At 46.1% G+C, this 57,671-nt stretch carries 52 protein-coding genes and 1 CRISPR repeat array (1 of these 53 running past the window's edge); of the genes, 38 read left to right on the top strand and 14 right to left on the bottom strand.

What is annotated here, in order from left to right; genetic code table 11:
- Together cas2 and csn2 are read left to right on the top strand one after the other, a co-directional pair.
- A protein-coding gene (gene cas2, locus KGF65_RS04720) for a CRISPR-associated endonuclease Cas2 (RefSeq protein WP_003637377.1) crosses the window boundary here: on the top strand, window positions 1-118 show its 3' end. The gene continues 188 nt to the left of window position 1, outside the view; 118 of the gene's 306 nt are visible here — the last part of the coding sequence; the start codon falls outside the window, past its left edge; the stop codon is at window positions 116-118.
- Entirely contained in the window at window positions 115-792 is a 678-nt protein-coding gene (csn2, locus tag KGF65_RS04715) for a type II-A CRISPR-associated protein Csn2 (protein ID WP_216748159.1), read from the top strand. The genes cas2 and csn2 overlap by 4 nt, the downstream gene beginning before the upstream one ends.
- 24 nt (window positions 793-816) lie before the next feature.
- Window positions 817-1,441: a CRISPR direct-repeat array (repeat unit 36 nt; unit sequence GTCTTGAATAGTAGTCATATCAAACAGGTTTAGAAC).
- A gap of 111 nt (window positions 1,442-1,552) precedes the next feature.
- On the opposite strand, the gene KGF65_RS04710 is transcribed toward csn2, so the two are convergent.
- The 3 genes from KGF65_RS04710 to KGF65_RS04700 form a co-directional block, all read right to left on the bottom strand.
- Window positions 1,553-4,297, bottom strand: coding sequence for a cation-transporting P-type ATPase (locus KGF65_RS04710; RefSeq protein ID WP_216748158.1), 2,745 nt, complete (start codon window positions 4,295-4,297; stop codon window positions 1,553-1,555).
- 450 nt (window positions 4,298-4,747) lie between these two features.
- Window positions 4,748-4,942 carry a PspC domain-containing protein gene (locus KGF65_RS04705; protein ID WP_050337966.1) on the bottom strand — a complete coding sequence of 65 codons (195 nt, stop codon included), beginning with the start codon at window positions 4,940-4,942 and terminating at the stop codon, window positions 4,748-4,750.
- Window positions 4,943-5,006: 64 nt separating this feature from the next.
- Window positions 5,007-5,609 (bottom strand): NADPH-dependent FMN reductase, encoded by a 603-nt coding sequence (locus tag KGF65_RS04700; RefSeq protein WP_101872625.1) that lies wholly within the window; start codon window positions 5,607-5,609, stop codon window positions 5,007-5,009.
- 109 nt (window positions 5,610-5,718) lie between these two features.
- Here KGF65_RS04700 and KGF65_RS04695 point away from each other — a divergent pair, with 109 nt between their 5' ends.
- From KGF65_RS04695 to KGF65_RS04655, 9 genes are all read left to right on the top strand, one after another.
- Window positions 5,719-6,192: a MarR family winged helix-turn-helix transcriptional regulator gene (locus tag KGF65_RS04695; RefSeq protein WP_101874279.1), complete on the top strand. Its 474-nt coding sequence runs from the start codon at window positions 5,719-5,721 to the stop codon at window positions 6,190-6,192.
- Between the two features lie 144 nt (window positions 6,193-6,336).
- Window positions 6,337-6,759, top strand: coding sequence for an Hsp20/alpha crystallin family protein (locus tag KGF65_RS04690; protein ID WP_003637383.1), 423 nt, complete (start codon window positions 6,337-6,339; stop codon window positions 6,757-6,759).
- 328 nt (window positions 6,760-7,087) lie between these two features.
- Window positions 7,088-8,320 (top strand): MFS transporter, encoded by a 1,233-nt coding sequence (locus tag KGF65_RS04685; protein ID WP_065674438.1) that lies wholly within the window; start codon window positions 7,088-7,090, stop codon window positions 8,318-8,320.
- Window positions 8,321-8,557: 237 nt separating this feature from the next.
- On the top strand, window positions 8,558-8,857 hold the full coding sequence (locus tag KGF65_RS04680; RefSeq protein WP_101872626.1) for a helix-turn-helix transcriptional regulator: 300 nt from the start codon (window positions 8,558-8,560) through the stop codon (window positions 8,855-8,857).
- 60 nt (window positions 8,858-8,917) lie between these two features.
- Entirely contained in the window at window positions 8,918-10,108 is a 1,191-nt protein-coding gene (locus KGF65_RS04675) for an MFS transporter (RefSeq protein ID WP_105923368.1), read from the top strand.
- Between the two features lie 40 nt (window positions 10,109-10,148).
- The gene (locus KGF65_RS04670) at window positions 10,149-10,289 is read left to right on the top strand and encodes a hypothetical protein (RefSeq protein ID WP_181185298.1); all 141 of its coding nucleotides are present in this window, start codon (window positions 10,149-10,151) and stop codon (window positions 10,287-10,289) included.
- 155 nt (window positions 10,290-10,444) lie between these two features.
- Window positions 10,445-11,293, top strand: a complete 849-nt coding sequence (locus tag KGF65_RS04665; RefSeq protein WP_216748157.1) for an aldo/keto reductase — start codon at window positions 10,445-10,447, stop codon at window positions 11,291-11,293.
- An 84-nt stretch (window positions 11,294-11,377) separates the two neighbouring features.
- Window positions 11,378-12,250, top strand: coding sequence for an aldo/keto reductase (locus KGF65_RS04660; protein WP_050337959.1), 873 nt, complete (start codon window positions 11,378-11,380; stop codon window positions 12,248-12,250).
- Window positions 12,251-12,391: 141 nt separating this feature from the next.
- On the top strand, window positions 12,392-12,847 hold the full coding sequence (locus KGF65_RS04655; RefSeq protein WP_101872628.1) for a nucleoside 2-deoxyribosyltransferase: 456 nt from the start codon (window positions 12,392-12,394) through the stop codon (window positions 12,845-12,847).
- Between the two features lie 310 nt (window positions 12,848-13,157).
- Here the strand turns inward: KGF65_RS04655 and KGF65_RS04650 are convergent, their stop codons facing one another.
- Window positions 13,158-14,294, bottom strand: coding sequence for a glycerol dehydrogenase (locus KGF65_RS04650; RefSeq protein ID WP_003637390.1), 1,137 nt, complete (start codon window positions 14,292-14,294; stop codon window positions 13,158-13,160).
- A 542-nt stretch (window positions 14,295-14,836) separates the two neighbouring features.
- Here KGF65_RS04650 and KGF65_RS04645 point away from each other — a divergent pair.
- Window positions 14,837-16,531 carry an oleate hydratase gene (locus tag KGF65_RS04645; RefSeq protein ID WP_101872630.1) on the top strand — a complete coding sequence of 565 codons (1,695 nt, stop codon included), beginning with the start codon at window positions 14,837-14,839 and terminating at the stop codon, window positions 16,529-16,531.
- A gap of 179 nt (window positions 16,532-16,710) precedes the next feature.
- Here KGF65_RS04645 and KGF65_RS04640 read toward each other — a convergent pair whose 3' ends face one another.
- The gene (locus KGF65_RS04640) at window positions 16,711-17,604 is read right to left on the bottom strand and encodes a hypothetical protein (RefSeq protein ID WP_146127348.1); all 894 of its coding nucleotides are present in this window, start codon (window positions 17,602-17,604) and stop codon (window positions 16,711-16,713) included.
- Window positions 17,605-17,893: 289 nt separating this feature from the next.
- On the opposite strand from KGF65_RS04640, the gene KGF65_RS04635 reads away from it, so the two are divergent.
- A complete protein-coding gene (locus KGF65_RS04635; RefSeq protein ID WP_101872632.1) occupies window positions 17,894-19,411 on the top strand; it encodes a hypothetical protein in 1,518 nt (505 codons plus the stop codon).
- Between the two features lie 375 nt (window positions 19,412-19,786).
- Here the strand turns inward: KGF65_RS04635 and KGF65_RS04630 are convergent, their stop codons facing one another.
- From KGF65_RS04630 to KGF65_RS04615, 4 genes are all read right to left on the bottom strand, one after another.
- A complete protein-coding gene (locus KGF65_RS04630) occupies window positions 19,787-20,896 on the bottom strand; it encodes an NADH-dependent flavin oxidoreductase (RefSeq protein ID WP_101872634.1) in 1,110 nt (369 codons plus the stop codon).
- Between the two features lie 257 nt (window positions 20,897-21,153).
- The gene (locus KGF65_RS04625; protein ID WP_216748156.1) at window positions 21,154-21,963 is read right to left on the bottom strand and encodes an ImmA/IrrE family metallo-endopeptidase; all 810 of its coding nucleotides are present in this window, start codon (window positions 21,961-21,963) and stop codon (window positions 21,154-21,156) included.
- A complete protein-coding gene (locus KGF65_RS04620) occupies window positions 21,953-22,291 on the bottom strand; it encodes a helix-turn-helix domain-containing protein (protein WP_050337951.1) in 339 nt (112 codons plus the stop codon). The genes KGF65_RS04625 and KGF65_RS04620 overlap by 11 nt, the downstream gene beginning before the upstream one ends.
- A 224-nt stretch (window positions 22,292-22,515) precedes the next feature.
- Window positions 22,516-22,854 carry a helix-turn-helix domain-containing protein gene (locus KGF65_RS04615; protein WP_088770263.1) on the bottom strand — a complete coding sequence of 113 codons (339 nt, stop codon included), beginning with the start codon at window positions 22,852-22,854 and terminating at the stop codon, window positions 22,516-22,518.
- Window positions 22,855-23,106: 252 nt separating this feature from the next.
- On the opposite strand from KGF65_RS04615, the gene KGF65_RS04610 reads away from it, so the two are divergent.
- Window positions 23,107-24,255 carry an MFS transporter gene (locus KGF65_RS04610; protein ID WP_225083300.1) on the top strand — a complete coding sequence of 383 codons (1,149 nt, stop codon included), beginning with the start codon at window positions 23,107-23,109 and terminating at the stop codon, window positions 24,253-24,255.
- 141 nt (window positions 24,256-24,396) lie between these two features.
- Here the strand turns inward: KGF65_RS04610 and KGF65_RS04605 are convergent, their stop codons facing one another.
- Genes KGF65_RS04605 through KGF65_RS04595 form a run of 3 tightly spaced genes read right to left on the bottom strand, consistent with a single transcriptional unit; the run spans window position 24,397 to window position 27,503 of the window.
- On the bottom strand, window positions 24,397-25,236 hold the full coding sequence (locus KGF65_RS04605) for an energy-coupling factor transporter transmembrane protein EcfT (RefSeq protein WP_003637395.1): 840 nt from the start codon (window positions 25,234-25,236) through the stop codon (window positions 24,397-24,399).
- Window position 25,237: 1 nt separating this feature from the next.
- Complete coding sequence (locus KGF65_RS04600) at window positions 25,238-26,938, bottom strand: ABC transporter ATP-binding protein (RefSeq protein WP_122217466.1); 1,701 nt, start codon at window positions 26,936-26,938, stop codon at window positions 25,238-25,240.
- 4 nt (window positions 26,939-26,942) lie between these two features.
- On the bottom strand, window positions 26,943-27,503 hold the full coding sequence (locus KGF65_RS04595) for an ECF-type riboflavin transporter substrate-binding protein (protein WP_003637397.1): 561 nt from the start codon (window positions 27,501-27,503) through the stop codon (window positions 26,943-26,945).
- Window positions 27,504-28,109: 606 nt separating this feature from the next.
- Between KGF65_RS04595 and KGF65_RS04590 the strand changes: the two genes are divergently transcribed.
- The 9 genes from KGF65_RS04590 to KGF65_RS04550 all read left to right on the top strand — a co-directional run bounded on the left by KGF65_RS04590 (window position 28,110) and on the right by KGF65_RS04550 (window position 37,538).
- Entirely contained in the window at window positions 28,110-28,826 is a 717-nt protein-coding gene (locus tag KGF65_RS04590) for a GntR family transcriptional regulator (protein ID WP_003637398.1), read from the top strand.
- Between the two features lie 144 nt (window positions 28,827-28,970).
- The gene (locus KGF65_RS04585) at window positions 28,971-29,300 is read left to right on the top strand and encodes a helix-turn-helix transcriptional regulator (protein ID WP_050338345.1); all 330 of its coding nucleotides are present in this window, start codon (window positions 28,971-28,973) and stop codon (window positions 29,298-29,300) included.
- 38 nt (window positions 29,301-29,338) lie between these two features.
- Window positions 29,339-30,127 (top strand): hypothetical protein, encoded by a 789-nt coding sequence (locus KGF65_RS04580; RefSeq protein ID WP_101872637.1) that lies wholly within the window; start codon window positions 29,339-29,341, stop codon window positions 30,125-30,127.
- A gap of 19 nt (window positions 30,128-30,146) precedes the next feature.
- The gene (locus tag KGF65_RS04575; RefSeq protein WP_216748155.1) at window positions 30,147-30,959 is read left to right on the top strand and encodes a hypothetical protein; all 813 of its coding nucleotides are present in this window, start codon (window positions 30,147-30,149) and stop codon (window positions 30,957-30,959) included.
- 473 nt (window positions 30,960-31,432) lie between these two features.
- Window positions 31,433-31,924, top strand: a complete 492-nt coding sequence (locus tag KGF65_RS04570; protein ID WP_003637401.1) for a hypothetical protein — start codon at window positions 31,433-31,435, stop codon at window positions 31,922-31,924.
- A gap of 525 nt (window positions 31,925-32,449) precedes the next feature.
- Window positions 32,450-33,367 carry an ABC transporter ATP-binding protein gene (locus KGF65_RS04565; RefSeq protein ID WP_101872639.1) on the top strand — a complete coding sequence of 306 codons (918 nt, stop codon included), beginning with the start codon at window positions 32,450-32,452 and terminating at the stop codon, window positions 33,365-33,367.
- A 5-nt stretch (window positions 33,368-33,372) separates the two neighbouring features.
- Window positions 33,373-34,989, top strand: coding sequence for an ABC transporter permease (locus KGF65_RS04560; protein WP_101872640.1), 1,617 nt, complete (start codon window positions 33,373-33,375; stop codon window positions 34,987-34,989).
- Between the two features lie 93 nt (window positions 34,990-35,082).
- Window positions 35,083-35,727 (top strand): TetR/AcrR family transcriptional regulator, encoded by a 645-nt coding sequence (locus KGF65_RS04555; protein ID WP_088770258.1) that lies wholly within the window; start codon window positions 35,083-35,085, stop codon window positions 35,725-35,727.
- Window positions 35,728-35,996: 269 nt separating this feature from the next.
- Window positions 35,997-37,538, top strand: coding sequence for an FAD-binding protein (locus tag KGF65_RS04550; RefSeq protein WP_101872641.1), 1,542 nt, complete (start codon window positions 35,997-35,999; stop codon window positions 37,536-37,538).
- A 245-nt stretch (window positions 37,539-37,783) separates the two neighbouring features.
- Here KGF65_RS04550 and KGF65_RS04545 read toward each other — a convergent pair whose 3' ends face one another.
- On the bottom strand, window positions 37,784-38,302 hold the full coding sequence (locus KGF65_RS04545) for a folate family ECF transporter S component (protein ID WP_050337944.1): 519 nt from the start codon (window positions 38,300-38,302) through the stop codon (window positions 37,784-37,786).
- A gap of 232 nt (window positions 38,303-38,534) precedes the next feature.
- On the opposite strand from KGF65_RS04545, the gene dhaS reads away from it, so the two are divergent.
- Window positions 38,535-39,053 (top strand): dihydroxyacetone kinase transcriptional activator DhaS, encoded by a 519-nt coding sequence (dhaS, locus tag KGF65_RS04540; RefSeq protein WP_003637407.1) that lies wholly within the window; start codon window positions 38,535-38,537, stop codon window positions 39,051-39,053.
- On the opposite strand, the gene dhaQ is transcribed toward dhaS, so the two are convergent.
- The gene (gene dhaQ, locus KGF65_RS04535) at window positions 39,050-40,039 is read right to left on the bottom strand and encodes a DhaKLM operon coactivator DhaQ (RefSeq protein WP_101872642.1); all 990 of its coding nucleotides are present in this window, start codon (window positions 40,037-40,039) and stop codon (window positions 39,050-39,052) included. The genes dhaS and dhaQ overlap by 4 nt on opposite strands.
- 158 nt (window positions 40,040-40,197) lie before the next feature.
- Here dhaQ and dhaK point away from each other — a divergent pair, with 158 nt between their 5' ends.
- The 14 genes from dhaK (at window position 40,198) to KGF65_RS04465 (ending at window position 57,505) form a co-directional block, all read left to right on the top strand.
- Window positions 40,198-41,196 carry a dihydroxyacetone kinase subunit DhaK gene (dhaK, locus tag KGF65_RS04530; RefSeq protein WP_050337942.1) on the top strand — a complete coding sequence of 333 codons (999 nt, stop codon included), beginning with the start codon at window positions 40,198-40,200 and terminating at the stop codon, window positions 41,194-41,196.
- A gap of 15 nt (window positions 41,197-41,211) precedes the next feature.
- Entirely contained in the window at window positions 41,212-41,793 is a 582-nt protein-coding gene (gene dhaL, locus KGF65_RS04525) for a dihydroxyacetone kinase subunit DhaL (protein ID WP_050337941.1), read from the top strand.
- On the top strand, window positions 41,790-42,158 hold the full coding sequence (gene dhaM / locus KGF65_RS04520; protein WP_050337940.1) for a dihydroxyacetone kinase phosphoryl donor subunit DhaM: 369 nt from the start codon (window positions 41,790-41,792) through the stop codon (window positions 42,156-42,158). The genes dhaL and dhaM overlap by 4 nt, the downstream gene beginning before the upstream one ends.
- 270 nt (window positions 42,159-42,428) lie before the next feature.
- On the top strand, window positions 42,429-44,666 hold the full coding sequence (locus tag KGF65_RS04515; RefSeq protein ID WP_213472138.1) for a glycoside hydrolase family 31 protein: 2,238 nt from the start codon (window positions 42,429-42,431) through the stop codon (window positions 44,664-44,666).
- Window positions 44,667-44,854: 188 nt separating this feature from the next.
- Window positions 44,855-45,868: a LacI family DNA-binding transcriptional regulator gene (locus tag KGF65_RS04510; protein ID WP_088770251.1), complete on the top strand. Its 1,014-nt coding sequence runs from the start codon at window positions 44,855-44,857 to the stop codon at window positions 45,866-45,868.
- Between the two features lie 33 nt (window positions 45,869-45,901).
- A complete protein-coding gene (locus KGF65_RS04505; RefSeq protein WP_101872643.1) occupies window positions 45,902-46,861 on the top strand; it encodes a LacI family DNA-binding transcriptional regulator in 960 nt (319 codons plus the stop codon).
- 158 nt (window positions 46,862-47,019) lie between these two features.
- Window positions 47,020-48,687: an alpha-glucosidase gene (locus KGF65_RS04500; protein ID WP_101872644.1), complete on the top strand. Its 1,668-nt coding sequence runs from the start codon at window positions 47,020-47,022 to the stop codon at window positions 48,685-48,687.
- A gap of 6 nt (window positions 48,688-48,693) precedes the next feature.
- Window positions 48,694-49,980: an alpha-amylase family glycosyl hydrolase gene (locus KGF65_RS04495; protein ID WP_101872645.1), complete on the top strand. Its 1,287-nt coding sequence runs from the start codon at window positions 48,694-48,696 to the stop codon at window positions 49,978-49,980.
- A gap of 305 nt (window positions 49,981-50,285) precedes the next feature.
- Window positions 50,286-51,581: an ABC transporter substrate-binding protein gene (locus KGF65_RS04490; RefSeq protein WP_216748154.1), complete on the top strand. Its 1,296-nt coding sequence runs from the start codon at window positions 50,286-50,288 to the stop codon at window positions 51,579-51,581.
- Between the two features lie 45 nt (window positions 51,582-51,626).
- Window positions 51,627-52,487, top strand: coding sequence for a carbohydrate ABC transporter permease (locus KGF65_RS04485; protein WP_216748153.1), 861 nt, complete (start codon window positions 51,627-51,629; stop codon window positions 52,485-52,487).
- Window positions 52,487-53,299, top strand: coding sequence for a carbohydrate ABC transporter permease (locus tag KGF65_RS04480; RefSeq protein ID WP_088770245.1), 813 nt, complete (start codon window positions 52,487-52,489; stop codon window positions 53,297-53,299). The genes KGF65_RS04485 and KGF65_RS04480 overlap by 1 nt, the downstream gene beginning before the upstream one ends.
- Window positions 53,300-53,336: 37 nt before the next feature.
- Window positions 53,337-54,002 (top strand): hypothetical protein, encoded by a 666-nt coding sequence (locus KGF65_RS04475; RefSeq protein WP_101872646.1) that lies wholly within the window; start codon window positions 53,337-53,339, stop codon window positions 54,000-54,002.
- Between the two features lie 35 nt (window positions 54,003-54,037).
- Window positions 54,038-55,141, top strand: a complete 1,104-nt coding sequence (locus tag KGF65_RS04470) for an ABC transporter ATP-binding protein (protein ID WP_088770243.1) — start codon at window positions 54,038-54,040, stop codon at window positions 55,139-55,141.
- 93 nt (window positions 55,142-55,234) lie between these two features.
- Entirely contained in the window at window positions 55,235-57,505 is a 2,271-nt protein-coding gene (locus tag KGF65_RS04465; protein ID WP_050337931.1) for a glycoside hydrolase family 65 protein, read from the top strand.
- Window positions 57,506-57,671: the final 166 nt, after the last annotated feature.

Below are 57,671 nucleotides of genomic sequence, written 5' to 3'. Positions count from 1 at the left end.
GGGTGGAAAAGTGCAGACAATGACGGTCACTGAGAAACAGTATCAAGCAATGCACTACATTCAAGGTGCACCTAGCACGGATGTTCTAAATTCGGCTGAAAGGACGATCGTCATATGAATCTAACATACTATCCGTTCCCGCCGTTTAAAATCAACACAGGCCAGGTCAATATTTTAGACATAGGGAACAGTCAAATGTACGCAGACATCTGTCAGGGATTTCGTGACCGGACGGATGACTTGCGTGTGAGCAACGATAATCTCGAATTGCAAACAATGAGCAGTCAATGTAGCTGGTACGGCGATTTGATGTTATCAGTCGATTTAAACCGCTTGTTTATGAAGAAGATACAGACCCAGATTATCAAGTTAATGGCCGATGAACAACAAGTGGCGGTCTTGGATCAAAGCCGAGCCATGATTGCCAAAGTAATGGAAGCCAGTTTTCTATTGGATCTGCCATTAGATGTAGAGGAAGCACCAGGATTGGATCAAGCTTTGAAGTTTGCTGGAATTCACTTTCCCACGGATTTAACGCATAATCCTAGTGCAGTTTTAGAGGCGCTTGTTCAAACTCATGTTGAGCTAGGACTCAAGCAATGCCCTGTAATGACCAATGTCAGCCACTATTTGAACCCGGAACAATGGGCCGTTTTTGAACAGCAAGTGGCAGATTTAGACATCACGGTTATTATCATTGAATACTCAGAAACGAATCGGATGGAAAAGTTCAAGAATTGCTGTTATTATTATGTTGACGAGAATTTAGCAGACTGGCGTGATATGAATTAATTAGTGGATTATGTGAGAATGCCGGTCTTGAATAGTAGTCATATCAAACAGGTTTAGAACGTGTATAACGTTTCAGATTAAGCTACCACTGTCTTGAATAGTAGTCATATCAAACAGGTTTAGAACGATCTAAGTCATGTCGCGGGGTGGTTTTTCGTCTTGAATAGTAGTCATATCAAACAGGTTTAGAACATTTACAATTGTAATCAGGGTACGCGCCGTGTCTTGAATAGTAGTCATATCAAACAGGTTTAGAACTGGCGCTGAAGCTGCGGAACTGGTTCACGGGTCTTGAATAGTAGTCATATCAAACAGGTTTAGAACTAATTATTTGCAAAGTGGCTGGTGTAGACCGTCTTGAATAGTAGTCATATCAAACAGGTTTAGAACTTTCCCGTTCAACATAGAAGTGTAAAGTTTGTCTTGAATAGTAGTCATATCAAACAGGTTTAGAACCCTTGCTGACGGTAAACAGCGCACCAGATAGTCTTGAATAGTAGTCATATCAAACAGGTTTAGAACTTTACCTGCCGTATACGCCTGATACTCCATGTCTTGAATAGTAGTCATATCAAGCAAGTTTAGAACAGGATCGTTTCGACCTGTCATCCGGGTCTCGGACAGTGGTCATTTTAAGCAGTTGTAGAATAACCCCCGTGTTACCGTACATCTTGAATAGTAGTCACTCCCCCTCAACCCCAGGCCCACCAAAAAAACCGCCCGACCCACCAGGTCGAGCGGTTTTTATTCGGCAACTAAACTAATCAAGCACGCGGTCTTTACCCATTCGCCGGAAACGGATGAACTTCCCGATTTCGGTCACAATCAGAACGACGATCCCGCAGACAATTGGGATGCCCCAACCATACCAGAAGTTGATGCTGGTCGTATGGAAGACGGATTGCATGAATGGCAAGTAAATGATGCCAAGCTGGAGGAGAATCAGAATACCGATAATGTAGAACGCCATCTTGTTTTGGAAGAAATACTTGGAAATGACGGGGTGGTCGTTTCGCAAGTTGAAGAGGTAGAAAATCTTACCAAAGATGATGATGTTCAGTGACATCGTACTACCGACCACGTTCGGTAAACCAAGTGCGGTCAAGTAGTCGTAGGCGAAGATTCCGAGTCCTGAAATCAGGAAGGAAACGTAGCCAATTTCGAAATAATCAAGCTTCGACAATAACCCGGACTTCACGTTTCGTGGTCCCCGTGCCATAATGCCGGCCTCGGGTGGCTCGAAGATGAAGGCGAACTGGATGGTCAACGCGGAAACCATGTTGATCCATAACAGCTGGGTCGGGTAGAGCGGTAATTCGTGGCCCATCAAGATACTAATGATGACCACGAGGCCTTCTGCAAAACTCGTTGGTAATAAGAAACGAATCGTCTTACGAATGTTATCGAAGACGTGGCGATCTTCACGAACGGCGGCGACGATATCGGCGAAGTCGTCATCAGCCAGCACCATGTCAGCCGATTCCTTCGCAACTTCAGTCCCCTTGATCCCCATTGCAACCCCAATATCGGCTTGCTTAAGGGCGGGCGCGTCGTTGACACCGTCCCCAGTCATGGAAACGACGTGGTTATTTGTCTGCTGGGCACGCACAATTCGTAGCTTATTGTTCGGTGTGGCCCGCGCAAAGACGTTGTAGTCGTCAATGTGTTCTTGCAACTGCTGATCATCCATCGCGTCGATTTCGGGACCAGTGATCGCCTTGACGTTAGCAGCCAAGTTCAGCTTATTGGCAATCGCCATTGCGGTGTCAGGGTGGTCACCGGTAATCATCTTAACGTCGACCCCCGCTTGCCGTAATTCGGCGATTGCGGTCGCAGCTTCTTCACGTGGTGGGTCAATGATACCGACGAAACCGGCTAAGTGTAACCCGCTAATTGCTTTCGGGTCGATATCAGTAACGTCATCATCAACGACTTGGTAAGCGAGCGCGACAACCCGTAGGCCATCAGCAGTCAAATCGTCCATCGCGTTATCCCAATAGGCCGTTTGGTTGGCTTGGTCGGTCAAACGCAGGACGGTTGCGGGTGAACCTTTGACCATCAATAGGCGTTGACCGTTTAAGTCAGCTAGTCGTGCGGAGAAACGAAAGGCGGAGTCGAACGGTAATGACTCGATTTCGTCAACTTCTGGGTCGTGACCGGTCATCTTACGAAACAGCGTCGTTAAGGCACCGTCAGTTGGTTCACCAGTCAGTTCCCAACGATTATTTTCAAAATGCAGTTCGGCGTCAGTGGTTTGACCCGCAATTTTAACGAGCCATTCCATTGCTTTGTCTTGATGCCAGTTCACTTTTTGACCATTGAGTTTTAAGTGACCATCGAAGTTGACGCCACCATTATCATCATAGCCGACCCCGGTCACGTCAAACGTGTGCTCAGGTGTCACGACTTTGGTGACCGTCATTTCATTTTTAGTTAATGTCCCAGTCTTATCGGTGTTAACAATGTCAACGGCACCCAAAGTTTCTACGGCTGGTAAGGATTTGACGATGACGTTTTTCTTCGTCATCTGACGGGTCCCCATGGCTAATACGACTGAGGTACTAGCGGGTAATCCTTCCGGCATGGAACCAACCACCATCGTAATGACGGCAATTAGCAAGGTTGGTAGACTGTAGGTGTCCATGACCATCCCTAATAAGAATAACAGCACCGCTGCAACCACGATTGCGATTGAGAGGCCGACACCCAGCGAGTTCAAGTTCCGCATCAATGGTGTCGTAGTTTCTTTGACATCACTCACGGATTGCTGGATATGACCAATTTCGGTATCGGCGGCGGTCGCTGTTACGATTCCGACGGCTGAACCACTCGTCACGGCAGTTGAGGCGTAGACCATGTTTTTGCGGTCCGCCAGTGCCAGTGACGTGTCAGTCATCGGTTCTTCTTGCTTTTCAACCGGGTTGGTTTCACCCGTCAAGACGGATTCTTGAACGTTGAAGTTATCCGCGGAGATCAGTCGCATGTCGGCAGGCACAGCATCACCGGCTTCCAAGTTGACTAAGTCCCCAACGACTAATTCGCGGGCGTCGATTTCTAACTTTTTACCGTCACGGATGACGAAGTTTTTGGAAATCAGCATTTCACGAATTCGTTCAAGGGCGTTGCCGGCCTGACGTTCCTGGACGTAACCGATAATGGCGTTGGCAATAATAACCAGTCCAATAACGATAGAATCCGAATAGTGGTGCATGAAGAACGTCAATACTGCGGCGGCAGCAAGAATGTAGATAATACTATTATTAAACTGCTTGATGAATTGGACGAACCGCGACGTACGCTTAGTCTCCAGTTCGTTGCGCCCGTTATGTTGTAAACGAGCGGCAGCTTCAGCCGTGCTCAATCCATTTTCAGGATCAGTCGCGTACTTGTTAGCTAAGGCTGATTCATCAAGCTGCCATAAGTTATCCGCATCGGGAGGGTTCTGAGAGTCGTTTTGCGCTTCATTATTCGCGCTCAACGACTGGTTGTTGTCATCATTTATCATTCAATTCGCTCCTTAAAAATAAAATTATTACCGGTGAGGTTCTGTAAAATCACGACGTTTATTGCGTGTTAAGTAGGCCAATTTCGCCACATCCTTTCTGATTAAAACTCTTATAAATAATATTATATACGAACAATCACGTTGATTACCATTAAAATATTTGACAAATTCATGACTAATTATTACGTTGGTTGCAATAATATATCAGATTTTGACAGTCTTGTCGCTGAAAAAGACCGGTGGGCGCGTTATTTTTCACCAATCGGGGTAAAAATCAGTCACAGGCGTAAAAATGAGCTCCAGCAGTCGCACCGATTCAGCAAGCACTAGCTGAGGATGCGGCAACTGGGACTCATTATCTGATGATTAAACGTAAGTAAGTCATAACTGTAGCAGGTTAAACCCGGCATCCAAGCTGTAGCGTGACGATGTTTAGTGCGTCGCCACAACTTAGCTTTCGACCGGATCCTTCATTAATAGCCAGAGGATGAGGTAAGCAATGATACCAGGAAACATCGGTGAGATGGCTAGAAGCACGAATACCAAGCGCGTAATGTTGGCATTCCAGTTGAAATGTTCAGCGATGCCCCCGATGACACCAGCCAGCACCCGATTGGTAGCAGAACGATGAATATTGATTTTCATGAGTTAATACCTCCTTTTGATATTAACTATAATGTAGCAGGTTTAGACATGGAACGCTACCAATTTAATCAGTCAAGAAGGGGTGCTGCGTGAGGACGGTTGTGTAGTAGGCAATTTCACCAACGGCACGTTGTAAACCGCTTTCGTATCGGCTGGCTAATGGTGCGTCCGGGATGACTTGTCCGTCAGTTTGGAGTGTTTGGGGGACGTTGCCGACGGGTGTTGGTTTAGGCAGGACCACCATTCCTAATCGTTGCAAGACGGGGACGAGCGCTGCAGCGCCAAATTGGCCACCCCGCATGTTATCCGAATATGAGATCAGTTTGACTGGTTTTCGCAGCCCTTCGAAGGCCAAAAAATCTAAGGCGTTCTTTAGGCCTGCGGGCATGGCGTGATTATATTCCGGCGTTAGGATGATGTAGCCGTCCATGGCTGCCATGTCGTCTAGCCATTGCTGCTGATTGGCAGGAAGCTGGCGGTGGGGATTAGCCATTGGTGGCTCAGACTCGTCGAAGAATGGCAGCTGATAGTGTGCTAGGTCTAAGAATGCCGTTGTGATGGCCTCGTCAGTTTGCCACTGATCAAGGTTTCTTTTTAAGTAATTGAATAGGGATCGGCCGTTGGATTGCGTGCGGGTACTACCGAGAATGATGCCGATTTTTACCATATTAATGGCCTCCAGAAAATTATTGATTCACATGAATACAAAATGGTATTATAGACTGGATGATTTGATTAAGCAAGTATTTATTCATATGAATTAAAAAGGAGTGTTCCTGATGGCAATGTTGATCGATCAATTAATGTCAGAATTAAACCAATTTATTGCGCAGGATAGCGTGGATGATCAAGAAAAACAATGGGCGATGCGCCAAACGACGGACCCACAGCTACAGGCAGTCCTGAAACAACTGTCGACGACCGATATTAAAATGATTGCGGTTCTTGGACAGGTGGGCGCCAGTCGTGCGAAGGCGTTACCCGCACCGACCGGATTATCACAAGCGACGATTTCGCGCGGGTTGACCAAGCTGGCACGACTGGGCTTAGCCGTGAAGTACCGTGATTTAACAAATAATAAGGAAGTACTGGTTAGACTGACGCCCACTGGTCAACAGGTTGCACAGTTGCATACGCAGTTGGACGCGGCGATTGCACAACAGGCACAGGCCATCGCTGACGACTACTCGGATGCTGAGCTAGCGCGGTTTGTGACCCTCATGAAACGCATTCGCGAAATCAAAATTTAGCACTCGAGGTAGTTGAGTGCTAAATTGTTGCATTCCCTCAAAAAGCTGTTAAGATATTAATTGAAGGTCAGGAAAGGTCAAACAAAGATTTGAATTACTGGCCGGTCTTAATAGCCAATTAAATTTTGAGAGGGGATTGTTAGTATGGCTAATACTTTAATGAATCGGAACGACTTTGGTATGATGGATCCGTTTGAACGGTTGGCACGGAGTTTCTGGACACCATTTGAAAATATGGATCAGGTCTTGAAGACGGATATCAGTGAAACTGATGACCAATATCAAGTTAAGGTTGACGTCCCAGGCATTGACAAGCAAGATGTTAAGCTCGACTATCGCGACAATGTCTTGTCGATCAAGGTTCAAAAGGATAGTTTCGTGGACCATGAAGACGAGCAACAAAATGTTGTGATGAACGAGCGTCATACTGGCACGTTGCAACGTCAATACATGTTACCAAACGTTGCGGCGGACAAAATCAGTGCATCCCAAGCAGACGGAGTCTTAACCATCACGTTGCCGAAGACGCAAGCAAGTGACGATAATGGCACCATTGAAATTCAGTAATTAACTAGTCCCACTAAAAAAGGCACCATCGCATTTTGGCGGTGGTGCCTTTTTTAGGCGTTAATGAATGCCGTGTGGAGGGCTGGAAAATTCGAGCGGTAATCAAGTTAGCGGTGCTAGCCAATTGCCAAGTATTCTAAGTCGATTAATGTCTGCGTTAGGCGTTAGTTGGGGCGATACTAACAGCTCAGCTCGCCCACAAATTACCCGGAAATACGACTTTATTTCCCGGGAAATAATTGTCACTACCTTGCCCAAAGTGTGATAAGCTATTTATCGTGATAACACTTACTGAAAATTAGTAACACTAGATTTGGAGATGACGAGCGTGGATGACGCAGAACGCGAACGTGGACCATGGCATCGTAATTTAATCGTTTTATGGTTCTGTACGTTCGTTGCTGGGATGGCATTCAGTGAAATTATGCCGTTCTTATCATTATTTGTTAGTCAGTTAGGTGATTTTACCAAGGCCCAAGTGACCTTTTACAGTGGCTTGGCGTTCGCGGCCGACTACGCGATTTCGGCAATTTCAGCACCGTTATGGGGCATTATTGCGGATAAGAAGGGCCGCAAGATCATGTTACTGCGGGCGTCCTTCGGGATGGCGGTTGCTATGGGGCTGATGGGCTTAGTCACGAATGTGTGGCAGCTGATTGCCTTGCGGGCGTTACAAGGGGTCTTTGCTGGGTTCATTTCAAATGCTCAGGCTTTAGTGGCGTCGCAAGCACCGCGTAAGTATAGTGGTCGGGCATTGAGCACCTTGATTACCGGTGCGGTCAGTGGTCAGTTGTTTGGCCCCGTGATTGGGGGCTTCTTGGCCCAACTGTTTTCAATCCGTAATACGTTTTTTATTACGGCCGGCCTATTGCTAGTGGCCTTTTTGTTGAGCCTCTTCTTTGTTCAAGAACACTTTAAACCTGTCGAACATCATCGCAATCCTGGCGATAGCCGCAATCCGTTGGCGGCGTTTCAAAATCCCCGGCTGATCATCATGATGCTCTGTTCGACCGCCATTGTTCAATTTGGGAATGCTTCAATTGCGCCCATTATTAGTCTGTATGTGCGTGAATTGATGCATTATAAAGGGCCCATCACGGTGGTGGCCGGAATCATTGCCGCATTACCAGGAATCTCAAACATCTTTTCCGCACCGCGACTGGGCCGTTATGGTGACCATCATGGTTCGGGTAAAGTCTTGTTATTCGGCTATATTTTTGCGGTGATCATGTATTTCCCACAAGGCATCGTCACCAGTGTCGTCGCATTAGGGATTTTACGGTTTGCAATTGGGATTTCTGACGGGGCACTGTATCCCGAAATCCAAACGGTCTTAACTAAGAATACGCCAGTTAATTTAACATCCACGATTTTTAGTTATAATCAATCGTTTCAAGCCATCGGTAATATGCTAGGTGCCTTATTAGGGGGCTTAGTCGCCGGCTGGTTCAATTACAATGCGGTCTTTATTATGACGGCGCTCTTGCTACTGATCAACTTAGTGCTGATTTTGTGGCTCGTGCCTGGTATCTGGAAGACTGGCGACCGGGTCGCCTCTTAACGTGAATCAATCAGTATGTTGACAGTGATCGCTGCCGACTCGCTGTTGCAGTTAGTCTGTTTGGGGCTAACTGCTTTTTTTAGATTCAGAACCATCAATTCGATTCTGATGGGTTTGGGGAGGGTGTGATGCGTTAGTTAGCGGAATTGTCCATAGCGTTCAAGTGACAACACTGATTGCGTCCTCACCCGTGAAGACGAGTTGCATTCATTTTAAATTGGGTGTAACCTTTGTTTCATGGATATCGAAATAAACCAACAAAATCAAGAAGATCAACAACGGGTCGCAATTTTCAAGGCGTTGGCAGATGATAATCGGTTACGGATCATTCGCGTGCTGTATCAAGCACAGCGGGAAATGACTTGCGGAGAAGTGGGGGCGCAATTAAGCATTAGCAAGTCGACCGTTTCCTATCATTTCAAAGCGCTACGCTTAGTGGGACTGACGAATACGCGCCGTGAAGCACAGACGAAGTATTTGTCACTGCAACGGGCGACCTTTGACCATTTTTTGCCAGGATTTTTGGATTCTCTGTAATTTTTTTGGCCATTAGTTCGATAAATATCGAATAACGATATAGAAAGAAGATATTAGGATATGACAACGACTCATCAACATAGCCGCTACTTGACGCTGGGCATGATTTTGGCGGCAACTAATATGCGGCTGCCCATCACCATGATGCCAGGGCTGATTAGCAGTTTGAAACGAACGCTGGGACTGCCGAGCTCAATGGCCGGACTGCTGACGACAATTCCATTACTGACTTTCGCGGTCATGTCACCGTTGATTGCGCACTGGGGGCGCCGGTTTGGTAATGAGTTGACGATTTATGTGATGCTGATTTTTCTAGCCCTTGGTAGTTATTTGCGGGTCATTCCAACCATCGCGGCACTGTTTATCGGAACGCTATTAGTGGGCATTGGTGCTGACGGTGGCAATGTTTTGATCCCGGCAATCATCAAGGATAACTTTCCAACTAAGATCCCAGTGGCAACAAGTCAGTATACATTGTCGATGCTGCTAGTCGGCTCACTTGGGACCGGTATTTCTGGCGTACTAGCCGCACACTGGTCTTTGCCGGCAACGATGGCGGTACTTTCAGTGATTGGGCTGATTAATCTGGTCGTCTGGTTGCCAAACTTGAAGTACAACCATCGGGAACCAGTAGCGACAAATGATGAGCAAGATTCGACAGTCGTGACGCACGGTTCGGTGTGGGGACGGCCCTTAGCGTGGGTCGTGACCGCCTTCTTTGGCCTCCAAGCTTTAGTTTATTATTCCCTGTTGACCTGGCTACCGACCGTGTTCACCGCCCATGGCTTTTCAACGATTGTCGCGGGTAATTTGGTGACGATCATGCAATTGAGCGGGCTACCGATGTCCTTTATCGTTCCCACAAGTTCGGGTAAACGACGCGGCGTCTTGGCCATGATTTGGGTCGTTGGAGTTGGCTTTATCGCAGGTATCGGCGGCATTCTGATGTCAGGGACCAGCTTTGGGTGGTCAGCCTTATGGTGCATCCTACTCGGGTTGGGCTCCGGTGCAGCCTTTAGCTTGGCAGTCGTCTTCTTCACGCAAAAAACAACGAACGGCTTTGAAACGGCCGACCTTTCGGGGATGGCTCAATCAGCCGGGTACCTGTTAGCTGCGATCGGGCCAGTGCTTTTCGGTTGGCTCGGTGGTCAACTTGGCTGGGCGCCAGTGTTGTGGCTCGCCATTGGTTTCTCGGCACTACTCGCGTTAGCTGGGTCGATTATTTTCCGGCATGATAGTATTTATGACTAATTAGCTGTAAACGGTCATTTAGATGGGAAAACCTGTCTGAATGGCCTTTTTACTTGGCGTATACGTTTCGCCAGAACTAGATATTGGTCGGTCGTTTGCTCAGCAGGCGCGGGTCATTTCACCGGCAAATAAAAAAAGTGATATTTTTGAGAACTTTACAGTTGCCTTAGAGTTACTCTAAGGGGCTAAACTAATCAGTATTCAATCAAGGAGGTCACGGTTTTATGGCGATTATTCAAATTTTGACGGTCGTCGTAGTGGCAATCATTGCGGCGACACTGGTTGGCGATCCAACCAAGCAGCGACAATCCAAATCAGTAAAGGGGCAAAAATAACATGGCAATTCTAACATCAACTTATCAGTTAGCAAATGGCGTCCAGATTCCAAAAGTGGCGTTTGGGACTTGGCAAATTCCGGGTGGCGACACCGCATATCAAGCTGTTCGAGCAGCACTTAAAGCCGGTTACCGGCATATCGATACCGCACTGGCTTATCGAAATGAAGCGAGTGTTGGTAAGGCGATTCGCGATTCAGGGATTCCGCGTGAACAGATTTTTGTGACGACCAAGTTACCCGCAGAGACGAAATCTTATCAGGGTGCGTTGGCGGATTTTGATGAATCATTGAAAAACCTCGGGCTGGATTACGTTGATTTGTACTTAGTGCACGCACCGTGGCCATGGAGCCAAGTTGGACGTGTCTATGATGAAGCTAACCTGGAAGTGTGGCAAGCCATGGAAGCCATTTATGACAGCGGCCTTGCCAAGGCAATCGGGGTCTCAAACTTTGCGGTTCGCGATTTAAAGAACGTCCTCAAACAAGCGACGGTCGCACCAATGGTCAATCAGATTCAGTACTATCTTGGTTTTACTGAGCCGAAGATCACACAATTCTCAGAAGACCATGATATGTTGGTCGAAGCATATTCGCCACTCGCAACTGGCGGCGTACTGGATAATCCGCAAGTGCAAGCGTATGCCGATAAATATGGGGTCAGCGTCGCTCAGTTAGCGCTACGGTTTGTCTTACAAAATGGGGTCTTGCCATTACCTAAGGCGGTGACACCTGCGCATATCACTGCGAATACCCAATTGGACTTTACGATCAGTGACGCGGATATGGCGGCATTGAACGCCTTGCCGGACGCTGCGGGTGCGTACATGCACAATCCAACTCAGGGCTAACGGGCAAAATGTTTGACCAGGCTTGGGGCTCTGGGGGTAAACTAAGTAAGAATAATAATTAAACTAATAATGAGGAGCGATTTGATGACAACGATTAATGCAGCTAATGCAGGAACGTACGCGTTTGATGACCAGTTTAAAGTTAATCGACTGGGTTATGGTGTGATGCAGTTGACTGGACCAGGTACCTGGGGCCCTTACGCGGATCCGGAAAATGGGGTCAAGGTCATCAAGAAGGCGTTGGAATATGGCGTTAATTTCTTTGATACGGCCGATTCATACGGGCCATGGTATGCTGACCGGTACTTAGCAGCTGGTTTGAAAGATGCTGCTAACCGGGATAAGATCTTTATTTCTGATAAAGTCGGTCAGACCCGCCAAGGTCCCAACGTTTGGACGCCACATGGTGAACCACATTATTTACGGCAACAAGTCGAAGTTTCAATGATGACATTAGGACTCGACCACGAAGATTTGGTCTTCCTACATCGGATTGATTCGCACTTCTCGATTGCCGAACAAGTCGGTGAACTCAAGAAGATGCAAGATGAAGGAAAAATCAAGCATATTGGGTTGAGCCAAGTCACGGTTGAGCAAATCAAAGAAGCGCAAAAGGTTGCCAAAATCGATGCCATCGAGAACTTGTACAATGTTTCTGACCATCGTGACGATGACGTGGTCGACTACGCCGCATCGCAAAACATGGCCTTCTTACCATGGTTCCCATTAGCAACTGGTGAACTAGCGCAGCCAGGGAGTGCCCTCAGTACGATGGCGCAGAAGTATCAAGTTAGTCCAGCCCAAATTGCGTTAGCTTGGTTATTAAAGCGTTCAGACAACATCCTGCCAATCCCAGGGACGAGTTCCATCGAACACTTGCAAGATAATGTGGCGGCTGCCAACGTTGAACTATCAACGGCTGATTTCAATGGCTTAAGCCAATTAAGTAACAAATAACACTAATTAGAGTCGGGTCTGCTCCCGGCTCTTTTTTATGTGGAAACGTCAAGCCTTGAATTTAGGCGAATGGCCGGTTAAACTGGATAAACATGACTGATTTGATTTTTTGATTTAATGAAGAGAAAGAGGACTGAGTAGATGAGTACACGAATTAAGAGTGACAACCCAACGATTTATTTAGCTGGACCATGGTTTACGGCCGGCCAACCAGAACGACTAGCTAAGATTGAAAAATTGATGGACAATTTAGAAATTACTTATTACAGTCCCCGGCTCGATGGGATCGATTTGACGCCGGATGCGACCGAAGCGGACCGGAATGCGGTATTTGCGGATAACGTGGCGCATTTGAAACAGGCCAAACTAGTGGTGGCCGTTGTTGATGGCTTTGATACCGGGACGATTTGGGAGACTGGTACGGCGTATGGCTTGGATATCCCAGTTGCTTACTATGGCGAAACCCTGGCAGAAGGGACATTCAACGTCATGTTGGCGAAGTCAGGCAAGGCCGTCGTTGAAAATATGGCCGATTTAAAGGCCTTTTTGCAGGACCCAACGTCGGATGCCTTCCAATATACCGGCACGATTCGGTAATCACAACGAAATCGCACACCAACTAGACTGATTGGTCAAAAATCAATCCAGATAATCGGTGGCGTGCGCTACCGATCAGAGTAGCTCTATAGCTAGCAGCTAAGACTGGCGGTACTGTCCGTCGCGGATTTTAAGGCCGACTAATCAAGGTAAGTCTGCCAGTATTCATGATAATAGCGTTACAGCGACGCCAAAATGGCCGTTTCAGACTCAAATCTGAAACGGCCATTTTAATTGTTAGAACCGACGTGCATTGCAGACATCAAGCCGCAATACTTCCAAAGTAAGCAGTGACTGTGACTACTAGTGATTACTTAGCCGGCAAGATTGGTTTGATCGTATGGGTGGCTTCGTAAGTGTGGGCGAAGGTCGATGCAGCCTTCATGGCGTTGACCACCTCGCGTGGGGTGACTTTGAAAGGCATGTTCTTCATGGTTTCGTCAGGCATTGTCGCCATCTTACCAATTTGCAGCATTTCTTCATCGGATAATTGATCGAGATGGGTCGCCTCTAGCGTGATTGGTAAGCCAAGGGTCAAGTAGAATTCAATGTAGCGATTGAGTTCTTCGTGTGAAGTACCCTGTAATACGAGTTCAACCATGGTACCAAAGGCCACTTTCTCGCCGTGAGTCAAATGATGGACGTCGCCCTTAACGGCGGTGAAGCCATTATGAATGGCGTGGGCAGCCGCTAAACCACCATTTTCAAATCCGAGCCCAGAGAGTAGGGTGTTGGCTTCGACGATGGCGTCAAGTGCCGGTGTTACAATGTGTTGGACGTTGGATTCCACGGCTTCATAGGCGTACTTCCAAATGACACGTTCACATTCGGCCGCAATTGCCCGACCAGTAAAGGTAGCAGCACCGTTGCCCATCGTTGTGCCGTGGGATTGCGCGGTCGCCTTTGCTTCAATATTAGTGGCCATCGCGTCAGCAATCCCAGAGATGAGTGTCCGGACTGGCGCGTTAGCGATGACTTGTGTGTCCATTAAGACTAAGTCGCTGTGACGTTGGTAGAACTTGTATTGGTCGAAGCTACCTTCTTCAGTATAGAGCACTGATAAGCCCGCGGTTGGTGCATCCGCTGAAGCCGCAGTCGGCGCGATGACTAACTTGGCACCCACTTCTTCAGCGATCCCTTTACTAGTATCGAGAGTCTTGCCGCCGCCGAGACCGATAATAATATCGTTATGGTTATCCTTGGCAATCTGTGTGATCCGCGCGATTTCTTGAACTGAGGCTTCACCATTAAAGGTGACCCGTGTGACGTCAAAATCGTGTTGGCTCAAGTAAGTCGCGAAGTCTTCACCGACGATTTTCCAAATCAGCGCGTCGGCCATGATCAACGGATGGCTCCCGAGGGCGTTGATATAGCTTGCTGAATGTTCCAAGAGTCCGGCACCTTGAATATACTTATCGGGGCTAACAAACATTAAATCTTCACTCATGATAAATTTCCTCCTCAAAATCGGATTGCTTGAATAGATATAAATAATTTGAGACGACTGTTTGGTAACGCGGTCAGCGGGGAAATGGGGCGGCGGCTGATAAAACGGTGCGCTGGCCCAAGTGGGGATGAGTGTCAACGCGTGCTGGCCTGGGTTACTTAACACTTATAGTTTATGGTAGCGCTTACACAATCCGCAACGGACAGAATTGAAAATGTGTCCGCGTGGTCATGATGTGAGTCGCTGAATGCCGCTAATAAACTTGAATGAAGTCGCGCGCTAGACCGGTTTGACTCACGTTTGGCCTGTGCGCAATGCTGGAATTTTGTAAACCTTAAATTGGCTTAAAACGATGTGTTTAGTTGGAGAAAATTCATCAATTGGTGTTACGCTGTAGGCAGTGACTGGTTGACCAGCGCAAATATTAAGAAAGGTGCAAGAAAGTAAAAATTTTCAGTTCAAACTGGACAATCACTATCCAAGTTGTATAATGTACTTGTAAGCGTTATCAGAACCTAATACCTATTTTGGGGGCGTTATTTATGGTTAAAAGTAAAGCAATTATGATTGGTGCCGGGCTATCGAACATGGCTGCGGCGGTCTATTTGATTCAAGATGGTCATTGGGACGGCAAGGACATCAAGTTCTACGGTGTCGATATGCACGGTGCGAACGATGGTGGTGCCACGACCGATTTTACCAATGAGTATTGGAACAAGAATCATCCGATGGAAAACACGACTGGGTATGTTGCCCGTGGTGGTCGGATGCTGAATTACCGGACGTACGTTGACTTAATGGATTTGTTGGACCGGGTTCCATCGGTAACTGAACCGGGGATGACGGCGGCCGAAGATACGCGTGACTTTGATGCTAAGCACCGGACCTATGACATTGCGCGGTTGATGCAAGGCGGAAAGGGCATTATTAATGCGGGTAAGTTAGGGTTCAACAACAAGGATCGGACCTTACTCACCAAGTTGATCATGATGCCAGATAGTGAAGAAACGAAGCTCGACAACGTTTCGATTGCCGAATACTTCAAGGATGACCCACACATGTTCCAGACGAACTTCTGGTATATGTGGGAAACGACTTTTGCTTTTAGAACCCAAAGTTCTGCCCAAGAACTGCGGCGTTACATGCACCAAATGATTTATGAATTTACGCAAATTGAACACTTAGTTGGGGTTAACCGGACGCGTTACAACCAATTCGAAAGCATGATTTTGCCACTGATCAAGTATCTGCAAGGGCAAGGCGTCACGTTCATCGACAACAAGATCGTCAAGGATTGGCAGTTTAAAGACACGCCAATGCAAGATGAGATTACGGTCACCGGTTTAGTGATTGAAGATGCTCAGACTGGTGAGACCGAAGAAGTCGAAGTGGACGACGACACCGCGGTCATCTTTACGAACGGTTCGATTACCGATTCTGCCACGATGGGGGACTACAACACACCAGCGCCTGAAAATATGGATTATGGTGTCAGTGCTAGTCTCTGGAAGAAAGCGACTGAACGTTTCTACAACTTAGGGACGCCAGACAAATTCTTCAACGATCGCAATGCCAGCGAATGGGTCAGTTTCACGTTGACGACCAAGAATCATTTATTCCTCAACGAAATCGTGCGGATCACGACACAGGAACCTGGGAATGCCCTGAACTCCTTCTTGTCGACGACGCCAATCACACCGTTGAATCAAAAGGATGTCAACATGTCGATCGTGGTGCACCATCAACCACACTTTACGACTCAGCAGCCAAATGAAACGGTTCTCTGGGGCTACTTCTTATACCCACGGCGTCAAGGTGAGTTCGTTAACAAGCCGTATATCAAGATGACGGGGAAAGAAATGGCACAAGAATTGATTGGTCAACTGTCGAAGGTCGACCCTGGTCCTGGCAACATCAAGGATAAGGAAAAAGAAATCTTGGACAGCATTATCAACAATATTCCGGTATACATGCCATATGCCTCAGCGTTGTTCAACAATCGGGCCAAGTCAGACCGGCCAGAAGTCTTACCAAAGCATTCAACGAACTTAGCCTTCACTGGTGAATTTGCGGAACAACCCTACCAGATGATCTTCACGGAACAAAGTGCGGTTCGTTCTGGTGAAATTGCCGCTTACCACTTTGCTGGTGTGCCAATGGATAACTTGGTCAAGACACCGCGGTATGACAAGGATCCAAAGACCTTGCTCAAGGCGACTAAGAAGATGTTTGACTAATCAAACTAGTACCAGGTAGTCGCTTGCCGGTGCTAACCATTAAAAATGAAAATGCCACTCGTGCTGAGCTTAATCAGTCACGGGTGGCATTTTTGGCATGCTGCATTGGGGGCTACAGCATGATTTAGGATTGAGCCTTTAAGGAATTGCGGTGGTTCGAGTCAGCGCTACCAGCTCAGCTAAAGTTTTGCAGATGCTTTGATACTAGTTTTGTGAGTCGGATGGGCTGCTGTTGGCTTTAACGGTGAGTGCTTTTTAGCGGCCAGCTTTGTCACTTTCTTGGTGGTTTTCGGGGCCGCTTTTTTAGTTGCTTTCGAAGTTACTTTCGGGGCGACCTTTTTCGTCACTTTTTTCGTGACGTTCTTGGCCGCTTGCCGATTAGCTTTCTTAGTGGCCTTCCGAGTGACCTTCTTAGTGGTCTTTTGAATGGCCTTTTCGGCGGTTTTTGTCGAGGAAGCTGGTTTGATGGTCAACTTGGGTGCCCGTTTAGTGACCTTGGTTACGGTCTTATTGGCCTTCGGGTGCGTCGCTTTAGTTGTAGCCTTGATGCTGGTCTTAGGATGTTTGGCGACTAAGCTGATCTTTTTGGCGGTTGGGGCTACCTTACGTGCTGGCGTCCGTTTGTTAGTCGCGTGTTTAGCGGCTTTAGCATTACGCTTAGGGGTTGGCTTAGTTGTGGCTTTCGGATGAGTTACTGGTTTCGTCAAATCGACTGTTTTGACCCAACCGAGAACTTTGCCGTGCTTGCTGATGAGCGTGTAGGCCGTGGTCGCATGCTTGCCGGTGGTTAGGATAATGGTTTTGGTCGCGGTATAGGTCGTTTTGGGTGCAATTTTAGTTTTCGCGGGCGTCGTGGTGGCGCTGGCGCGGTCAGCGGCAAACTGGATCGTAGTCAGCGTGGTAGTGTGTTTCACATGCACTGAAGTGGCGCGAAAATGACTCACTTTGTCTAAGGGATGCGTCGTCTTTGGGGTCGCAGTTGCGGCGCTGGCCGAGGTTGCTCCGACAAACGGTGTGGCGGTGAGTGGCAAAGCTAAGGCTAACGTTGCAACGACTGTGGTTAATTTTTTCATATCAAGAATCCCCCTAAATTGAAACTTATTTTTGAATCGCCGCTAGTTTAGCACCATCATGGGAACGCAACAATTAATCTGGGTAAAAAAGATGGCAAAAGGGCGGTCGTTTACAATTCAGGATAAAAACCTGATAACAAACTAACTGATTAACGGTGGTCGCGTTGCTGAGCAAGACGCAATCGTAACTAGCGAGACGAAATTAGTTATTTTAAGAACGAACGTTCGCATTATAGCGTGAAATTATGGTATGCTAGAACGGTATTTTTCAACGAGAGGGGTGGCAGGATTGCCAGCAGCAACAACCTTAATTACGCCCGCTGAAAATCGCTTTTTCTTATTAAGCGAACGCGCGCGGCGGCGAACAACACTTCAACAAATCAGTGCCTTATTAAGGGCGCACGTGACCGTCAAAGCGGACAGTGACTTTCTGAAGCCGACCGTTCGTAACTTGATTCTACAGGAGCACGCGCAATGGCTTAGCGCTTGTAGTCACGAATGGCAATTACTGGCCAGCTTGCCGTACGTCGTCAATCCAAGTGAGGCACGCCGCGAATGGCATCATTGCGAGCTGTGCCATAAACCGGTTCGGTATGAATATCATGTGCAAAATAAGCATAACCACCGGGAACTGATTGTGGGGTCGGAGTGCGTCAAGAAATTTATGAATGCCGAGACGCGGTACCTGATGGTCATCACAACTGAAGATAACTTCTACGCGGTCGCACAGTACCAGACCCTGACGACAGCAATTCCAGTCGTCCCGACGATCATGTTCGCCCAACCGTGGTTGCCGCAGTTACCAAGCGAGCAAGTCCCGCAAGCGCGACAGTTGCGTCAAACGACCACCCAAACTGTGACGACCTATTTACGGCGCAAAACCAAACAGTTGCCATTACAAGAATTGAAGCCGGCGGAACAAACTTATCGCCGGTTGGCTCAGGCTGAACAGGATGCGATTACGACTGCTGAAGAAGCGGCCCGCGCACAACTGCTCAAAAATCAACAGCAACGTCAGCAGCAAGCCGCCCAAACCGCAGAACAAGCTGAGCAGGATTTGCGTCAAAGCTCAGCTTATCGCCACTACTTACAACAGTTGGCGGCAATCATCGTGACCCGGCCAGACCGCGCAACGGCCAAACAACGCTTTGAGCAACTATCCGCGCCAACGACGGAACGACCACTCGTTAATTCTTATCAGTTTGGTCAAATGGTGACAGAGTATCGGCAAACAGGTCAGATTCAAGTCCGTCGATTAGCGATGCTGGATCACCAATTTGTCACGGAACTCAATCAAGTGACGCAGCAACTAGATGAGCGCCAAACGACCCGTTTTTATGATGATGTCTTCAATAGCTGTTGGGGCTGGCGTTATCACCAACAAGCGACTCAGCGCGCGGATTGGGAAAAACTACTGACAACGCGTTGGGGTCAACCATTATCATTGGCTTGGTTCGAGCAATTGGCCGCACAGACTGATTCTCAGCAGGCTCAAACTTGGCTATCACAACACGCGGATGCGACGATGAAACGGGAACTTGCCCAGCGACTGACGCACCAGCCAGAACGGCAGCCCATTGCTCGAACGCGAATGACACGGACGGAGCTCCGCCAGTTTTGTCGGCGTGAACAGCCGGCTGCAGCCACGTTAGCAGCATTTGAAGCGGCCTTTGACCGGTATTATCAATTATCAGCGGCTCAGCAGGCGACCGCGCATGAAACACTGGCTTACTATTATGTGGCTCATCAATATCAAGGGGACCACCAGCGGGCACTGCAGCAGTTAGCGTGGTTGCTGAAGTCGTAAATGTTTCACGTGAAACAATGGGGGAACTGCTGATGAGATGAGTGATTCTTGATAGTGAGATGTGAAATAAGGTTTAACGTAGAACGTTTCACGTGAAACATTCTGTGCTACTAGAAAATTTGTGTGAGAAGCGCAGAATATCAATGTTCAGCCGCTACTATCAATAAATCGACTGGACGGTGTTCAGATAGCCGACACATAAAAAAACCTTGTTTCACGGCCAGTACCGCCCACAAGTTTCAGTGTACCAATTAAATCTATCCACAAAAAAGTCGCTTCAAGAGCAATCTTGAGGCGACTTTTTGTAACTTGAATTTAGTTCATTTCTCAGCGGTAACCCAGCAACGGCATTACTGCCAATTAGCTCACTAATAGTTAAGAATTAATGACACTATGATAACGAGCAGCTGCGAATTCATACAGTGGCCGGTTGAGTGGAGTGACTTCGACCGCTTCTTCAAACGGTGCCGTAACCATCGTATCATCCGCATTTTTAGCAAGTTTGACAGCCCAGGTTGGATCATAAAGGAGTTGCTGTCCCACAGCGACCAGCTCAGCATCTTGCAGCACGGCTTGCACATCGGCACGGGTCCGGACACCGCCGACCCCCACGAGTGGTAGTTTGCCTTGCAACGCGTCGTGAATATACGCAATTAGTGGTTTATCGGCATGGTTTTCATCTCGCGCAACGCGATGGTAGTTGTTCAGTGAAACGTGGACGTAATCGAGTCGACTGTCGCGTAGTTGCGAGAGTAGCCAAAGCGTATCTTCAAACCGAATCCCAGGTTCCTCGAATTCTTCGGGTGAGAAACGGTAGCCGACGATGAAGGGCCGGTCCGCGTATTTGTCGACCGCTTTAAAGACTGATTGCAACAACTCATCGATGAAGCGATAACGTTCTTGTGGTGTCTTTCCACCATATTCGTCCGTCCGACGATTACTGTGTGGTGAAAAGAATTGTTGGATGAGATACGTGTTGGCACCATGAAGCTCGATACCATCAAAGCCGGCTTGAATAGCGCGGCGGGTTGCTTCACCGAATGCGTCAATAGTGGCGTGAATCTCGTTGATCGTCATCGCCCGGGGTGTTTCAGCATCGTCACGCAGGGCAGCAACGGCACTGGCTGAGACGATTTGTTCACCATTCAAGACTGCCCGATGGGTCATCCGGCCTGCATGGAAAATCTGGACGATTGCCTTAGCACCTTGGCTCTGAATACCCTTTGCAAGCGCGCTTAAACCTGGCAACATGCTGTCGTGAGCGATACTCAATTCACCGTGCCAGCCCTTACCTAAGTCTTCAACGTTAGCTGCACCAGTGATGACAGCGCCGAGCCCTGCAGCTCGTTGCGTATAATAGTCAATTTCATCACGGGTGATGCTCCCATTATAAAAGCTTTGCGTCGTGGTCATTGGCGACATCATCAGCCGATTGCGCAGAGTCACGCCAGACTTAAATTGCAGTGATTCATCATAACTAGTCACAATAAAACATCCTTTCAAAACGGTTTATACTTACTTTTTGTAAGAGTTAACTTTAGTTTAGTGGATGGACGTTGGTTTATCAATTTTAAAGTCGGCGTTTTTAGTCGCTTTTGGCATAACAGTATTGGTGATGTGGAATAATGATTTTGATGTTGGCGGTTAATCAGGGTAGTTGTGTAAGTTTGGGTGATTTTATCGATAAGTTGGATCGTTTGGTGATGTCGAAAAGCCGGCGGTATAAGGCCTGTTGAAGCGTGCTAATTACCCGCTTCAAGCTTGTTGACGAGTGCTTGGCGCCTTTCTAAGAAGTTCTTTGCAACTGTTGGATCTGCGTATGTCAGAAGTTGTGCGGCTTCTAATAATGACAGTTGCTGGTGGTCGACCAGTTGATTGACGACGGTAGAATAGTGTGAAAACTTTTTGAACGGTACTACTTGGTCTAGCGGGCTTGGCGGGAAACTAGAAGCACTGACAATTGCTTGCCATTCGTCTTCTGTTAAACGGACCAATGATGTGCTTAACAATAAATCGAGTTCTGATAAGCGGCGAGCGACTGCCTCGTATGGCATGGATGAAACATTAGCAACGCGAATAATCGCCGTTTGTGCCAGTTGACGATTAGGCTTGCTGTAATTGTGAACATACTTATACCAGGTGCGAATTATGGCGTCTTTCGGCATCATGACGGCCGCTGCAAAGTGATCAGCGGCTCGTTCAGTGTCAAAATCAGGTGTGGTTGTTATTTTGAGGGCTTTGCTGTGACTGTCTCCGAATAGATTAGTGTCTAGTCCTAAGTGCCACAGTTCATGGGCAGCGCTGGCGTATCGCGCGCGCAAAGTTTGGTGAGTGTTTAGTGCAATGAAGTGGGTGCCTTTATAAGAAACGGCTGCACCAGAATACTTCGGGTCATCAACATCTTGATAAATAATATTAGCTTGTTCCGCAAGAATGCGTTCAATATCAGCGCCAATAAAAATGTCTGACCCGAAATAGTTGGTCAGAAAGGTGCTAGCGATATTCTCTGCGACAGACTCAGCTAACGCAATTGCACTGGAATTATGCATCATGAATGGTCGCCTCCAAATCAACGCATTGCTGGATATCCCATAAAAGTTGTTCAATTTGCTTTTTGGAATTCTGACTTGATAAACTGCCCCTCAAGACAATTTGTGGTTCCTTGTTATCAACGTGTTCAGATGTAATCAGTGTGTCTAAAGGAATGGCGGTTACTTTTGAGATTGCGATAATATTTTTAGTCTGGAGTTTCCGTGTGCCACTTAGTATTTGGCTAAGGAATGCCGGTGACAGACCAATTTGCTGTGCTAACCATTTTTGAGACTTGTGATTTGTTTTTAACCACGTTTTGATTTGGATTAACATCGCTTGAGTATTCATAATTCGTATCCCTTTCTTTGAGATTTTCAGGCCACTATGCCTGAGCAAAGTATAGCATTGCTTGCAAACATTTGCGGCACTTTAATCTTAGGTGCAAATTATGCATTCGGAAAAAGTCGGATGTCGAAACTCGGTACCGAAGAAGGGGGACTACAAAGTAGCGAGTCTATTCCCTTATAAAGGGGTGATACTTCAGCGGTGCAAGTTTTCGTGCATTTTTTTGATTAGATCGTGTTTAAATACATTTCGCCCCACGTGTCCATTGCTTTGATTAGAGGGATGAGGGAAGTACCCAGTTTTGTTAAGTGATAAGTTGTTTTAATAGGCGCACATGTTGCGTCAATTGTTTTATATACAATATGATCGCGTATTAAATCAGCCAGCTGTAAAGAGAGCATTCTGCGTGTGCAGCCGGACAGTGAATGGAGTAATTCGCTGTACCGAAGTTCTTTTGACATTAATCGGCATAAGATAATACTTTTCCATTTGCCGTCAATTATGTTAATCGTAACATCTAATGGGCAAACTTCATTATGTCTAGTAACTGAAATTGCTGTTTCCATAAAACCACTCCTCGTACTGTTATTATAGTCTGATTTCGCATCCATGGAATTCTTTTATACTAGGTAAACAAAAATTCCCGTATTGTCTTTTTTATCTATGCTACTAACATTGTCCATAAGGAAAGTATGAAAATTTTCAGGAATTATAGCGCTGTGTCCAATGGGCGGGCAGCGTAGTAATTAACCTGACCAAGAAAGAGTGTGAGTAACATTTACAAAAATCACAATCAGTATTCTATGCGGGAAACGCTAATGATAATTGGATTATTTTTAATTGTTTTTATAACAGGAGCAGATTCTTTTATTATTTCCCCTTTGCTTCCAGCTATAGTAAATGATTTCAGTATATCCATCAGTCGTGCTGCCTTTTCAATAACTATATATGCATTATGTTATGCTTGTGGCTCACCGTTTTTGGGACCGCTGGGCGACCGATTAAATCGGAAAGCACTGTTAAAGGTTGGCATCTTAGTGTTTCTAGTTGGGAGTTTCTTATGTGCTTTAGCCAATAGTATAAGTATGTTTTATATTTTTAGAGCAATCGCCGGTTTAGGGGCTGCGCTAACACTGCCTAATGTTTGGGCAACGATTGGAGCGTACTTTAATGGTAAAAGGTTAAATACTGTTATGGGCATTGTGATGTCTGGTTTATCTTTATCGATTGCTGTAGGCGTCCCAATAGGTACAACTTTATCTCAGATTTCAGATTGGCACATGGCCTTTTGGGGCTCTGGATTAGTCACCCTAATTGCTTTCGCAGTTTTATTAATAGTAGTGCCTTCTATGCCGATTGTTAATACTAAACGTTCAGCTTACTTTGCTAGTTTTAAACAGCTAGCAAAAGCCCCTAAAGCTATTTATGCGCTACTGATCAATTTTGTATGGATGTTCGGATTTTATTCAATCTACACTTTTCTGGGGACTTTTATCACCCAGACGTTTCATTTAAATACTGGTCAGACTGGCTATGTGTTTATTGCTTATGGACTTAGTAATTTCGCCGCTAGCTTTTTCGGTGGTGAGGTTACCACGCGCTTGGGCGCTAAGAAAAGTGTCATTTTAAATGGATTATTATCGGTTGGATTCGTCCTGGGACTTTCTATTTTTCAGCAGGCACTTATAGTGACGATTTTGTTTTTGGTATTGCTAGCCCTTGCCCAGGGATTTGGGGTAACGGCATTAACGACCTATATCGTTAATATTGTCCCCAAGAGTCGCGCAACTGTGATGTCATTTAACAGTTCGTTTTTGTACCTAGGCTTGACCTTTGGCTCGATGATAGGTGGGTTTATCTATCCACGGTATGGCTTTATCGGAGTAGGTATCTGTGCCGCAATTGCTTTAGCACTAGCAGTAGTGCTTGCACAACAAATTAGCAAAAAAGCCACAGATGAATTTTAATGTGTACAAGTGTCGAGACTACTTTCTGTTATATCAAATAGGACGAGAAACCATCTCAGTTTCTCGTCCTATCAGTCTATTTCAAGCCGTCTCACAGGCTCGCATACATATTAAGCTAGCATTAATGCTAAGACCGCACGTTCACGCCTTAAACGGATTCCAAAAACGGCCACCATTCACGCCAAACAGGGCGATGCCGAGGATAATGATGAGGGCGACTAGGCCTAATGCGAGGTAGTCGTTGCGCTTGAAGCGTTGCGCCATGTACCAGCTACGACGTTTGCCCTGACCAAAGCGGCGGAGTTCCATGGCTTGGCTGATGGTTTCGATGCGGTCCAAGCTGGAGAAAATCAGTGGTAACAAAATCTGGAGGCCACCTTTGACCCGCGTCATAAAGTGGGCCTTCTTCGACATTTCAAAACCACGGGCTTGCTGGGCAAGGCTAATGGTCCGGTAATCCGCTTGAACGTCGGGAATGTAGCGAAGCGCGATGGCGACTGAGTAACTAATGCGATAGGAGATACCAATCTTGTTGAGACTCGCCGCAAACTCGCTCGGGTTAGTCGTCATTAGAAAAATCAGCGCTAATGGAACGGCAAAGGTATATTTCAGTAACAAGTTGAACTCGTAAAAGAGCTGTTCAGCCGTCAAGTTAAAGTAATGGTCAGACTGACCGAGCAACAAGTGCTCCGTACCATAAATCGAAACGCCATAGTGCGGTGCGAAGACGTAGACCATGACTAAGTTCAGAACGGAGAACCCAATAATCACGTTGAGCACGAACGCGATGTCGCGATAGTGAATTTTGGCACGTTGAAAGACAATCAACGAGAAAATCATCACACCAATCAAGTAGCGCGTGTCGTAGGTCATCATGCCGATAATCGATAGGCCGACGAAACAGAGCAGCTTAGTGCTGCCGCTGAGGCGATTCAAGAAGGTGTGGCGGTCAGTGTAGCCGATGAGTAGTTCATGTTGCATGTTAACGGCCCTCCCGTTCAGCTTGAACAAATTTGGCAACGAATTCGGTGGGGTCCAACTCGTTGGCAGCCGCCATCGTGTAGAGACTCGTTTCGGCGAGTGATGCTTGCTGGATAATCGCCGTGTTCGTCAAAACATCGGCTGGCTGGGCGTCCATCAAAATCTTGCCATGGCCAAGGACGATGGTGCGATCCGTGTATTCCAACATCAGGTGCATGTCGTGAGTAATCAGCATGATCGTCATTTGTTGGTCGCGATTGATGGTCGTCAAAAAAGTCATCATTTCCGTGTAATGCTTGAGATCTTGGCCCGCGGTCGGCTCATCTAAAATCAGCATCGCTGGTTCTAAGACCAGGATGGCGGCGATGGTGACCCGTTTTTTCTGACCAAAACTCAGCGCGGAAATCGGCCAATGACGAAATTCATAGAGGCCACAGACCTTTAGAACGGCCAAGACACGGCGCTCAACTTCATCATCAGGGACACCGCGTAACTGTAAACCGGTGGCGACTTCATCATAAATCATCGTCTTAGAGATCATTTGATTGGGATCCTGCAAGATATAGCCAATCTGATCAGCCCGTTCTTTGACTGATTGGTCCGCTAGTGAACGGCCGTTAAACACCATTTTACCAGCTTGTGGCGTGAGAAATCCCGTAATTAAATTGCTTAATGTTGACTTACCAGTCCCGTTTTGGCCAACAAGGCTGATCATCTCACCACGGTGAAGGGTGACACTAACATCATTGATAATCGGCTTAGTCGGCTCATAGCCAAAGCTCAAGTGGTCAATGGTCAGTAAGGGCTGGTCGTGAACGACGGGCGGATTGAGTTGAACGCCAGCCGTCCACGCCTGCAACGTCGGTTTCAAGTTAGGAACTTGCAGGGCTTGCAGATTATCTAAATGTTGGCACGTCGTTAAGTCGACACCCGCGAGTTTTAGTGCTGAGAGGTAGAGCGGTTCCCGCAAGCCGAGCTGGGTCATTAGTGATTGCCGCAGAATCGTCTCTGGCCGGTCGTTAGCGACGATGGCACCGTCTTGCATAATAATGAGCCGGTCGATGGGCTGCTGTAAGACGTCTTCAATTCGGTGTTCAATGATGACGACGGTCAGTTCCTGTGTGTGCGTCAACTGGTCGATGAGCGCCATTGACGCTTTACCTGACGCGGGGTCCAGGCTAGCTAGGGGTTCATCAAACAGGAGAATCTTGCTGTTGTCGATCAGGACGCCAGCCATCGCCACGCGTTGTTTTTGACCACCCGATAGTTCCTGTGGCCGGTGGGTCAACAAGTCTTGTAACGCTAAGGTGTCGGCCCACTGGTTGGTGGCAGTTCGCATCTCAGACTGGGATTGTTGGTCGTTTTCCAGTGAAAAAGCCATGTCTTCGACGACGGTCAGACCAACGAATTGGCTGTCGGGATCTTGCAACACGGTACCAACATGTTGGGATAGCGCAAAAATGGAGCTCTGGGTAATATCCTGGCCTGCCACGGTCGCTTGCCCGCTGATGGTGCCGGTATAAGACTGCGGGATTAAGCCATTTAAACAGCGGCCCAAGGTTGATTTGCCAGAACCTGAAGGCCCCGCAATCAAAACTTTTTCGCCAGGATAAATATCGAGGTTCACGTGGCGCAGCGTTGGTTCCGTTTGACTGTTGTATTGAAATGAGAAGTCTTTAAAGCTGATAATCGGTGCACTCATCATGTTAACGTTCCTTTGTTAAGCTCCCACGTTGAGTCCGCGTCCGCGCGTATAAGACGAGCAGAATCGTCCCAATAATGGCAACTGAGATAGAATCGGCGATCCAAGTCACGACACCTTGGAGGTAGACTTTGTTGGCCGGTTCGTGATAGATAATGATATCACCGGTTGGCGCTAAAAGCACCCAGCCAATAAAGTTAACGATAATCTGATAAATGTTGAACCAGATGAGCTTGGCCTTGCCTAAAACGCCATTTTCAATCTTGAGACGGTTCTTCGCTAAGCCAAAGGCGACCCCAATCAGTCCATCAACCACGACCCACGTCCACCAAGGCGAACCGTAAGTCACGAAGTCGTTGAGGGCGTGACCAATGAATACGGCGAGTCCAGCTGCGACCGGGCCAAAGATGGCGCCTAACAAGGCCAGAAAGCCCATCGCCACATTGACTTGCGTGTTTGGAATCCCAGTTGGAATAGCGACAAACTTCATTAGAACGAAGATGACGGCAGCGCCAATCCCAGTAGCGACGACGGTACGAATTGAATTAGATTGCTTATTTTGCATAGTACAACACTCCTTATATGATAAAAATAATATCGTGAACAATAATCATTGCGAACCGCAAAACCAATATCTCTAATCGTCAATTCAGATCAACGATGAAAACTAAAAAACGCGCCTAAAAGCAAAATGCTTTCCAGGACGCGTTTGCGTGTTACCACCGAGATTTCCCGCATGGCGGGCTTATCATGATCGTAACGAATCGCTCCGACTGGGTCGCCCCAGTAGCTTCTTCAAGACCATCTTCGACTAAGCGTATCGTCGTTTTGCACCAAATCAGCGACTCTCTAGGCACACGTCTTAGTTTACTCATCTCGTCACAGCTTTTTCTCATCTGAATTTAACTATTAAAGCATACGCCAAAGTACAGTAGGGTGCAAGCTAAACCGAACGGATGGATTCGGTTACATTTAGATTGGTCGGAAAAGCGGGAAAAAGCGCGGTTAAAAGCCGAACATTATAGGGAAGTTAGCCGCAATCTGACGAGCTAATGACAGAATGATTAGTAATTAAACAAAGCTGATAAAAGTATATACAAATCGTTTCATTTAGCTGCTAAAAGGGGTAAACTAGTTGACAAGACCAAATGGTAAAAGGGGTGTGTAGAATTTGGCTTATAAATACGAAACGATTGCGGATACCTTGCGAGAAGAAATCAAATCTGGCAAATATACGCCGGGAGAATTAATGCCCGATCAAAATAAATTAGCGGCGACCTTTGATACGACGCGGATCACCATTCATAAGGCGATTCAATTATTAATCATCGAAGGGATGGTGTACTCGAAACGAGGGGCTGGGACCTTTGTCCGTAAAGACTTTGGTTTGACCGAAAGACGGCAGGAAACGTTGGTGGACAAGCCACTCGGAACGACCCAAACCAACGCCGGTAAAAAGGTGACGAGTAAAGTGCTAGAACTAGAGGCGCGGTTGCCAACGAAGCGTGAAGCCGAACAACTGCTGATTGACGAGATGGATCCCGTCTACGTGATGCGGCGGACGCGCTATGTCGATGGCAAAGTCTGGGCCTATGAACATACGATTATGCCGACTGGAATCGTCACGTTGACGAAAAAAGTACTGGAAGGCTCCGTTTATGGTTACTTGGAACAGCATAGCGGTAAGAAAATTGCCGGGTCGCACCGCATCATTTCCGCCGGTAGAGTTACGGCTGATGACGTGGCGGCCATGGGGGCAAAATTAAATGACCCCGTGTTGATCATCAATCAGATCAGTTATATGGATGACGGCCAGCCGTTTGAAGTGTCAGAATCACACTTTCCATACGCGACGAGTTCGGTTGTCGCTGATGTACAGCTCCATTAAAGAATCGGTAACCACATTTGACAGTGGTTGCCGATTTTTTGCTGAAAATGCTGGTGAAAGTTGCATTCGACTAAGCGGTGGACCATAATTAAGTTAGCTTTTAGAAAGCGCTTTAACGAGCGTGCGATATGAGGAGATGTGATGATGCCAGCTAATTTCTATCAACGATTGATCGACAAGTATGAACCAATGACGGAAGCGGCGTTCTTGGTCTTAGTCAGCGTCCGCAAGCCGATTACGAGCGAAGCGATTCCGGAAAAGATCGCTGAGTTGACGCAAAATCAGCTACAGCTTGGCTTGGGGACCCTGTTCACCAACTTACACGCGATGACCAAGGATTATTTGATGACGGAACGCGTAGATGAAAATGACGTGCACACGTATGAAATCACGGGGAGTGGCGAATCGGTCTTGGCAGCTGAACGGAAACGGCTGCAATTATTGAACCAGATTTGTGAACAAGAAGGTCTCTAGTCTATCTAACAGGCTGATATCACGGGGGAAGTGGTAAGATGTGGCGCTATCATGTTACGGTCAAAGGCTCGGATGACGAGCTCAAGTGGCTGAACCAGCAAGCACAGCGGGGACAGCGGTTATGCCGAATTACGGGTAATTGGTATCAATTTCAGGCGACCAAGACGCCAGTGCAGCTCTTCAGTGAGTATGTCACGAGCGAGGTGGCGACGGACATTGAGGCGAGTCAGCCGCCGTTTGAATTGGTGACCAAGTTGCAGCTCAAGCAGCCGGATGTCCAAGTCATTTATACGGCGACGACACAAGCCAGTCTGGACGTGACGCGCGTTGATCGGCAAAATGCCCCACTGCAATTGAAAGTCGCGCTGGCACAGCGGGGACACTTGATGAATGTGATGAATCTCAGGGTTGTTCTGGGATTACTACTGGCAATGATTTTGATTTATTTCAAGCTCATGAACGACGCGTGGGGCGGCTGGTATGGTTTGATTTGGATCCTATTTAGCTTTTATCCGGCGTGGCAGGCGAGTCGAATTCACAAGCAAGCCAACGCGTTGCGTGTCGTGACGCAACAGTATGATGATGCGTGGCGGCCAACGATGCACGTCTTTTTAAAAAACATGGCGGCACCGCTCGAGATTGAAAAAGTCGCTAGTATCGGCCAGTGGCAGTACGTGGGGCAAGATCATCGCGGCATGTATTGGTATGATGTTCGAACGTTAGCCAGTGCCAGTGAAATCAAGCAAACGCTACAGCCAGTACTTAGCCGTAGCGTTACCGTATCGATTGTCAGCTGGCTGGGATTAGCACCAATTGGTTATCTTTAGTAAAAAAGGACGTGGGATTATGTGGCGGCATCGGTTTTTGATTAAAGGTTCAGAACAGGAGTTAACGTGGCTAAACGGCCTTGCAGCCCGGCACCATTTATTGATGGGGATTCATGGAAATTGGTATCAGTTTAAAAAAGTTGAGCCGACCTACCGTGTCTTCAGTGAATACGTGGCGCAGGATGTTTCGACGACGGTGACTGACCGCAACAGTGCATTTCAAGTGTTGACGACAGTTCCAGTGAAGGGGACGAATGTCGACGTCATCTATATGGGGAGCGACCAGCCGAGTTTGCAACAGACTAAGCTGGCTCCCAGCGACCCGCAAATGCGCTTGAAAGTTGCGTTACAGTTGCGCGACCAGGCGATGAATACGATCAATTTGAGTTTGTATGCCGGGGTGATCGTCTGGGGCTTGTTCCTGGTACTTTTGATTCAGCGGCAACAACTTGACTTGCTAGGGCCTTGGCTGCTGCTATTGTTGGTGGGACTATTAGCCATTCTCGGACTGTATCGCATCTCCGGACGGTTACAATCACAAATCAGTCAGTTGCGCCGAGAGACTGAGCAGTACGACGGCGCGTGGATGCCAACGATGCACGTCTTTGTGAGTCCGTTAACGGCAGAGTTGGATGTTGAAGCGCCAGAACTAAAATCTTTAGGTCGGTGGACCCTGGTCGGCCATGACAAGCGCGGCAAGTATTGGTATGATGTCCAAACATTGGCCAGCACTTCCGAAATCAAGCAAGTGATCCAGTCAGTAACCGCTGACCAAGTACACATCGACATTTTCAGTTGGCTGGGACTGGCACCAGTCGGTTGGTTTGTCTGATTAGTTTTTTTATCTGGACTGACAGGCCCTTAATTGAACATAGACGTAAACGTCACTTTGTAGTCGTTACGACGAAGTGGCGTTTTTTTGACGTCCAATGGTGGGGATTAACCCGCTAAGTGGTCGGAATTTGTTTGTGGGGTGCCAAGCCAATTAAGCAGGTCGTTACTGCACTTTAAGGCGCATCGCTAGCGGCATTCAAGCGGGGTTAGTCAATCAGCTAAAAATAATATAAATAATAATAAGTGACACACAAACATAATAGTAGTATTCTAGTATAAAGGACAAAGCTGGAATGTGCGGAGTATTGACGTATTTTCCGCCAAATAAGAAGATAGGCGCAAATTTAACAATGAAAATTTTTTTATTCGTCACAAATATTTCATATAATCGGGTTACCGTAGACAGTACAAGCTCGATTGGATTTAATGTGGTCGGACTAAATATGCAGAAAGCTTAGTGAGGTGATTTTGATGCGACTCAAGGATTTGACAGGTGAGACTTTTAGCCGTTTGACTGTGCTCGAACGGGCTGAAAGTGCACCTAATGGTAATGCACGGTGGTTGTGTCAGTGTTCATGTGGTCGACAGGTAGTTGTCGATAGTTATCGGTTACGGAAAGGAATTACGAAAAGCTGTGGTTGTTTACGCGCGGATGTCAGTCGGAAGAATATTTTCGAGAATCCCCAAACACGTAAAAACATGGGACGGAGTGATAACTTACCGCTATATCAAGGAACTTCAGTCGATCGATTGAAGCCGAATAGCCGTAACCGGAGTGGCGTCATTGGGGTATCCTTTGACCGTTGCTCACAAAAATGGGTGGCCCGGTTAATGTATCGTGGTCGGTTAGTATTAAATCAACAATTTGCAGATATGGACGATGCAATTATGGCGCGCAAGCAAGCTGAACAACGCTATGTGATGCCCGTATTGAAAGAATATGAAGAATCAAGTACGGACTAGGCGCGTACATACATTTAAGCACTCCGAATAATCGGGGTGTTTTTTTGTTGGCTGAGCATGAGTCGAATTCGGGCAATCTTTAAGAGTGATCGTTCGGCAATCGAATAATTACCCAGATTATTTCCCGGGAAATAAGAAAGTTAACTTTACGATTGTGGTCGTACTGGAGTCAGATGTAAGGCCTCGATTAGCTTAATTGCTTAGGTCGTTAGGACACTAAGCGAAGAAGGTAGGTTAAGCAATCAACTGGCGTGATCACGCAAGCAGGAAATATGCACTGAAGTTAAACCACGAATTAGTGTCGTCAGGTCAGGACATTACGCCAATCTACCACTCATCTTCGTGGATACTTAATTAGCTTAACGAGCGAGAATGACTGTTGTCGCAGCATTTCAAACCATTAAGCTAAAATAGCAGAAAAATTGACTCGCCAGTCATTGACTTGTGAGTCAATAGTGCGTATGATAGCGGCAACAATACAACCGAGTTGCTTGTTGATGAGCTCGGATGATGGGAGTGAGTGGTATGGCTAATGAACCAGTTTTAAAAATTACCCATTTACAGAAACGGTTTGGCAAGTTCAATGCGTTAGCTGATATTGATTTTGAAGTTGGGCCGGGGGAAGTGTTTGGTTTTATTGGCCCGAACGGTGCGGGAAAGTCGACGACGATTCGGGTATTACTGGGGATTTTACGGGCGACTAGTGGTCATGCGCTGATTTTTGGCCAAGATGTCTGGCGAGAGAGCGTTGCGATTCACAAGCGGCTGGCGTACGTTCCTGGTGATGTTTATTTATGGCCGAACCTAAGCGGTGGTGAAATCATTGACCTGTTCTTGAAGCTGAACGGTGGGCAGCATACCGCGAAGACGGATGCGCTGATTGATAAATTTGAATTGGATCCGCGTAAAAAAGCGCGCACCTATTCTAAAGGCAATCGGCAAAAAGTGGCCTTGATTGCGGCCTTTTCGACAGATGCGGACTTTTATATCTTTGACGAGCCGACCTCCGGATTAGATCCATTGAATGAACAGACGTTTCAAAACGAGGTCCTGGCATTAAAGCAACAAGGGAAAAGCGTCTTGCTGTCGAGTCATATCCTGTCGGAGGTTGAAAAAATGTGTGACCGGATTGCGATTATTCGTGAAGGACGAATCGTTGAGACGGGGACCTTGGCCGAAATGCGCCATTTAACTCGGACAACGGTGGACGTTCAGACACAAGAGGCCTTGACCGATTTGGCAACATTACCGGGCGTTCATGGCGTCACTGCGCGGCACGGCAAAAATCACGTCAGTCTGGCAGTCGATGCGGACCAACTGAGTGTCGTCATGCAATATTTAACGCAGCGGCAACTGTTAACGTTGACCACGACACCGCCGACTCTCGAAGACTTGTTCATGCGCTACTACACCGCTGATGAACCACATGATGACGGGAAGTGATTCGGATGAAGGGGCAATTAGGTGCACAGACGGGGACACTGATCCGTTTTAATCTAAAACGAGATTGGAAGAAGAACTTGATTTGGATTGCGGTAATGACCAGCTTATTCGCGGTGATTGCGGCTAAATTTGACGGAATTTATGGGACTCAGGCCGCCTTAAATGAAATTGTCAAAACCCTTAAGATGCCGGCGATGGTCGCCTTATTTGGCGCTTTTACCGCAAAGGCACCGTATACGACAGCCAAGGTGTTTGCGACTGAAATGGTCGTTTTTATGGCGCTGTTCATGGTGATTATGAATATCATGATTGCGGTCGCTGCGACCCGCACTGACGAGGATGACGGCCGATTAGAATTGATTCGAGCACACGCGGTCGGTCGCCTCGCGCCGCTGTTCGCGGTTGCGACAGAACTGACCATCTTAAATGGCTTTGTTGGCGTGCTCTTTGGATTAGGCCTGCAAGTGGCACAATTGCCTGGTGCAACGACGACCGGCAATTGGCTGATTGGTCTGGGCTTAGGCACGCTAGGCTGGGCGTTTGGCATGCTGACGCTCTTGCTTGCTCAGGTCACAACCAGTGCTAGTGGGACCACGATGCTTAGTTACGTGGTTCTTGGCGGTATGTATATTGCGCGAATGGGAACGGACGTCAGCCACCCCCGCCTCACTTGGTGGATTCCCTTTGGCTGGATTGAAAAAATGGACGTGTATCAGACGGCTCGCTGGCTACCGGTCGGTTTGTACGGGCTGATGGGTCTAGTGTGCTTAGCCGTGGCACTAGGATTGAGTGCCCAACGTGATGTGGGTGCCGGATTGATTAGCCCGCGTCGTGGCCGGCGTCAGGCGAGCTTATGGCTGCGAGGACCGGCGACGTTATTATGGCGGCAATCACGGGGCATGATGATTGCCTGGCTGCTCGGTAATTTCATTTTAGGGGCGTCCTACGCGTCAATTTTTAACACGATTGGTGACTTAGCGAAAAGCAACCCGATGATCAAGCAGTTGCTGGGGACTTCCGCACTGGCTGCGGCCAATCGGACGGTCGTTAAAAATTTCATTGCCGTGTTAGCGGTCGTGATGGTGATTGTGGCGCTAATTCCAGCCGTGCAGTTGATGCTGAAGCTGGTGGGCGATGAGCAAAAAGGGGTTCTGCATCAAGTTTATGCGACCGCAACGTCTCGTTGGCACGTGTGGATCAGTTATACCGGCTGGGCGCTGGTCCTTGGCAGCGGCGTGCTACTTTCAGGCTTGGCCGGGATGTACTTGATGGGGACAATTAGCATGACCGACCCGATTCGCTGGTCAACTTATTGGCAGATTTTCTGTGCCTATGTTCCGGCAATGTTGGTCATGATTGCGGCTGCTAGTGCCTTGGCTGGTTGGCTGCCCAAATGGCGCGTGGTCGCCTGGGCGTGGGTTGGTTATGCGTTTTTCTCGCTTTATCTGGGTAACTTAATCGATTTGCCACGGTGGGCGCGGCGGTTGACGCCAATCGGGTTTGTCAATAAGGTTCCGATTAAAGCAATCGATTGGACCACGAGTGGCTGGTGCTTGGCAATCGCTGTGCTAATATTAATCATAGCGGCGTTTGGCTATCGGCGTCGGGACCTCGCGCAATAGGTCGCTGGCAACCCGACCAACGCCAGACATTTGATGACAATGATTAATACGGTGACAACTAGCGACAACAATGGATGAAAGGATGATTGGTAGATGGCAAACAAGCAAACAGTTCCCAAGGATCCAAAAAAGGTGGCGCGGATGATGCAAGCGGCGATGCATGAGTTTGCTGCGCGGGGCTATCAGGATGCCAAAACGGATGCCATCGCCAGTGCTGCGGCTGTCTCCAAAGGGCTCCTGTTTCATTACTATGGCAGCAAACAGGGGCTCTACTTCGCAACCGTCCAGCTGGCGACTGAGACAATTATTGCGACGATCAATCGCCAATCCTATGCCGTACCCGATGACCTGGTGACGTTGATGGCTCGCAGCGCACAATATAAGGCTGATTTCGGCCGAACTCATCCAGATGAGATGAAGGTCATGATTGAAGCTTACGGTGCCTTGGAACGGTTACCGGTGAAATTACAAGCACAGATGAAAGGCTTGTATGCCAAAGCAATGACGATGACTCAGGACATGATTGGTCAGGTCTTGGATAAAATGAAACTGCGTCCAGAGATTGATCGTGAAGCAACGATTGCGTTAATTATGGGCGTTTATAATCAAATTTTTACGGAATTTCAAGCCTATATGCGAAAACAACCAAATGTGCAGTCGATGGATGATGCCGCGTGGGTCGTTCAACGGGCTCAAACCTATATGACGATTTTGGAGCATGGCTTCGTTGCCCCTTAGTGCGCAAAGTCGCATGTATTGATGTTACATTGCCCTTCTGAAAGACTGTAGGAGGCAAACTACTGAAGCTTGCCACTTACCATCACGATGCATTCAAAAAGTAATTGCCGGCATGGATCAGGCAGTTGCTTTTTTGATTTTACAGCTAGCTTGCACTGAATGGTGCGGGTCAACGTGTGAAACGAGCGTCGCTGACAGGATTATTCGTTTGCGCGCTAAAAATGTGGTAAGTTAGACTTATTAAGTAACGGATGAAGCGAGGGATCAAGATGGAATTACATTTATCAGCACGGCAGATGGCGCTGTGGCAAACCTTACAAGCATTAGCGCGTGAGCAACTGATGGGCATGACCATGCAATTGGAAACGACTGGGACGGTCGATCCCGCGCTGTTAGCGACACTGACCGAGCAGTTGGCTTTAAGTGATGGGTTAGCGGATGAACGCTTGACGCAACGGGTGCTGGCATTATTGGTCTTAGCGCAGAACTCCGCTGGATTAGCGAGCCAATTCGCTGCTCGCTGGCAAGTTGAAGATGCCGTGGCAACGTTTGGGACGCCCCAGCAGCGGCAACAGTATTTAACACCGCAAACGACCTTTGGCTTAGCCGCGCTACCGTTGCGCGTGACTGATAGTTCTACGGTCAAAGCCACGCCAGTAACGGCTGGTTGGCAATTAACCGGAACGGTCAAGGCTGTGTTGAACGCTGGTCAGGCGACCGACTACCTAGTGTTAGCCCAGACGCCACCGGATGCGGCCGGCGCGTTCCTGATCAAGGCCGACCAAGCGGGGGTTGAGATTGGCAATCCGGTCCCGTTACTCGGACTACGCGGTTTATCGGTGGCTGACTTAAAACTCACCGCCGTTCCGGCAACGGCGGCCAATCAACTCGGTCAGCTCGGTCGGGGCCAACGCGTCTTACAGCGATCCCAAGCCGTTGGGCAACTATTTGCGGCAACGGTGACGGCCGGCGTCTGGCAACACGCGACGGATCAAGTGCGACAATTGGCCTTGGCTGAACAACCGCCTTTAACGACGCTGGCACCGGCCTTAGCATTGACTGCCAGCTTGGAGACGAGTGTCTTTAATGCGGCTCAACAGGCGGATGATGACCGCGGCTTTACGGATGCCGCCCAATTAGCCGCACTGTTTGCGAGTCAACAAGCCTTGGCGCCCTTTGAACCATTAATGCCGCTGATTGGCGATTTAGCCTACACGCAACAATCACCATTGGTCGCTTTGCGTAACGATTTGGCAACCCTGCCACTACTGGTGGGAACGGCCGGTCAACTTGCCACGACTTACGCGACGACCAACTTTAATGATGATGCGGCCTTAAGTGTCGGGCACGAATCCGCAACGGCGCCGGAACACCTAGTTGTCGCGGATTTACATCGGGTCGTCAAGCGGCTGAAATTAACGCAAGATGTGCCAGTCAATGTCGGAAGCATTGCGACTGCCAAACGAATCATTGCACTCGGACGGGGCGCCATGACACCGGCTGTTTTATTGCAGGCGCAACAATTAGCCAAGTGGATTGGGGCAGCGATTGCTGTCACGCAGCCATTGACCGCTATGGAACAGTTTAGTGTTGAGCAACAAATCGGTGGTAGCGCGGTCACAGTCGCGCCTGAAGTCCTGATTAATGTGGGCGTGTCCGGTGATGATGATTACCTAGCCGGCATGTCCGGCGCGCAACACGTCTTGTCTGTGAATTCAGACGAACAGGCGCCCATCTTCAATCATTCCCAACAAATCTTTATCGGTGCGGCGGATGAATTTTTGGATGGGATGGTTGCGGCGTTGAATTAGTTGCATGTTAAAACTGGCGGCCTGTTACCGGTTTTGGCAGACAGGTGGTAGCGCTTCGGAATGGATGCTGCGGTCGAACAGGGGCTACGCTGGCGAATAGAATAATGAAGCACACGAATAATTAAAACACCCAGTCGTCTCGCGAATTTTGCTTGAAAAATTCCTGAAACGACTGGGTATTTTGATCTGGTGCGGCGCTTGAGAGCTAATCTTGACTGGGCGTCATCATTAAATTCAATAAATAATTAATGACCACTGTCACGGGTTGTCAGTTTGGTCAGAATCGGGACCTTAAAGACCGCAATCAAAATGGCCGTGTAGCAAACGTAGGTCACGATTTCTTGAATAAGGCGGGTCGTCAGCAGTACGGACCACGGCGTCATGTACATGATGTGTAGCCACAGACTGTTCATGAAGAGGTTGAGGATGAAGACCACGATAAAGTTCGCCGTTAAAATCCGCGGCAGGTTCGTTTGTTGTTGGAAGGCGAGACCAAAAACCAGTCCGGTCAAAAAGGCCGTTAAGATAAAGCCGGGAAAAAACGTGAATTTTGGAAACAACAACATGCCTAATAGATTGGCAAAGGCCGCACTGCCTGCGGTGACGAGTGGTGAGAATAGCCGTGCGGTCAACGCGATGATGATAAAAGTAAACGAGATTTTAGTGAGTAACAGTTGGATGGTCAGCAAGCTACCCAAAACGACCTGCATAGCAACCAACATCCCCAGCAGTGGTAGCCGCTTGGCGGTAAGTGATGGTGTCATGATGAAAGCCCCCTAAGTGTGTGTTGTTAGTATTTTAGTGTATGGCGCTCAAAAATACTAGGGGCCGAAAATAGCAGTAATACTCAGCATTAAAAAATTAATCCCGTGAAACGCTACATCCAAGCTCATAGCGTTTCAGGGGATAGTGGTGGACAGTTGATTTCAGTTCTGTTGGACAGGGCGCGCACTTATCGATACAATGTTGATAAAACAAGCATGGAGGCGTCTATAAGTGGCATACATCACCAAGAAAAAGATTGCTAAGTCATTTCACGATGTCGTACTTGCGAAGGGCTTTAGCCGGACATCAGTGACGGCCATTATGGATGCAGCCCATTTTCGGCGGCAGACATTTTATGATTATTTTCAAGATAAATATGAGTTATTAACCTGGTTTATTGATGATACATTGGCCGAGACCGTTGAACATAACTTGAACTACTTGCCGTGGCCAGACATTATCAAGCTAGTCTGTTATGAACTGGATGCGAATCGGCGGTTTTATGCCGAGTGTATCAATACCCAGCACGAAATCGACGTGACCGCGTTAGTTGGCCATCACTTAGTCGTCTTGTTGACTGAGCTGACACAGACGGATGAACCGGAGATGGCGGCCTTGATCTGGTTACTGTGTTTAGGCATCGCGCAATCGCTGACGCATAATATTGTTGCCAATCATCCAGAAGACTATGAGGTCTTGTCGCAAGATGCGATTGCGGCCATTAAGATGACGTTGGCAATTTTGAATTAGTTGGGCCAAGCGGCAGTTGTGACCGGCTTCTGGAGTGCGGGCAGCCAGCTCGGATGCGCAAGTTTTAATAAGGTCAACGATAATCCGTGCATCCCGTTAGAAGTCAAGAAGGTCCCGACTTTATTGAAGTCAACGGTGACGGCATCTAAGTCGAGCAGCTCATGGACGTCGTTGTTGAAGACCATCAGTTCTAAGGGCGTCGTCCCACCGAGTGAGTTCACCATCACAGCGTAGTGGTCACCAGCATGCCAGCGGAAGTTGAGCCGCAACTTGCTGACCAGTTCTTGCGCGAGCCGTTCTGAAGACTGAAAAGGTTCGCGCCGATACCCAGGTTCGCCGTGAATGCCGACGCCGTAGTAGATTTCGTCGGGTTGTAAGCTAAACGAGGTCGCGGTTTGCCCCGGAATCTGCGCACCACTAGCAGCAACGCCAATCGTATGAATATTGTCGTTGAGGGATGCCGACAAATCAGTGAGTTCGGCGATCGACGTGCCCCGTGCTGCGGCTGCTCCGAGAATTTTATGAATTAACACAGTACCGGCAACCCCTCTGCGTCGTTGTTTGAGGGATGCATTGTCAACTGAAATATCATCGGCGACGATACAGTGCCCAACTTGCCAGCCTTCAGCGGTCAGTTGGGCTTCTGCCGTTGTAAAGGCGGCGACATCGGCAGGAAAGTTTTTGATGATAAAAAAGGCTTCATGATTCTTAGTGACTTGCTTGGTCACTTTGATGATTTCTTGCGGTGTCGGTGGCTGGAAGACTTGGCCCATGACGGCGGCACTTAACATACCAGTGCCAACGTAGCCCCAGTGAGCCGGGTCGTGGCCACTACCCCCACCAGCGATCAACGGCACTTGGTCGTCGCGAAAATTTCGGTCGTAGCAGCCCAGCGTGCCAGGAACCCATTGTAAATTTGGATAAGCTCGCTGAATGCCTTGAATCGCCTGATTCAGGGCATTTTGAGGTTCGTTGATGATTTGCATAATGCCACCTTCTTAGTCGTTAGTTTGATATAATTATACCGCATTCGAAAACAGTCTCGGTCGGCAAGTGACGGACAGAACCTGGAAAGTGTCCATTTATTTTGAAAGCGGATTCATATAGAATGAACGTGTAAATGATAGAAGGGACGGGTTGAGGTATGAAGAAAATTATTAATGATCCAAAAAACGTGGTTGAAGAGATGGTCGATGGTTTGGTACGGTCCTACCCGCAGTATTTGACGAAATTACCAGATACTGAAGCGATGGTTCGTAGCGACCAAGCCTCGATGAAAGGTAAGGTCGGTCTTGTAAGTGGTGGGGGCAGTGGTCACGAACCCGCCCACGCCGGTTTTGTTGGCCAAGGTATGTTAAGTGCCGCGGTCGCCGGTCAAGTCTTCACCTCACCAACGCCGGATCAGATTTACGCGGCAATCAAAGCCGTTGACCAGGGGAAAGGCGTTTTTCTCGTCATCAAAAACTATTCCGGTGATGTAATGAACTTCGACATGGCCAAGGATATGGCCGAGTTGGATGACATTCAAGTGAAATCGATCGTGGTCGATGACGATATTGCGGTCAAGGATAGCTTGTATACGCAAGGCCGGCGCGGTGTTGCGGGAACCGTTTTGATGCATAAGATTCTCGGTGCCGCGGCAGATCAAGGGGCGAGTCTCGATGAGCTTGAAACGCTAGCCAACCAGGTCATGCCACAGCTCAAAACGATTGCGGTCGCGTTATCCGCTGCTACGGTCCCAGAAGTCGGCAAGCCAGGCTTTGAATTGGCGGACGATGAGATTGAATTTGGCGTCGGCATTCATAGTGAACCCGGTTATCGACGTGAAAAAATCAAGCCATCCAAGGCGTTAGTCCAAGAATTGTTAGGTAAGCTAGATGACGAACTCAAGTTGCAAGCTGACCATCAATACGCGGTACTCGTTAATGGGATGGGCGCAACGCCACTCATGGACCAGTACGTGTTCTGCCATGACTTATTGGATGAATTAGCTGCCCGTGACATCGAACCGGCGTTTATGAAAGTCGGCAATTACATGACGTCAATCGATATGGCGGGGATTTCACTGACACTGCTAGATATGACGACGACTAACTGGCTCGATTACTTACAATACCCAGTTAAAACGATTGCTTGGTCATAAGAGGAGGACGTAAAAATGTTAACAGTTGAAAATACGACGGCATGGCTGAATCAATTTGCCGCCCAAATTGAACAACACCAATCTTACTTAAGTGAATTGGACACCCCCATCGGTGACGGCGACCATGGTGGTAACATGGCGCGGGGCTTAGCAGCCGTCAAGACTGCACTAGCCACGCAACCCGCAGATTTGACGAAGCTGTTTCAAGCGACCGCCATGGCGCTAATCAGCAAAGTGGGTGGTGCTTCAGGCCCCTTATACGGGACGGCCTTCTTAGAGATGGCAAAACAGAGTAAGACCGATACGGACCTCGGCACCTTGCTGGCCGCCGCATTAGCCGGAATTGAAAAACGCGGTGGTGCGACGACTGGCGACAAAACCTTGATTGACGTGTGGGCCCCCGTCGTTGCCGCTGTTCAAGCTGGCAAATTGACGCAGACCGTTATCGACGATGCGGTTGCCAGCACGAAGCCGATGGTTGCCAAAAAAGGGCGGGCGTCCTATTTAGGCGAACGTTCTGCCGGCCATCTGGATCCAGGGGCCGTCTCTAGTGGTTACTTGTTTACGACCTTATTAGCAACGGAGGGGATTTTATGAGTCTAGGAATTGTTGTTGTTTCCCACGTCCCTGAAATCGCAGCTGGCGTTCAACGACTACTCGCGCAAGTGGCGAAGGATGTCTCCATCACGATTGCTGGTGGGACGGATGAGGATCAAGTCGGGACGAGCATGGCGAAGATCACGGAGGCCTTTGAAGCCAATACGGCGGATGAACTGTTAGCGTTCTATGACCTTGGGAGTGCCAAAATGAATCTGGAAATGGCGATTGAAATGAGCACCAAGCCGGTTCACTTGTATGACACCGCCCTAGTCGAGAGTGCCTACACCGCGGCTTCGTTGTTGCAAGCGGACGTACCGTTGGCGGATGTGGAAGCGCAGTTGGCGCCGTTGAAAATTAAGTAGGGTATAGCCCAAGATATGAATTTTGATTCTGCTGTGTGAAATTCGTTGATTCGGCACGAAAACTAACAGTATTGTAGACTGCGATGATTACAAGTCGCAGTTTTTTTATTGAAAATATAGTTCAAAAAAATGTAAGCTATTGCAATTATTTTGTAAGCGCTATATATTCAACTTATCTAGTTATCATGGTATCGAATTTGAATGTTCTAGAATATTAACATGTTGACCTGATCTTAACTGACAGTCTGATTACTTGGAGGTTACTTAAAAATGAAAGTTAGCGGTAACGTTATTCAGAAGGGCAATGCTCGATTTACAGTTTTAACGCCTAAGCTGATCCGAATGGAGTATTCATCTACGGGTGTTTTTGAAAATAAGTATACACAAATGGTCCAGAACAGGACTTTTACGAAACCAAAGTTCGATGTTTTTGAAGATAGGCAAGGACATACGCTAGAAGTGCAAACGACAGGATTTCATTTGTATTATGATGGTGGAGAATTCAACTCAGGAAGTCTATTTATTGATGCTGCAAATGACTACGGGACACATTACAGTCGTTGGTATTACGGGGAGCCAATTGAAAGTAATTTGAAAGGAACTGCCCGAACTCTAGACAGGGCAGACGGTGCGATTCCGTTAGCCGATGGGCTGATGTCTAAAGATGGATTTAGTCTTCTAGATGATTCACAGTCATTTATTTTAGAAGATGGCGAGTTTTCAGTGCGTCAGCATCAAGAGACAGATTTATATTATTTTGCATATGGACGAGATTATCGTCAAACGTTGAAAACCTATTACCAATTAACAGGATTTCCGCCACTGATTCCTCGTTATGCGCTTGGAAATTGGTGGAGTCGCTATTATCCATATACGCAATCGGAATATTTGGCACTCATGAAGCGGTTCGATGATAACGATGTGCCAATCTCTGTTTCTGTCTTTGACATGAATTGGCATACGACTGAAATTCCGGCAAAATACGGTAGTGGTTGGACTGGATACACATGGAATAAAGAATATTTTCCAAATCCGTCAAAAATGTTCGACGAGTTGCATCGTCAAGGACGAAAAGTAACGCTTAATGTTCATCCTGCTTCAGGTATAAGAGCGAGTGAGGCAGCCTTTCCAGCTGTGGCCCAAGCGCTCAATTTGGATACAAAAAATGAAGAACCGGCAATTTTCAATTTACAAAATTCTCAATTTAAGAGCGCTTATTTTAACTTAGTCCATCATCCCTTAGAGAAACAAGGAGTAGATTTTTGGTGGATTGATTGGCAACAAGGTGGTGCAAGGGGACAAAATAAAGTTGATCCACTTTGGTTATTGAATGCAGACCATTTTCAAGATAGTGAGTTGCGGCATCCAGGCGAAGGTTTGATTTTATCAAGATATGCAGGCCCTGGTAGTCATCGCTACCCCGTTGGATTTTCCGGAGATACTGTTGCATCATGGGAATCGCTGAAATTTCAACCATATTTTACATCGACCGCTAGCAATATCGGTTACACTTGGTGGAGCCATGACATTGGTGGGCATATGCGAGGAACTTACGACGGAGAACTGTCGTTGAGGTGGCTGCAGTTTGGTGTTTTTAGTCCGATTTTACGTCTGCATAGTTCAAATAATATATTTATGGGTAAAGAACCATGGAACTATGAACAGAGTATTAAACTAGCAATGGTCAAGCTATTGCAACTACGCCATAAACTTGTGCCATACTTAGATAGTGAAAACTATCGAACTCATGCTGAAGGATTGCCATTGATCCAACCAATGTATTATGGGCATCCAAATGATGAAATTACTTATCATGTTCCAAACGAATATCAATTTGGTAGTGAAATGGTTGTTGCACCAATTACAACGCCTACTGATTCGGAAACTGGGCTGGCAAGCACCAAGGTTTGGCTGCCAAAAGGAACTTGGTACGATATGGTCACTGGGTTAACGTATCATGGCGATCGTTTCTTTACAACGTATCGTGAAATGACCAATTATCCTGTATTCGTTCGGGCGGGTAGCATCATTCCTATGACTAAGAATTATATGAGCTCGCTGAATCAGTTGCCCCAAGAGATAGAATTAAAACTATTTACTGGGGAAGATGGTGAGTATGAGATGGTTGAGCACCAAGGAGAACAGGTGGCAAAAACTGTTTTTCAGTGGCATGAGAAGCAGCAACGACTGACAATAACAACGCTTGATGCACAAGATCTGGTTCCAGTGGATAGGCGGTACTCAGTGACGTTGATTGGCTCAGAAGGTAAGGTTGAAAGGCAAACTGCGACTGAAGTAGCATTTCAAGATTACCGGATTACTGATCAGTCTGAAAAAGTTGCTAGTTTAATTAAATCACGCTTACAATTTGCAAAAATTAGCTTTGAAGAAAAGCAATCAATCTGGAAAATGTTTATATCACGTAATCGTGGAGACCTACTTCAATTTCTAAGTACGATAGAAAATGATGAAATTAGGGGAATGATTACTGAACTAGTAGAGAAATAAAAGAGTTTCTAAGACGTCTCAGTTTCCTGGCTGTAAACCAGCGAATAACTGGACGTTTTTGTTTTTACTTGTGATAATTAACTAAACAAACGATATAGATTCATGAATATTTTTTTGCAACCGGTTGCAATGACGTGCGTAACACTTTATATTTAGATTTGTAGGTAATTTAGAACGGGGGCAACAACATGGCAACCATTAAAGATGTTGCGCGTCGAGCAGGGGTCTCACCATCGACGGCTTCAAGAGCACTACACAATAGTCATATTATTAGTAAAGCAACGCGTGAACGGGTGGTCAAAGCAGCGCATGAATTGGATTATGCGCCAGACTTTAATGCACAGTCACTAGCAACGAAGGCAAGTAGTACGGTTGGCGTAATTTTGCCAGTTGATCATCATGAAATTTTTTCTAACCCTTTCTTCTTAGAAATGATTCGTGGCATTAATGAAGTTTGTAGTAGTAGTGGTTCTCTGATTACTTTGGCGACTGGGACTACTAGGGAAGAACTTTTAAATAATATTGATGTCATGATTGGTCAGGGACATATCCGGACGTTCATTTTATTATATTCTGAACAAGATGACCCGGTATTGGCACGCTTAAATGAGAATAATGTCCAATATGTCGTCATCGGGAAACCATATACAGCAGTGAACAAGACCTCGTATGTTAATAACGATAATATTCAAGCAGGATCAGATGCAACTAGATATTTATTGAAGTACGGGCACGAAAAAGTATGCTTTTTATATTCTGACTTATCAAAAATGGTCCAAAGTGACCGAATACTAGGTTATCAGCGGGTAATGATGCAAAATCAGTTACCAAATATTATGTTAGAAGAACGTTTTGAAAACCATAATCATAGCATGCAAACACTGACACGTTTCTTTGAGACATATCCGGATATTACTGGGTTCGTTGTAGTTGATGATATGTTGGCACTAAAGTTGCAACAAGTATTGCATAGCAAGCCTGAATGGCAGAATAAGCAGTTATCATTGATTGGCTTCAATGACTCGGTTTTCTCAGATGTTGCACATCCGACACTTACTTCCGTTGCAGTCTTCCCGGAACGACTTGGAGAGGAAGCGGCAAAAATCGCCCTCATCGATCATTCTGAAACCGAATTATCAACGGCTGTAATTGTCCCACACCAAATTGTGGTACGCCACTCAGTATTTGATGTACGAAAATAGTAATAGCTGTAATTTGCTGGGGGAGATTAACGAATGACAACATTAAGTGATGTAGCAAAACAAGCAAATGTTTCAAAGATGACGGTATCTCGAGTCATTAATCATCCTGAACAAGTCCGAGATGAATTAAAACAAAGCGTTTTTGAGGCGATGAAGGAACTTAATTACCGACCAAATGTTGCCGCACAGGCGTTAGTGAATAATCGTACACAAATTGTTAAGCTGTTTATCTTGGAAGATATGGATACAACTGAACCATACTACATGAATTTACTTGCTGGAATAGCTAAAAAATTGGGAAAAGAACAATATTCGTTACAACTCATTACAGAACATAATTTCGATATCGGTGGGTGTGACGGCTACATCATTACAGGGATGCGGCATAACGATTATGAGTGGATACGAAGCCTAGAGAGACCTGTTGTTCTGTTTGGTGAAAATCGAGAAAATTTTGACTACTGCGATACTAATAATCAGCTAGGTGTAAAAATGGCAACGGATTATGCTATTAAGCAGGGTTATCAAACAATTGAATTCATCGGAATGGATGTTAAGGAACCATTCGAATATTCGCGTGAAGCCGGGTATATGATGAGTATGCAGGAGCACCGGATGGCAACCGTTATTCATCGATTTGATAATCATAGTCATTTAACGATGGAATACATCCAGCAAAACTGGGGACGACTACATGCTAATACTTGTTATGTATGTGCCAGTGATCGGTTAGCTTTTGGAATTGAAAAAGGGCTATCGAAATTAGATGCAAATATCCCGATTGATTTTGGAATTATTGGATTTGATGGTGTTTTTCTAAATCAGGTTGCAACCCCTAAAATAACAACGGTTCAGCAACCGATATTTGAATTAGGACTGCTATGTGCTGAGATGTTATTAGCAAAAATTGCTGGAAATGGAAAAACACAAGGTGTACGCCAATTGACACCCGTACTGTCAATTGGTGGGTCAACGCGAAATAATGTGGTCTAATGATTTAACGAAGTGGATGGTGAGGTATCGTATACCGAGCGATTCACTTATTTATTGCTAATAAAAGTGTTACCGCTAACAAACATAATTAACTTGTTTTAGTTATTCATTGTGAGTAATCTGAACTTAATCAGTCATGGTCGAAAGGGGAGGCTATCATGGGAAGCTGGCATACGAACCAAGTTATTTATCAAATCTATCCCAAGAGTTTTCAAGACTCAAACAATGATGGAATCGGGGACCTTAAGGGAATTATTGAGCGTATTCCATATTTGAAATCATTAGGTGTCACAACAATTTGGTTGAATCCAATATACGTGTCACCTCAAGTTGATAATGGTTATGATGTTTCCAACTACTACACAATTGATGATAAGTTAGGCTCAATGGCAGATATGGAAGTATTGATTCAACGTCTGCATGAGCAGGGGATGTACCTGATTATGGATTTTGTGATGAATCATACCTCGGATCAGCATCCGTGGTTTAAAGATGCCGTACAAAATCCAAAGGGGTTATATCGCGATTACTACTTATGGGCGAATAGTAAAGATGGTGGTTATCCAAATAATTGGGGCTCCTTCTTTGGGGGAAGTGTCTGGAGTCGCGACCCTGGAAAGACTAAGCAGTATTATTTTCATTTGTTTGACTCTCATATGCCGGATTTGAATTGGAATAATCCGGAAGTTCGCAATTCAATGCTAGAAATTGCGAAGTATTGGGTTAATAAAGGAATTGACGGATTACGCTTAGACGCTTTTATTCATATCGATAAGGCAGACTTTGACCAAAATGTGCCTAATGGTTCGGATGAACCGGTTGTTGCTGAAGAATTTTATGCGCATCTACCCAAGGTTCAGCCCTACTTAAAGCAATTTTGCTCACAGTTGAGAGCAATCAAACCCGATTTGTTTATTATTGGGGAAGCGGCTTCGGCAAGCCCAGAATTGCTGGCAGAGTACAGTAGGCCCACTAATGGTGAGTGCGATGCTGTCATCACTTTTCGGTCATTAGTAGATAAAATTCCCCAACCTGATTCGGAATTACCGTTAACCTATCAACCCAAGCAATTAGATGTTGAGGGTATGAAACAACAGTTGGCAACCATTGAGGCCAAATTAGCAGGTATCAGCTTACCAGTACTTTATTGGAGTAACCATGATATGGCTCGGTTGGCTAGTCGTTATGCAAGTAAATGTTACCGCTTACAAAGCCTAAAGTGCCTTGCAACCATGTTGTATTTACAGCGTGGCATTCCAATTATTTACTATGGTGAAGAGATTGGAATGGATAATCTGAAGCTTGACCAGCCTATTGATTTTAATGATCTGACAGTGACTGATTTTTATGGAAAGGCTATGCAACAAGGCTATACCCATAGCGAAGTGATGCAGATGCTTAATCAAACCCATAAGATCCCTGCACGGGGAAGCATGCGATGGAATCAGCAACAAAACAATGCTGGCTTTTCTGAACATACACCTTGGTTATCTGGAAAAACACATTTGGTAGACGTTGCTACTGAGGAAGATGATGCAGATAGTTTACTTAATTTTTATCGCAGCTTAATCAAGATTAAGCGAACTGAGCTTTTTACCAGTGGAACCGAGATTATAAAGAACACCCCGCAAGGCATCTATCAATTTGTTAGAAGACTAGGAAAATCAGCGGTGGTCGTAACTTGTAACCTTACGGATCAGTCTATTGAAATTCCAATGATTAAAAACACGAGTACTCGATTTGCAGAAGGAAAGATTCGGATGCTGGAGGATACTGTGAGTTATGGTCCGTGGGCATTTACAATCAAAGACATTTTGGAGGATTAAACTAATATGGCAAAAAATACATCTGTGGCGCTACGTAATAAAATGATTTATTCGATTTTTCCACGTAATTATACCGATAATGGTGGATTTAATGCGATTAAGAATGATTTATCCCGAATTAAAGATCTGGGAACGGATATTGTTTGGCTCATGCCAATATATCCAGTTGGACAAAAAAATCGGAAGGGCTCATTGGGATCTCCCTATGCAATCTCTGATTATCGGGCAATCAACCCGGAATTAGGTACAATGTCAGATTTTGTTGAGTTATGTAACGCAATTCATGACCAGGGAATGAAAGTGATTATTGATATCGTCTATAATCATACTTCTCCAGATTCTGAGCTGTTATCTGCCCATCCTGATTGGTTCTATCACCATTCAGATGGTAGTCTAGGAAATCGGGTGGCTGACTGGTCAGATATTATTGACTTGGATTATCAGAACCATGACTTATGGCAATATCAAATCGATACGTTAAAAAAGTGGGCACAATATGTGGATGGCTTTAGATGCGATGTGGCACCTCTAGTTCCGCTTGATTTTTGGCTTAACGCACGAGAGTCACTTGAAGAATATAAGCCTGGTTTGATTTGGCTAGCGGAGAGTAATGATCCTGAGTTTATCAAACATGTTCGTGACGCCGGATTTGATGATTTATCTGATAGTGAGCTCTATCAGGCGTTTGATATGGTATATGATTATGATGTTCTAGATGACTTACATGCGACAGTTGCAGGAAATCGTTCGCTTGGAGAATTCAGTAGAATACTCCAGCGACAAGACATTATTTATCCTAAGAACTATGTTAAAATGCGTTTTTTGGAAAATCATGATGTTCCACGTGCTGCCGATTATATTTCAGGAGATAGGGCATTAAGAAATATGCTGGCCTTTAGTCTATTTGAAAAGGGGAGTAGCTTGATCTATGCGGGAGAAGAGTTCGGAAATGAGCATACGCCTAGTCTATTTGACAAAGACCCAGTTCAACTAAGTGGACGCTATGACTTTAGTGATTTAATTAAAGGTATGATGGATTTGAAGCATGGGCAAGCAGACCTATTTACAAAGGGTGCCTATGATGTTGTCGATACTAATGACAATGTTGTTCAATTGTCATACAAGTATCATAATCATCAAATAGTCGGCTATTTTGCTATTCATCCGTTTAAAGGAACTGTCAAGGTCAATATGAAAAATGGTCTATATGAAAATTGTCTGACAAATTCAGCGATTAATGTCGAAAATCATGAATTGGTTTTTGATGGGGAACCGGTTATTATTATTAGTTAACTAACGAACCTTGCTAATTTATTTTTTAATTTATAGTGCGTTTTGTAAGTGGCTGAGAATCGCTGACAAACCGCACTATTTCTGCATTTTGAGTAAAAATAAATGTCGAAATTCGGTGATTTGTGCAATCGATTGCACGCTAGATTAAAGTCTATAACCACTAAATTTAGAAGGATTTATGAAGGTTGTATGAATTTTGTTATCGATAACATTTTGAAATACCTTGCGTAAGCGCTTCCAAAGTTGCATGATTAAGATTGTTATAAAGGTTGTGCAATTTTATAAACTAAGTAGGGGGTAACATCATGACAATCGGATGGAAAAAGTTAGGCGTTTCAGTTTTAGCCGGCGCAATGGCCTTAACATTGGTTGGCTGCAGTAATAGCAATTCTTCATCGTCTGATAAGAAAGTCAAGATTACAATTTTTCAGGGGAAAGTGGAATCGAATAAGCAATTCAAACAAATTGCCGCTCGGTATCACAAATTACATCCAAATGTAACCATCTCGGTTTCATCAGTTGGTGGTGGGACGGATTACAGTCCTGTTCTAAAAACACGGATTTCTTCGGGGAACGCACCAACTATCTTTAGTTTAGCTGGTCCTGCAGATGTAAAACAATTTGCATCTCAAGAAGCTGACTTATCAAATACCAAGGCTGCTAAGGCTGCTCAGCCAGGAACCTTGGATGCGGTTAAATCAAATGGTAAGACTGTTGGGTTGCCATTTAATGTTGAAGGTTATGGTTTCGTTTATAACAAGAAGATCTTCAAAGAAGCTGGAATTGACGCAACTAAGTTAACCACCATGTCTAAGTTGACAGCTGCAGTTAAGAAGCTTGACTCACAAAAATCAAAATTGGGAATCAAGGGCGTCTTCTGCTTACCAGGTAAGGAAACTTGGATTTTATCTGACCATTTAGCTAACTTGTATGTTGGACAACAGTTTAAGGGTAATGCGCTTAAGATGTATAACTCTAAGAGCATGAAGTTCACTGCTAACAAAGAAATGAAGAGCATGATTGATTTACAGAAGCAATACTCTGTTGGTCCTGTAATGCAATTAGACTACTCTGCACAAGTTAACCAAAACTTCTCACAAGGTAAAGTCGCAATGATTCAACAAGGTGACTGGATTTATTCAACTGTTGAACAAATCGATAAGAAGTTCGCACAAAACGATATTGGTATGATTCCAATTCCTGTTAAGGGCTATGAAAACAAATTACCTGTTGGGACTTCACTTTACTGGGGTGTTAACAAGAACAAGTCACAAGCTGAACAAAAAGCAGCTAAAGACTTCCTTGATTGGATGTACACTTCTAAAGAAGGTAAGAAGTTAGTCGTTAACAAATTACACTTTGTACCAGCTTACAAAGGATACAGCAACATGAAGATGAAAGATGCGCTCTCACAAGTCGTATTCAAGTACTCTAAAGAAAATAAAACTATCGGTTGGGCATTCCCTGCATACACTGGTACGTCATGGGATCCTAACACATTCCAACCAAACTTACAGAAGTATCTCTCTGGCAAGCAAAGTTGGACAACAACTGTTAATAACTCAATTAAAGGTTGGACTGAGCAACAAGCATCCAAATAGTTTGAGTTAACGGTTCAAACAGATTTCAAAAGAGGGGATTTATTTATGAAGAATCGAAGCTTATCATTCTGGCTCTTCCTAACGCCAACCCTCGTTGCGTTAGCACTCGTTGTCTTCATTCCTGCAATTATGGGTGTCTTCTACTCATTTACGGATTGGGACGGCTTGGGCTATACTCAGATTCTCGGTTTTAAAAATTACATCACACTTTTCCACAACGCGGGCTTTTTAGCTGCATTATGGTTTACCGTTAAATTTGTAATTGTAACCGTTATCTTGTTAAACGTAATTGGTTTAGGATTGGCACTGTTGGTTACACAGAAGTTTAAAGGCAACAATTTGTTGCGGACGATCTTCTTTATGCCAAACCTAATTGGTGGGTTAATTTTAGGATTCATTTGGCAATTTATCTTTACACAAGCTTTTGATGCACTTGGTAAAGCGCTCCATATGAATTGGCTGACCGGCTGGTTAACCGATAGCACGACCGGATTTTGGGGATTAGTTATCGTTACTGTATGGCAGATGAGTGGTTACATTATGATTATTTATATTGCTTATCTACAAAATATCCCTAGTGAGGTCATTGAAGCGGCTGAAATGGATGGAGCCTCTCCATGGCAACGATTCGTCCATATTACATTCCCAATGATTGCACCGGCATTCACAGTATGTATGTTCTTAACGCTATCGAATGGGTTCAAGATTTACGATCAAAACCTTTCATTAACGAATGGTGGTCCGTATAAATCAACTGAAATGTTAGCGATGAACATTGTCAATACGGCTTACTCAGAAAATAATTTTGCCTTAGCTGAAGCTAAAGCTTTGATTTTCTTCCTAATCGTGGCTGCGATTTCATTATTGCAAGTTCACTATACCCGTAAGCGGGAGGTGGATCTGTAATGAAAAAGACAAGTCGAGTACTATTGGGGCTCTTAGGGTTGTGTTTAGGAATCGTTTGGGTTTTTCCATTTTACATGATTCTGACTAATTCCTTTAAGACGCCAAAAGGTATTTTTGCCTCGGTATTGAGTTTGCCAGGTCAAGCAACTACTGCGAACTATAAGAATTCTTTTAAAGCGCTAGATTTTATGAACTCGCTTGGACATTCATTCTTGATTACGCTAGTATCCGTACTCATCATCGTATTCTTCTCATCGATGGCTGCGTATGCACTACAGCGGAATAAGAGTAAGTTGAGTGGCGCGTTGCTAATGTTGTTCGTTTCGGCAATGTTAATTCCTTTCCAAACAGTTATGATTCCTTTAACTGCTAACTTTGGTCATGTGCACATGCTTAACATGTGGGGATTAATGTTCATGTATTTAGGTTTCGATGCTAGTTTGTCAATCTTCCTGTATCAAGGTACGATGGGAAGCATTCCAATTGCGATGGATGAGTCCGCCGAATTGGAAGGTGCAAATCGATTCCAGATCTTCTTTAAAATTATTTTTCCAATGTTAACACCAATTACAGTTACGGTTGGTATTCTGAACATCATTGCGATTTGGAATGACTACCTGTTGCCATCACTAGTATTGCCGCAAAATCAGTATACGATTCCATTACAGATGTTCTTCTTCTTTGGACAGTATACAAAGCAATGGCACTTGGCGTTAGCTGGATTAACGTTATCAATCATTCCAGTTATTCTGTTCTACGCCTTCGCACAACGTTACATTATCAAGGGTGTGACAGATGGTGCTGTCAAGTAGATAGTGACAAGAATAATTCAGAAGGGAGGACCATTGAATGTTAAACCTGCAAAGTAAATTTGGTCAAAAACTGTTAGTAATTGGTAATTGGATTGCGGCGGTTGTAACGATCAATCTTGTTTGGTTCATAATCACGTTGCCAGCGCTAATCATGTTGGTATTGGCTTTGAGCTTGCCCGTGAATGTCGTCTATGGCGCAACGATTATGATCATTTGGGTAATGTTAGCAGCGTTCACTGTACCAGCGACGACGGCAGCGTATCAAGCCGTGAGTGCATGGCAAAGGACGGATAGTGGTTCTTTCATCAAGGTAACTTGGCTGAATTATTTGAAAGCGCTAACGGATTGGCAATCTAATGTGCTCACTGCACTAATTATGTGTTGCTGGCTAACAGTATTTCGCATATCGACTGCTAATGTTGCGATGCATGTTGCAGTATTAGTGATTGGGTTGGTGTTGTTAGCACTTTGGAATGGTAATAACTATAGCAAAGTAGCTGATCAAAGTTTTTTAGAATTAGTTGTTGCACATCCATTTAAATTATTGCTATCAGCAATTGCAATGATTGGACTGTTTGCAATTAACTTTGAACTACGATTAATTTTCTTCATTCTGTTGTTCAGCATGTCGTTATCGGCGCTCATCACATACCGGTTGTTTAATTCGCGTGTTGAAATTGATAAAGAAAAACAAATTGGCTGAAACGAAATAATTGAGGATAGAGGAGCGTTTGCACGATGGCAGAAATTAAATTGGAACATATCTATAAACGTTATCCTGGAAATGACGAGGATTCTGTAACAGATTTCAATCTGGATATTAAAGACAATGAATTTATTGTGTTTGTTGGTCCTTCAGGTTGTGGTAAATCAACAACACTACGTATGATTGCGGGTCTAGAAGATATTACCAAGGGTGATTTAAAGATTGATGGAGAAGTCATGAATAAAGTCCACCCTAAAGATCGTAATATCGCAATGGTTTTCCAAAACTATGCGTTATATCCACAAATGACGGTCTTTGACAATATGGCTTTTGGATTGAAAATTCGAAAGATGCCTAAAGATGAGATTAAGAAGCGTGTGGACAATGCCGCACAAATCTTAGGATTAACAGACTATCTTAGTCGGAAGCCTGGGGCATTATCCGGTGGTCAACGGCAACGGGTTGCCTTAGGACGTGCGATTGTCCGTGATGCTAAGTTGTTCTTGTTGGATGAACCGCTATCTAACTTGGATGCTAAGCTACGTGTTCAGATGCGGACTCAAATTGCGCAACTACATCAACGCTTAAAGACGAATATGATTTATGTTACTCATGATCAGGTTGAAGCGATGACTATGGCTGATCGAATCGTCATCATGAATGATGGTAAGGTTCAACAAGTTGGGACACCTGATGACTTATACAACCGGCCGACTAACAAATTTGTTGCAGGGTTCATGGGCTCACCATCGATGAATTTCTTCGATGCAGAACTTAAAAATGGTCGTGTTTCAAATGGTCGCGGGTTGGATGTCGCGGTACCAGAGGGTCGTTTGAAAGTGTTGCGTGAACAAGGCTACGATGGCAAGAAATTGATCGTAGGTATTCGTCCAGAAGACATTCACACTGAACAAGTCGCCTTGGAAGCAATGGCGGATGCTAAAGTTGAAGCGACTGTTGAAGTTTCAGAGTTTTTGGGAACTGATTCGATGCTATATTCACGTACTGGTGATACGGAGTTTGTGGCACAAGTTAATGCTCGTGACTATCACAAGCCTGGTGAAGAGGTTGATATGGCATTTGAAATGAGTAAAGCCCATTTCTTTGATGTCGAAACTGAATTAACGATTGAATAATCATTAGTCAGAATAGTTAGTACGATGGAAAAGGGCTGGTGGCATAAATGTCGCGAGCCCTTTTTTACCGGCTGTCTGAGAGGAGCAATTACAATGAAACGCATTTTTGAAGTAGATCCGTGGCACGTTGTCAGCCACGAACTCGTTCCAGCGGATAAGCGACTACAAGAGAGTATGACGAGTATCGGTAATGGCTACATGGGCATGCGGGGCATGTTTGAGGAGCATTACTCGGGCGATACGCTAAAAGGAATTTACATTGGTGGGGTCTGGTATCCCGACAAGACGCGGGTCGGCTGGTGGAAGAATGGCTATCCGGATTACTTTGGTAAGGTGATCAATTCGGTCAACTTTATCAAGGTCAATGTGACGATTGATGGCGACCAAGTCGATTTGGCGAAGGACAATGTCAGTGATTTCACCTTGGACCTCGACATGTACACCGGAATTTTGCGGCGGTCATTTATCGTGACGAAGGGTGAAAAACGTGTTCAGTTCATGATTGACCGGTTCGTCAGCGTGGCACAAAAGGAATTATTCGATGTGCACTATAGCGTTCATAATTTGAGTAATGAACCGGTACAAGTCAGCTTTATGTCGCAGATCGATGCGGACGTCTTTAATGAAGATGCCAACTATGATGAACAGTTCTGGCAAGTGCTCGACAAGAGCCATGCGATCACGGGTGGCAGTATGTTTGCCGAAACCAAGCCGAATGACTTTGGCACGCCACGATTCACTCTTGGCATGCAGATGTTGCATGAAACGTCGTTGCGGGGAATCAACGCACCGGATGCTGAAAAAGCCGTCACGAACATTTTCCGTGGCGAATTAGCGCCGGATGAGACTAAGAATTTTGAAAAACGAGTTTTGGTCGTGACTTCGCGCGATTATGCCGACATGCCTGCGATGCGGACCGGATTGGCTGAGTTAAGTGAAACTGTCAGTTCGCAGTCATATGAAGACCTGCGTCAGGCACACGTTGATGGCTGGGCACAACGTTGGCAATTGGCCGATGTGGTCATTGACGGTGACGATGCGGCGCAACAAGGGATTCGCTTTAACCTCTTCCAGCTGTTCTCAACCTACTATGGCGAAGATAAACGCCTGAACTTAGGGCCTAAGGGCTTCACCGGTGAAAAATACGGTGGTGCCACATATTGGGATACCGAAGCGTTTGGCGTACCGTTCTACCTATCGTTGGCAAAACCAGAAGTGACCGAAAACCTCTTGGAATATCGGTATAATCAGCTGGCTGGTGCGTTCCACAATGCTAAAATGCAAGGATTGGCGGGCGCACTCTATCCGATGGTGACCTTCAACGGGATCGAATGCCATAACGAATGGGAAATCACGTTTGAAGAAATTCACCGCAACGGCTCGATTGCCTATGCCATCTTTAACTACACGCGCTATACCGGCGATGAGACCTACTTGAAGACTAAAGGTATCGACGTTTTGACTGGAATCTCACGTTTCTGGGCGGACCGGGTTCACTTCTCGCAACGGAATCAGCAATACATGATTCACGGTGTCACCGGGCCAAATGAATACGAGAATAACGTCAATAACAACTGGTACACCAACTTCATGGCACGCTGGACGTTGGAATACACGTTGGCCAGCTTGAAGAAGGTCAGTGCTGATAAACGGGCGGAACTCAAGATTACTGATGATGAATTAGCCAAATGGCAGGACATTATCGATCGGATGTACTTCCCACATGATGACAAATTGGGCATCTTCGTTCAACAGGATGGCTTCCTAGATAAGGATGTTCAGCCTGTCTCAGCCATCCCAGCAGATCAGCGGCCCATTAATCAGCACTGGTCATGGGATCACATTCTCCGGTCACCGTATATTAAGCAGGCGGATGTCTTGCAAGGCATCTACTACTTCATGGATCGGTTCACACCGGAAGAGAAGAAACGCAATTTTGATTTCTATGAACCACTAACGGTCCACGAATCAAGCTTGTCACCAGCTGTCCACGCCATTTTAGCCGCTGACCTGCACTATGAAGATAAAGCGGTCGAAATGTACGAACGGACTGCCCGGCTTGACTTGGATAACTACAACAATGACACGGTCGATGGGCTACATATCACGTCCATGACTGGCTCATGGTTGGCAATCGTTCAAGGCTTCGCTGGCATGCGTGTGACTGACGATACGTTAGCCTTCGCACCGTTTGTTCCAAAGGCTTGGACCCGTTATCAGTTCCACGTGAACTTCCGCGGTCGCTTGCTCAAAGTCGATGTTGACCAACAGGGGACGACCGTTGAATTGGTCAGTGGTAATCCATTGACCATCGAATTGAACGGCAAGACCGTCGAAGTCGCAAATACGGTCTCCACAAAATAATAACCTGCCTTGATTCACACCTGGCCGTAACTGGTGGGGATCAAGACTCAACCCTAGAATGATTCCAAGTTCATTCTAACCTACTCCTAGAGGGCCCGTATCGTTTTGATGCGGGCTTTTTGGGCGTCAGGAAACTTGTGCGAATGTGGTGGTTAACGGTGATCAT

Source organism: Lactiplantibacillus sp. 30.2.29 (genome assembly GCF_018991255.1).
GTDB lineage: Bacteria > Bacillota > Bacilli > Lactobacillales > Lactobacillaceae > Lactiplantibacillus > Lactiplantibacillus pentosus.
Note: the sequence above shows the minus strand (reverse complement) of the source record. Positions and strands in the feature narration are given on the sequence as shown.

Coding starts and splice junctions, on each gene's coding strand:
- KGF65_RS04585 (WP_050338345.1), top strand. CDS start 28,971: ATGCCAGCTAATTTCTATCAACGATTGATCGACAAGTATGAACCAATG.
- KGF65_RS04515 (WP_213472138.1), top strand. CDS start 42,429: ATGAAAGTTAGCGGTAACGTTATTCAGAAGGGCAATGCTCGATTTACA.
- KGF65_RS04490 (WP_216748154.1), top strand. CDS start 50,286: ATGACAATCGGATGGAAAAAGTTAGGCGTTTCAGTTTTAGCCGGCGCA.
- KGF65_RS04640 (WP_146127348.1), bottom strand. CDS start 17,604: ATGAAAAAATTAACCACAGTCGTTGCAACGTTAGCCTTAGCTTTGCCA.
- KGF65_RS04505 (WP_101872643.1), top strand. CDS start 45,902: ATGACAACATTAAGTGATGTAGCAAAACAAGCAAATGTTTCAAAGATG.
- KGF65_RS04470 (WP_088770243.1), top strand. CDS start 54,038: ATGGCAGAAATTAAATTGGAACATATCTATAAACGTTATCCTGGAAAT.
- KGF65_RS04705 (WP_050337966.1), bottom strand. CDS start 4,942: ATGAAAATCAATATTCATCGTTCTGCTACCAATCGGGTGCTGGCTGGT.
- KGF65_RS04680 (WP_101872626.1), top strand. CDS start 8,558: ATGGATATCGAAATAAACCAACAAAATCAAGAAGATCAACAACGGGTC.
- KGF65_RS04545 (WP_050337944.1), bottom strand. CDS start 38,302: ATGACACCATCACTTACCGCCAAGCGGCTACCACTGCTGGGGATGTTG.
- KGF65_RS04475 (WP_101872646.1), top strand. CDS start 53,337: ATGTTAAACCTGCAAAGTAAATTTGGTCAAAAACTGTTAGTAATTGGT.
- KGF65_RS04625 (WP_216748156.1), bottom strand. CDS start 21,963: ATGATGCATAATTCCAGTGCAATTGCGTTAGCTGAGTCTGTCGCAGAG.
- dhaM (WP_050337940.1), top strand. CDS start 41,790: ATGAGTCTAGGAATTGTTGTTGTTTCCCACGTCCCTGAAATCGCAGCT.
- KGF65_RS04690 (WP_003637383.1), top strand. CDS start 6,337: ATGGCTAATACTTTAATGAATCGGAACGACTTTGGTATGATGGATCCG.
- KGF65_RS04710 (WP_216748158.1), bottom strand. CDS start 4,297: ATGATAAATGATGACAACAACCAGTCGTTGAGCGCGAATAATGAAGCG.
- KGF65_RS04500 (WP_101872644.1), top strand. CDS start 47,020: ATGGGAAGCTGGCATACGAACCAAGTTATTTATCAAATCTATCCCAAG.
- KGF65_RS04650 (WP_003637390.1), bottom strand. CDS start 14,294: ATGAGTGAAGATTTAATGTTTGTTAGCCCCGATAAGTATATTCAAGGT.
- KGF65_RS04675 (WP_105923368.1), top strand. CDS start 8,918: ATGACAACGACTCATCAACATAGCCGCTACTTGACGCTGGGCATGATT.
- KGF65_RS04600 (WP_122217466.1), bottom strand. CDS start 26,938: ATGAGTGCACCGATTATCAGCTTTAAAGACTTCTCATTTCAATACAAC.
- KGF65_RS04580 (WP_101872637.1), top strand. CDS start 29,339: ATGTGGCGCTATCATGTTACGGTCAAAGGCTCGGATGACGAGCTCAAG.
- KGF65_RS04605 (WP_003637395.1), bottom strand. CDS start 25,236: ATGCAACATGAACTACTCATCGGCTACACTGACCGCCACACCTTCTTG.
- KGF65_RS04575 (WP_216748155.1), top strand. CDS start 30,147: ATGTGGCGGCATCGGTTTTTGATTAAAGGTTCAGAACAGGAGTTAACG.
- KGF65_RS04560 (WP_101872640.1), top strand. CDS start 33,373: ATGAAGGGGCAATTAGGTGCACAGACGGGGACACTGATCCGTTTTAAT.
- KGF65_RS04610 (WP_225083300.1), top strand. CDS start 23,107: ATGATAATTGGATTATTTTTAATTGTTTTTATAACAGGAGCAGATTCT.
- KGF65_RS04480 (WP_088770245.1), top strand. CDS start 52,487: ATGAAAAAGACAAGTCGAGTACTATTGGGGCTCTTAGGGTTGTGTTTA.
- KGF65_RS04670 (WP_181185298.1), top strand. CDS start 10,149: ATGGCCTTTTTACTTGGCGTATACGTTTCGCCAGAACTAGATATTGGT.
- csn2 (WP_216748159.1), top strand. CDS start 115: ATGAATCTAACATACTATCCGTTCCCGCCGTTTAAAATCAACACAGGC.
- KGF65_RS04620 (WP_050337951.1), bottom strand. CDS start 22,291: ATGAATACTCAAGCGATGTTAATCCAAATCAAAACGTGGTTAAAAACA.
- KGF65_RS04510 (WP_088770251.1), top strand. CDS start 44,855: ATGGCAACCATTAAAGATGTTGCGCGTCGAGCAGGGGTCTCACCATCG.
- KGF65_RS04495 (WP_101872645.1), top strand. CDS start 48,694: ATGGCAAAAAATACATCTGTGGCGCTACGTAATAAAATGATTTATTCG.
- KGF65_RS04655 (WP_101872628.1), top strand. CDS start 12,392: ATGAGTACACGAATTAAGAGTGACAACCCAACGATTTATTTAGCTGGA.
- KGF65_RS04550 (WP_101872641.1), top strand. CDS start 35,997: ATGGAATTACATTTATCAGCACGGCAGATGGCGCTGTGGCAAACCTTA.
- KGF65_RS04665 (WP_216748157.1), top strand. CDS start 10,445: ATGGCAATTCTAACATCAACTTATCAGTTAGCAAATGGCGTCCAGATT.
- dhaK (WP_050337942.1), top strand. CDS start 40,198: ATGAAGAAAATTATTAATGATCCAAAAAACGTGGTTGAAGAGATGGTC.
- KGF65_RS04615 (WP_088770263.1), bottom strand. CDS start 22,854: ATGGAAACAGCAATTTCAGTTACTAGACATAATGAAGTTTGCCCATTA.
- KGF65_RS04570 (WP_003637401.1), top strand. CDS start 31,433: ATGCGACTCAAGGATTTGACAGGTGAGACTTTTAGCCGTTTGACTGTG.
- KGF65_RS04660 (WP_050337959.1), top strand. CDS start 11,378: ATGACAACGATTAATGCAGCTAATGCAGGAACGTACGCGTTTGATGAC.
- KGF65_RS04595 (WP_003637397.1), bottom strand. CDS start 27,503: ATGCAAAATAAGCAATCTAATTCAATTCGTACCGTCGTCGCTACTGGG.
- KGF65_RS04565 (WP_101872639.1), top strand. CDS start 32,450: ATGGCTAATGAACCAGTTTTAAAAATTACCCATTTACAGAAACGGTTT.
- KGF65_RS04555 (WP_088770258.1), top strand. CDS start 35,083: ATGGCAAACAAGCAAACAGTTCCCAAGGATCCAAAAAAGGTGGCGCGG.
- KGF65_RS04700 (WP_101872625.1), bottom strand. CDS start 5,609: ATGGTAAAAATCGGCATCATTCTCGGTAGTACCCGCACGCAATCCAAC.
- dhaL (WP_050337941.1), top strand. CDS start 41,212: ATGTTAACAGTTGAAAATACGACGGCATGGCTGAATCAATTTGCCGCC.
- dhaQ (WP_101872642.1), bottom strand. CDS start 40,039: ATGCAAATCATCAACGAACCTCAAAATGCCCTGAATCAGGCGATTCAA.
- KGF65_RS04645 (WP_101872630.1), top strand. CDS start 14,837: ATGGTTAAAAGTAAAGCAATTATGATTGGTGCCGGGCTATCGAACATG.
- KGF65_RS04485 (WP_216748153.1), top strand. CDS start 51,627: ATGAAGAATCGAAGCTTATCATTCTGGCTCTTCCTAACGCCAACCCTC.
- KGF65_RS04465 (WP_050337931.1), top strand. CDS start 55,235: ATGAAACGCATTTTTGAAGTAGATCCGTGGCACGTTGTCAGCCACGAA.